The sequence below is a fragment of the Tenacibaculum singaporense genome (assembly GCF_003867015.1).
In the GTDB taxonomy this organism is placed as follows: domain Bacteria; phylum Bacteroidota; class Bacteroidia; order Flavobacteriales; family Flavobacteriaceae; genus Polaribacter; species Polaribacter singaporensis.
The window spans coordinates 1,511,714-1,569,384 of sequence record NZ_CP032548.1 but is presented as its reverse complement, the minus strand read 5'-3'; the positions used below and the strand labels follow the sequence as shown (position 1 = coordinate 1,569,384).

The 57,671-nt window shown below is 30.7% G+C and carries 24 protein-coding genes (2 of these 24 running past the window's edge); all 24 read right to left on the bottom strand.

Annotated elements, in window-relative coordinates; translation table 11 throughout:
* Positions 1-983 carry the beginning of a LysM peptidoglycan-binding domain-containing protein gene (locus D6T69_RS07025; RefSeq protein WP_125067069.1) on the bottom strand. 9,802 nt of this gene lie to the left of the window's left edge, so only the first 983 of its 10,785 coding nucleotides appear in the window; its start codon is at positions 981-983; its stop codon lies beyond the left edge, outside the window.
* 20 nt (positions 984-1,003) lie between these two features.
* Positions 1,004-2,332, bottom strand: coding sequence for a hypothetical protein (locus tag D6T69_RS07020; RefSeq protein ID WP_125067068.1), 1,329 nt, complete (start codon positions 2,330-2,332; stop codon positions 1,004-1,006).
* A 3-nt stretch (positions 2,333-2,335) separates the two neighbouring features.
* Positions 2,336-6,019, bottom strand: a complete 3,684-nt coding sequence (locus D6T69_RS07015) for a hypothetical protein (RefSeq protein ID WP_125067067.1) — start codon at positions 6,017-6,019, stop codon at positions 2,336-2,338.
* A gap of 110 nt (positions 6,020-6,129) precedes the next feature.
* Positions 6,130-6,417: a hypothetical protein gene (locus tag D6T69_RS07010; RefSeq protein WP_125067066.1), complete on the bottom strand. Its 288-nt coding sequence runs from the start codon at positions 6,415-6,417 to the stop codon at positions 6,130-6,132.
* 106 nt (positions 6,418-6,523) lie between these two features.
* Complete coding sequence (locus tag D6T69_RS07005) at positions 6,524-6,883, bottom strand: hypothetical protein (protein WP_047790760.1); 360 nt, start codon at positions 6,881-6,883, stop codon at positions 6,524-6,526.
* Positions 6,884-7,076: 193 nt separating this feature from the next.
* The gene (locus tag D6T69_RS07000) at positions 7,077-8,000 is read right to left on the bottom strand and encodes a PorP/SprF family type IX secretion system membrane protein (RefSeq protein ID WP_125067065.1); all 924 of its coding nucleotides are present in this window, start codon (positions 7,998-8,000) and stop codon (positions 7,077-7,079) included.
* Between the two features lie 4 nt (positions 8,001-8,004).
* Positions 8,005-9,234, bottom strand: coding sequence for a gliding motility-associated C-terminal domain-containing protein (locus tag D6T69_RS06995; RefSeq protein WP_164506700.1), 1,230 nt, complete (start codon positions 9,232-9,234; stop codon positions 8,005-8,007).
* Between the two features lie 13 nt (positions 9,235-9,247).
* Positions 9,248-13,555 carry a beta strand repeat-containing protein gene (locus D6T69_RS06990; protein WP_125067063.1) on the bottom strand — a complete coding sequence of 1,436 codons (4,308 nt, stop codon included), beginning with the start codon at positions 13,553-13,555 and terminating at the stop codon, positions 9,248-9,250.
* A 481-nt stretch (positions 13,556-14,036) separates the two neighbouring features.
* A complete protein-coding gene (locus D6T69_RS06985; RefSeq protein ID WP_125067062.1) occupies positions 14,037-15,410 on the bottom strand; it encodes a hypothetical protein in 1,374 nt (457 codons plus the stop codon).
* 32 nt (positions 15,411-15,442) lie between these two features.
* Positions 15,443-16,822 carry a hypothetical protein gene (locus D6T69_RS06980; RefSeq protein WP_125067061.1) on the bottom strand — a complete coding sequence of 460 codons (1,380 nt, stop codon included), beginning with the start codon at positions 16,820-16,822 and terminating at the stop codon, positions 15,443-15,445.
* Positions 16,806-17,003 carry a hypothetical protein gene (locus D6T69_RS06975; protein ID WP_125067060.1) on the bottom strand — a complete coding sequence of 66 codons (198 nt, stop codon included), beginning with the start codon at positions 17,001-17,003 and terminating at the stop codon, positions 16,806-16,808. The genes D6T69_RS06980 and D6T69_RS06975 overlap by 17 nt, the downstream gene beginning before the upstream one ends.
* A 22-nt stretch (positions 17,004-17,025) precedes the next feature.
* Positions 17,026-18,963 carry an alpha/beta fold hydrolase gene (locus tag D6T69_RS06970; RefSeq protein WP_125067059.1) on the bottom strand — a complete coding sequence of 646 codons (1,938 nt, stop codon included), beginning with the start codon at positions 18,961-18,963 and terminating at the stop codon, positions 17,026-17,028.
* 8 nt (positions 18,964-18,971) lie between these two features.
* Positions 18,972-23,402, bottom strand: a complete 4,431-nt coding sequence (locus D6T69_RS06965; protein ID WP_125067058.1) for a non-ribosomal peptide synthetase — start codon at positions 23,400-23,402, stop codon at positions 18,972-18,974.
* A 61-nt stretch (positions 23,403-23,463) separates the two neighbouring features.
* Entirely contained in the window at positions 23,464-25,101 is a 1,638-nt protein-coding gene (locus D6T69_RS06960; RefSeq protein WP_125067057.1) for a cyclic peptide export ABC transporter, read from the bottom strand.
* Between the two features lie 250 nt (positions 25,102-25,351).
* Complete coding sequence (locus tag D6T69_RS06955) at positions 25,352-26,089, bottom strand: thioesterase II family protein (protein WP_125067056.1); 738 nt, start codon at positions 26,087-26,089, stop codon at positions 25,352-25,354.
* 12 nt (positions 26,090-26,101) lie between these two features.
* On the bottom strand, positions 26,102-28,582 hold the full coding sequence (locus D6T69_RS06950) for a TonB-dependent receptor domain-containing protein (protein WP_125067055.1): 2,481 nt from the start codon (positions 28,580-28,582) through the stop codon (positions 26,102-26,104).
* Positions 28,583-28,624: 42 nt separating this feature from the next.
* Positions 28,625-29,947 (bottom strand): condensation domain-containing protein, encoded by a 1,323-nt coding sequence (locus tag D6T69_RS06945; protein ID WP_125067054.1) that lies wholly within the window; start codon positions 29,945-29,947, stop codon positions 28,625-28,627.
* A gap of 75 nt (positions 29,948-30,022) precedes the next feature.
* Positions 30,023-33,364, bottom strand: a complete 3,342-nt coding sequence (locus D6T69_RS06940) for a non-ribosomal peptide synthetase (protein ID WP_125067053.1) — start codon at positions 33,362-33,364, stop codon at positions 30,023-30,025.
* A 29-nt stretch (positions 33,365-33,393) separates the two neighbouring features.
* Positions 33,394-34,989, bottom strand: coding sequence for an MBL fold metallo-hydrolase (locus tag D6T69_RS06935; protein WP_125067052.1), 1,596 nt, complete (start codon positions 34,987-34,989; stop codon positions 33,394-33,396).
* A gap of 19 nt (positions 34,990-35,008) precedes the next feature.
* Positions 35,009-38,059: a non-ribosomal peptide synthetase gene (locus D6T69_RS06930; RefSeq protein WP_125067051.1), complete on the bottom strand. Its 3,051-nt coding sequence runs from the start codon at positions 38,057-38,059 to the stop codon at positions 35,009-35,011.
* A gap of 183 nt (positions 38,060-38,242) precedes the next feature.
* Positions 38,243-39,238 (bottom strand): TauD/TfdA family dioxygenase, encoded by a 996-nt coding sequence (locus D6T69_RS06925; RefSeq protein WP_125067050.1) that lies wholly within the window; start codon positions 39,236-39,238, stop codon positions 38,243-38,245.
* Between the two features lie 3 nt (positions 39,239-39,241).
* Complete coding sequence (locus tag D6T69_RS06920) at positions 39,242-45,538, bottom strand: condensation domain-containing protein (RefSeq protein WP_125067049.1); 6,297 nt, start codon at positions 45,536-45,538, stop codon at positions 39,242-39,244.
* Positions 45,539-45,540: 2 nt separating this feature from the next.
* Entirely contained in the window at positions 45,541-49,986 is a 4,446-nt protein-coding gene (locus tag D6T69_RS06915) for a type I polyketide synthase (protein WP_125067048.1), read from the bottom strand.
* Positions 49,987-49,995: 9 nt separating this feature from the next.
* Positions 49,996-57,671 carry the 3' portion of a non-ribosomal peptide synthetase gene (locus D6T69_RS06910; RefSeq protein WP_164506699.1) on the bottom strand. 7,486 nt of this gene lie beyond the right edge of the window, so 7,676 of the gene's 15,162 nt are visible here — the last part of the coding sequence; the start codon falls outside the window, past its right edge; the stop codon is at positions 49,996-49,998.

Here is a 57,671-nt window from a genome sequence, read left to right as displayed (position 1 = left end):
CTAAACCAATTATTCCCAGCCATCAACGAAAATAAATCAAGAGGAGTCACTGCTGTATCTGGTTCTGAATTAACAGAAATAACAAAAGAAGAAGTTGCAGGTGTTACAGAAGTATTAAAATCCAAGAGAATTTGGTCTCCTATATGTAATTTTAATTGAAAAAAAAGAAAAGGAGTTTGCACTACTGATTCATCAGCTTCTGCATCCATCAAGGTTAATTCGTTATCATTCAACAACAAGCTTTCGTTGTTATCTTCTTCTAAAACTGAATCTATAACAAAACCAATCGATGGATTACTTACTTCAAGAAATAAAAAAGAGATTGGTTGAGCATTTATTGGTGCTGCTAAATTTATACTAGGAAAAAGATTGGTTTTATCATTAACTTCAGAAGGGTCAAGTTTTCCATAAAGAGGTATTTTAGTCGTAACTGACCAAGAAGTCAAAAATCTAGTGGTTTCAGCCAACCAATTTGATAAAGTTATAAAGGACGCAAAGTTTTGTCCTTGTATCAAGGAAATTATATTTTTTTGCCAGCTATATTCTGTAATTTCTTTAGTACTGAAAATAAATGTAGGTGTTGTATATGGTAATCCATCAAAAACACCTCCTGTCATATATTTCCAACTAGTATCAAACTTCCAATCACTTAAATCTATTTGTATTATAAATTGCACATTACCATCAGTATCAGCTTTTATCATCAAAGTTACTTCTGTATTGGTTTTATCCACATTAAGTACAGCTGCACTTGCTTCTGATATGGTTAATGTATCTCCTTTAGGGTCAGGTATTGTAGTTTCAGAAGTATCTATCAATAAAAAGGTTCCTTCTGATAATTGATATCCTTTGGATAATAATCCATCCAAGTCTTCAGGAGGAGTCAGTTGAGAATTTATAAATGTTGCTGAGTTAATAGTAATGTTACCATTATTGGCAGCTGCCTGATCTCTAAAAGTTGTTGCTAAGTTTGAAAGGCTCATAATACAATTGTTCTATGCTGTTATATATCTATAATTAAAGCCATATGGTCACTAGTACTTCTAATCTTACCATAGTTATCCCACCCTCTGAAATAACTTAAAGCTCCAACATTCCCTGGGGCTATTCCTGCTAACGGGAGAGCTATTGGTTCTCCTAAGGCATTTAAAACCATAGCAGAGTTATAAGCTAAAGCTCCAGGAGCTGCCCCTGCTGGAATAGGCATTACTCTGTTATATGGAGATCCAGTAATTCTATTAACAATAGTCATATTAGCCGCAGGCCCACCGGCACCTAAACCACCATAACGTGTTAAAATGTTATCTATACTACTAGTATTTCTACCTCTAAATTCTGTAACTGCATATCCATAAGCAGGATATCCATTGGTATTCCAAGGGGTAGCCCCTCTTTTACCTCCATGTTTCATATGGGTAGATACGTACCCTTGAACTGGATAAGTTGCAGGAGCAGGAGATGGATTAATATGCCTTGTATATCCTAATCCTATTAAGTTATTATATGCTGTAGCTACATTAGGAGCATCATTAATATCTACGTTAAAATCGCCTACAATGACTGCAACTTCATTAGCTCCAAGGTTAATTATTTCATCTATTTGAGATATAGTATTTGTTCCATTAGCAGCTGCTGGATTATGAGGCGGTGCATGATATGATAATAATTTTATAGTCCTATTATTAGCTGCATCCCAAAATGTAGTTAAAAAAGGAGGTCTATAATTCATCGCTGGAAAATTAAGTAATGGTCCTGGAGCTCCTCCTAATGGGGGGACTCCTCTAAACTGCCATTGCCCTGCTAACCTATTAGAATTTATTCCTGCATTGATATTACCTCCAGGGACAGCTACTGCAGGTAAACAATTGTTCCAAGGAGCTGCGTAAGCCGCCAGATTTGGTACTCCAATATTAGCTACTGAATCAGAAGAATTTGCAGCTCCTTGCCAACCCCATGGTCCACTAAAACTAAGGTTATTTGAGTTATAGTATACAGATATCCCTTCTGTCCTATTCATTCCCCCCAAAATCAGTGGAGGAACTAATTTCCATTGATTTCCAAAATATACACGAAGTAAGTTCAATAATTCAAGAGCCCCATCTCTTCCTCCTGCTGTTATCAGACTACCTTCTCCATTTCCTGCTCCTGTAGATGTTTCTACCACAACAAATATATCTGGAATATTAAGAAAAAAAGTATTTAAAATATGCCATAGTCTCTGACCTGAGGCTACATTTTTAGATAGTGTACTTCCTGTTTGCCTTGCCATACTTGGATTATTAATCTTATTAATTCCAAACTGTTCTATGTTCCAATAGAGTACTCTTGCCATGACCTATGATTTTGTTTTGTTATATGCTGCGTACCATCCTAAACTTTTGGCAGTAGCTCCTGGATTTGGGTTTCCAAAAAGTAAAAAATTAGTACTTCCTCCTGGTGGTAGTTTAAGAATTCCTAAAAACTTCAATGCTATTTTACTCAATGTCATTAAATATGATTGTTGAGCTTCTACATATTCTAATTTTAAAGTATCAATAGATAATTTTAAGACTCCTTGTAAACTAAGAAGTTTAGCGTTGCTGCTAGTTCCTGGAAGTTTTATTCCTACAAATGCGTTATAGGCAGTATCGGTAGCTTTATTCCCTGGACTCCATGCAATCAATAAACTAGCATTAAAATCTAATGACGCCGCTAATTCACCGGGAGTTCCCATATTTAAGGTCATTTCTAGTCCATACCAATCTTCTGAAAGCCCAGCAGTATTGATTCCCGGTAAACTTAAATTAAGATACCCTAAATTAGAAGGTTTGGTATCCTTATCTCCACTAACAAGGTTATTGATTTGTAGTGCAAAATTAGGATATAAACTTAGCTGTCTAGTTGTACTAAGATCTGAGTTAAATACTATTTTTGAAGCATCAAAAGCGTAGTCTACTACTGTTGGTGTACTGATATCAAAAGCCATATCAATATATAAGTTGCTATAACTTAAACCATCTATGATGTCTGTATCTTTACCATCACCTTTACCAAAAGAAAAAGCGTCCATGACAATTGTTTTTTCTTCAGTTTCATTTGTTTCAGGAGTGGTTGTTTGCATTACTGCATAGTTTAAATATCCCCACATAGCAAAACTAGACTCTATATAAGTTGCTTTTGGATCGGTTGTTAATGTATTAAACTGAATTTTGGTAATTTCTACATTTTTAAGAAGGTTGCTATCAAAATAAAATAAGTTATCATCCGTATTTTCAAACACATACACTGGTGTACCATCATGATCTTGATATGTACCATCAAGCACTACTGTATTTAAAGTTTTAGAACCATATTTATTATTGGTACCTATAACGGTATCAGAAAATAAATTGTTCATTGTTAATTGTACCTTACTCTGGAAAAATTTTATCGCTGTATTTTCAAAAAGAACTTGTAATTGAAGTACTTTAAAATCGTAAGTAGCTCCCGCTAAAGGAGGAACAGGTTTGTTTGTATTTAATCCTTGTAATAGTTGTTGCTGATAAGCTGTATCTAGATAATTAATGAGTCCGAAAAGAGAACTCTTTTTTTGCATTTGAATTTCACCATCAGCATTCACTTTATTGACTTCTATTCCAAAATGATGTGCATTAAATCTAGTCAAGTCAATACCAGAGATCAATCCTTTTAATTGTTGAGGAAATTCTTGTAAATCAATATCAGCTTTGAGTACTAATATTCCATTCCAATCTTTATTGTTTATAATATTATGGAACTTTTCATATAGAATTGCCTGATTACTTTCTGGGTGTTCTAAACCATATTGATAAGCTTTTTCAGCATCTTCTATATAACTCTGTATCCACGATGAAATAGCTATTAATTGTTGATAAGCATTGGCTGGGTCTTCTACTCCTTCTGTATTGAAAGTATTGGGTTGCGTCCAAGTTTTTGGATCTTTAACTCTATCTAATAAAGTCCCTTTACAAAATTTAAAAATAACTACGTTATTATAATCAGCATAAGTATTTGTTATTCCTACATTAATATCAAATGGCCAATCTTCAATTGACATTTTATTATTAAATATTGCTTCTGCTGTAGTTTGCCCTCCCTGTTCTCCACTTTTAGAAAATAGTGCACCTAAATGATTGTTTTGAGTCGCTACTAAAAACTGCTGATTGGTTAAAAAAGCACTCTGTAATGTAGTAGATAGATTAACAAAGCTCATCTGGTACTGGGCTGGGTCAGTTGGTTTCTGGTTTTCAGGATACAAATATTCAGGTATAGCCCCCTGATGAATATCATTTTGTCCTAAGTTGAGTAAGCTCCAAACTCCATTGTTATTTACATTTGCTATTAATCCTTGCGGTGTTGTAGAACTTGTATAACTGCTATCTTCATTACTCAAAAGTCTTTTTCTCTTGTTTGCACTTTTTGATGCCCTTTGCGTAGTTAATTGTGCTGCAATAAGTGTTTTTCGTTCTTTACTAAGTACTTCAGATTCAAAACTAGTTAAATTATCGTTTCCAGGTTTTTGAGAATCAGCTTCAACTGCCAAGTATGGAACAATAGGAACATAAAAATTTTGTTGAGGCATATCTACACTAGGTTCATAAAACCCTAATAAATTAGATTTACCCGTAATAATCTGACTTACTCCATGATCTTTAGCAAATAAAGAAGCACCCTCAGGCTGAGAAACATATTGTACATTCTCAGCTACATCAGATATAATATTACACCACCCTGTTAAATATTTATTTTCTAAAGTTGGATTATTGGTTCCTGGGTTTACCAGTGAAAGTTCTTGTGCAGGAAAATTTGGAGCGTAAGCTGGTTGTTTGCTTTTAAATCGTAATACATCTCCAACAGGAGTTCCATCTTTAATGGAATAAGGTGTAAAAGAGATAGTTTCTGTTCCTGACAACCCTGGTAGAAAATCAAATTGTCCATTTTCATCTACTTGATCTGATTCTGGGTCTAGAAAAAAATCGCCTTCAGGTTGTAAGTAAAATCGCTCTGTTTCATTAATATCTCTGGGAGAAATAAGTAATAAAGAACTATTTGGTAATGGAGTTAAATTGTTAGACGGATTCGTGTTTTCAATTAAATTGACTTTTGGCCATAAAGTAATAGAGTGCCCTGTATTTATTGAAAAAAAGCTAGGTATATAGCAAGATGTCGATTTTCCTGAACTACTATTAAAAATGCTTCCTGTAAACGCAAAATAGGTATTTAACCCTTTTTTATTTCCTATATCTATAGGATTAATAGCTGCTTGGGTCATTGCATACTCTACATTAGATTGAGGCTTAAAAATAGGATAACTATATTTTTCAATACTCTTGTCTGTTGGTTCTGTATGATAATAACAAGTTTCTGAATAGAAGGCTTTAAAATCACTTTCTAAATTAAAACCTAGTGGAAAACTAAATGCACCACAATTATATTGAGTAAACGATATAGTTATATCTTTATTAAGCAACGTATCACTTCCATATTCCTTGCTATTATAAGACATGTTTGGACTGTTAGTGTCATAACTTAACTGTATTTGTGTAGCTGCATCTTCTGGAATAAAAGATACTTCTGTGTTATTTCTAATAGATAATGTTGCGAAACCATTTCCCATCGTATAATTAAAAGTTTGACTAACCTTTATTACATTCTGAGAGTTCACATAAAAGTTAATTGCTATAACATTTTCATCCGTTGGTTTTGAGTTTACATCTAACAACCAAGCTGTAGTTATATTATTTGAAAAGTTTTCTCTATACTTTTGTAAATAAGCTCTTACTTCGTTTATATATTTAGTAATATTTTCGTCATCAGGAGCTTTTTCAGCAAAAAGAAAATAAACAGAAAGTTTTTTTGCTTTTGATAAAGTAAGTGTAGATTCTTTATAAGTTGAATCTTCTGGTAGTACTATGGCAGACCATTCATTAAGTTCTGGTGTTACGTTAATATACAATAACGGATCTCCAGAATCCACATTACTAAATAAAGTACCCTCAGTATCTTGTAGAGTTGAACCCATAGCATTAGAATAATATGTGTGTAAAATAACTTGGTAGTGCAATAAAGTATGAGTATCAAAACTGAGGAATTGAAAACACCCCTTAAAAAAGCATCGTGATACACTATAAACTAATCATCCTTAGGACATAAAATAGATACAATTACTATTACATCGTAAGGTGATAAATTGGATACAATCAGTTGACTCCCTTTAAAATCAGCGACAGCTATAAGCTGCTGTCTAATCTTTAAAATATGAATACCATTAAACGAGGTACTGTCATTAAATTTTACATTATTAGTATCTCCTGTGTTAACAACAATAGCTTGCTGAGCTTTACTAATATTATTAATATAACAAATACATTGAGACCCGTTATTGGTATCTAATACAGCATATTCATTCTTTAAAAGCACAATTGTATCCAGTTTGGATTTTGTAATACTTTGAGAAAATGCTGCATTACTCGCTAATACAAAAAAAGCAAGGATTGTACATACTATATACAATCCTTTTTTTTTATTAACCTTGTGTAGTTTGTGCCTGAATTTCTGCAGTTGCATCATTCTGAGCATTAGTAATATTAGAAACGGTTACTTGCGAACCTGCAAAATCTCCATTACACACCACACTATAAGATGGTGAGTTTGGCGGAATATTAAATAATCCATTAGCAGGTTTAGCAGCTCCATTGTCATAACAATTAACACCTGCAGGCGCACCTGCTATTGTAAAAGTTAGTGTATTAGCTCTACTAGAATTTGTAATAGTAAGAGTAGATTGTGAACCATTCGCTGTATTCCAGGTTGCAAACTGACCTGAATCTATAGCTGCTGAACCTTGTTGGTTAATTACTGGGTTTTGTGTTGCAGTAGTTGCCATAATTTAAAAGTTTAATTAGTTAGTGGTAACGAAGTTAAACTCTTATTTCCCTTTTTCTTTGAAAAAAACTATGAACGTAATAATACCAAGTATTAATGACTATAATTTTGATACAAGTGTTTTTCCACCTCACTACAAACAATCACAAACAACTGAAATAAAGTAAGTTATAATTAAATTTTCATGTTACTTTCTAAAAAAACCTTGGTTGCTTATAGGTGTCTTCTCCTGATTTAAAATCAAACAATAGTAAAAATTCATGTGAACCAGAACTAAATTCTCCTAAGTTAGATATAGTGTAATCATACGCATAACCTATTTGTAAGTTTTTCTTTATTTTAAAATTAACTATTCCACTCCATGAATCATCTAACCTATGAGACACTCCGAATTCCACTTTATTATTCCATAATAGGTTTAATGATAAGTCCAATGACAAAGGTGCTGAGTCTGTGTACTTAACTAATGTTGATGGTTTTAGTTGAAAATTATTCTTTAAATCTACCACATATCCTGCTGTTAAAAAACTGTGCATCTTTTCGGATGCTTTGGTTATTTTTCCATTAGACCTTTCAAAATGCAATGTTTCTAGTAAGTTAGGTATAGAAATTCCTACATAAAATTTTTCTTGATAATAAAACACTCCCACTCCAAAATTAGGATGTGTTTTGTTACTGTTCTGATTGAATTTAGGATCATTCGATTCTACTTGATTTAACGTTAACAGTCCTATTTGTTGAAAAGTTGCTCCTCCTTTTAACCCAAAAGCTAACTTAGCTTTCTCTGATATGTTAATAGTAAAAGAAAAATCGGCATAAGCATGTGTTTCACTTACAGGGCCTATTTTATCATGAATTAAAGATAATCCCAACCCTACTTTTCTACTAACTGGACTATGTATAAACCCACTAAATGTCTTTGGAGCTCCACTAACGCCTACCCATTGTGATCGCGCCAGTAGTCCTAAACTTATTCCTTCTTTACTACCTGCATAGGCAGGATTAATAACTGCCATATTATAAATATATTGAGTGTATTGAGGGTCTTGCTGAGCAAAACCTTTACTACTTAAGTTTATTAATAAAACGAGTAGTATTACATATGTTTTCTTTTTCATATAGCTACTTGTTTAAATACAGCCAACCTTGGTAAGGTTTTGTTTTTCCGTCATTAAAATCTACTACATACCAATAAGTTGCAGCTGGCATTACCTTTGTTTCTCCTGTTAATGTTAACTTACCGTACGACTTTCCATCCCACCAAGTTGGATTCAACTCATTATTATTGCTATATTCATATACTACGTTACCATACCTATTATAGATTTTCATTTTAAATTTTGGATAGTTCTCTGCCAAATCTGGTATTACAAACTCATCATTAACTCCATCACCATCTGGAGAGAAAGAATTTGAAACAGAAAAGTCTATAACAGGGTCAATAGTTCCTCTTTTCTTTTCACATGCCAATGTAAAAACGCCATAACCAGAAACTTTAGCAGTTATACTTTTTCCTGAAACATCTATACTAATACCTTCTCTTTCCTTTATCCACTCTTCTCCATTCCACCGTACTATTATTATTTTACTTGGGTCTGAGTAAATATCTTCTGGCGTGGTCACATCACTCCATGTTAGAGTTAATGCTACCAACTCGTCGTTTGATTTATTTTGAATCTCCCAAAACTCATTCATGTCTATTAAACCAATATCTTCTTCTTTTTTATCGAAATCAAGATTTGCCTTTTCCCAATTAAAACAGGCATAAAAATTTGTAGTTGGATCTGAAGGAGCAGAAATAGTTACCATTCTTGGTACAAAAATTTTTGACTGATAGTCTCCAACAGGAAAAGTAAAACTTTCATTTCCTCTTTTTTGTACTTTATTATTCACATAACTCTTATTACTAACTCCTGTGTTCGTTGCTCCATTTAAATAAGTAACCATCCCGTTTTCTTCAGCTTTCAAAATACCATTTTCAAAAAACGTAGTTCCTACTATTTCTATTTCTTTGTTTAAGTTAAAAGCTAAATCTGCTGACTGGTTGTCGAATTCTACAAACATAAAACTAGAAGTTCCCTTACCTGAAATAGTCTGATTATCATTACCAACAAAACTTGTAAATCCAGTTATTTCATTATTAGAAAACTTAAACTTTCCATTATTTGTAAAGTTTTTAAACACATACAAATCGCCATCATTTGTAATTGCTCCATAATCTTTTATAAATAAGTCTTCATGAATACTTATCAATGTATTTTCAGAAATATAAAGAGTTCCTGTGTTTATAGTTTGAGCTTTTACTGCTATAACAAAACACATAATTATTGATGAGATTATTTTTTCTTTCATAATTATCAGCTTATTATAAAGAAGTACCATCAATTTTATACCAATAATAGTCTGTACCATCAAAACCACATTGTATTGTTATAGAAGAATTAGTTCCTAACAAGGATATACCTAATGAACTTAATCCAGTTCCTTTTATAGTACCCCCACCTGTAATATTCAAGTTTAATGCAACTGAAAGTCCTATTAATAAGCCATTACCTGCTCTATTTACAATCACCAATTTATTTCCTAAATTACTACTATCGGGTGTTGGTATAGTTATATCTGCACCTAACCCAAGATTTATTAGACCTGTTTGCTCTATTATTACTGTACCATCTGTATTATCAATAGTTGTACTTGAAGTTGGGTTTTTAACAATTCTTATATTATTTAATCTGGTTAAAGAAGTGTTTATAGTTGAAATATCTGTCTGGTTAGTTGTTGCTAAAACATTATTGCCTGCAACATTTCCAGCTAAAGAAGAAGCTCCTATATCAACAGATCCTCCATTAACTAAACTAATGGTATTTCCGCTCAAGCTCAGATCTTGAGTATCTGAATCTACAACAATCCATGTTGTTCCATCACTCGTCTTATATAATATTCCTGAAGCTGTATCCGTATAAACTTGACCAGCAACACCTGTAACTGTTCCATTAGGATCTCCCGCTCCTGATAAAGTAGCATCCTGTCCAGCTGCTCCGGTGTCTCCTTTTAAAGAGGTGATAAAATCAGCTTCAGTTCCGCTGTTTCCAGCATCTAACCATGTTTGATAAGCTGACTTTCCGTCTGCTCCATCGGTTCCGTTGGCTCCTGTATCTCCTTTTAAAGAGGTGATAAAGTCAGCTTCAGTTCCGCTGTTTCCGGCATCCAACCACGTTTGATAGGCAGATTTTCCATCGGCTCCATCGGTTCCGTTTGCTCCTGTTGCTCCAGTATCTCCTTTTAAAGAAGTAATAAAGTCGGCTTCGGTGCCGCTGTTTCCAGCATCTAACCATGTTTGATAAGCTGACTTTCCGTCTGCTCCATCGGTTCCGTTGGCTCCTGTTGCTCCGGTATCTCCTTTTAAAGAGGTGATAAAGTCAGCTTCGGTTCCACTGTTTCCTGCATCTAACCATGTTTGGTAGGCAGATTTCCCATCTGCTCCATCGGTTCCGTTGGCTCCTGTTGCTCCGGTATCTCCTTTTAAAGAGGTGATAAAGTCGGCTTCGGTGCCGCTGTTTCCAGCATCTAACCATGTTTGATACGCAGATTTTCCATCTGCTCCATCGGTTCCGTTGGCTCCTGTTGCTCCGGTATCTCCTTTTAAAGAAATGATAAAATCGGCTTCGGTGCCGCTGTTTCCTGCATCTAACCATGTTTGATACGCTGACTTTCCGTCTGCTCCATCGGTACCATTGGTTCCTGCGGCTCCGGTGTCTCCTTTTAAAGAAGTAATAAAATCGGCTTCGGTGCCGCTATTTCCTGCATCCAACCATGTTTGATACGCAGATTTTCCGTCTGCTCCATCAGCTCCGTTAGCTCCCGTTACTCCGGTATCTCCTTTTAAAGAGGTGATAAAGTCGGCTTCAGTACCACTGTTTCCAGCATCTAACCAAACTTGATAGGCGGATTTTCCGTCTGCTCCATTGGTTCCGTTGGCTCCTGTTGCTCCGGTGTCTCCTTTTAAAGAGGTGATAAAATCAGCTTCGGTGCCGCTGTTTCCGGCATCCAACCATGTTTGGTAGGCAGATTTACCATCTGCTCCATTGGTTCCGTTTGTTCCTGTAGCTCCAGTATCTCCTTTTAAGGAAGTGATAAAATCAGCTTCGGTTCCGCTGTTTCCAGCATCTAACCATGTTTGATAAGCTGACTTTCCATCTGTTCCATTAGCTCCGTTGGCTCCTGTTGCTCCAGTGTCTCCTTTTAAAGAAGCGATAAAATCAGCTTCGGTGCCACTGTTTCCAGCATCCAACCACGTTTGATAGACAGATTTCCCATCTGCTCCATCGGTTCCGTTGGCTCCTGTTGCTCCGGTATCTCCTTTTAAAGAGATGATAAAGTCAGCTTCGGTTCCACTGTTCCCAGCATCCAGCCATGTTTGGTAGGCAGATTTTCCATCGGCTCCATCGGTTCCTGCAGCTCCCGTTACTCCGGTATCTCCTTTTAAAGAGGTGATAAAATCGGCTTCGGTTCCGCTGTTTCCGGCATCTAACCATGTTTGATAAGCGGACTTTCCATCTGTTCCATTAGCTCCGTTGGCTCCTGTTGCTCCAGTGTCTCCTTTTAAAGAAGCGATAAAATCAGCTTCGGTGCCACTATTTCCAGCATCTAGCCATATTTGATAAGCAGATTTTCCATCAACTCCATCGGTTCCATTGGCTCCTGTTGCTCCAGTATCTCCTTTTAAAGAAGCGATAAAATCAGCTTCGGTGCCACTGTTTCCAGCATCCAACCACGTTTGATAGACAGATTTTCCATCGGCTCCATCGGTTCCGTTTGCTCCAGTATCTCCTTTTAAAGAAGTGATAAAATCGGCTTCGGTGCCACTGTTTCCAGCATCCAACCAAACTTGGTAGGCAGATTTCCCATCGGCTCCATCGGTTCCGTTTGCTCCTGTTGCTCCGGTGTCTCCTTTTAAAGAGATGATAAAGTCAGCTTCGGTTCCACTGTTCCCAGCATCCAGCCATGTTTGGTAGGCAGATTTTCCATCTACTCCATCAGTACCGTTGGCTCCTGTTGCTCCAGTATCTCCTTTTAGAGAGGTAATAAAATCGGCTTCGGTGCCGCTGTTTCCGGCATCTAACCATGTTTGATAGGCGGATTTTCCATCAACTCCATCAATACCGTTAGCCCCTGTTGCTCCAGTGTCTCCTTTTAATGAAGTAATAAAATCGGCTTCGGTGCCGCTGTTTCCGGTATCTAACCATGTTTGATACGCGGACTTTCCGTCTGTTCCATTAACTCCGTTGGCTCCTGTTGCTCCAGTATCTCCTTTTAAAGAAGTTATAAAGTCGGCTTCGGTGCCGCTGTTTCCGGCATCCAACCACGTTTGATAAGCTGACTTTCCATCTGTTCCATTAGCTCCGTTGGCTCCTGTTGCTCCAGTGTCTCCTTTTAAAGAAGTAATAAAGTCAGCTTCGGTGCCGCTGTTTCCGGCATCTAACCAAACTTGATAGGCGGATTTTCCATCTGTTCCATTAGCTCCGTTGGCTCCTGTTGCTCCAGTGTCTCCTTTTAAAGAAGTAATAAAGTCAGCTTCGGTGCCGCTGTTTCCGGCATCAAGCCATGTTTGATAGGCAGATTTTCCATCAACTCCATCGGTTCCGTTTGCTCCCGTTGCTCCGGTATCTCCTTTTAGAGAGGTAATAAAGTCCGCTTCAGTACCACTGTTTCCGGCATCCAGCCATGTTTGATAGGCAGATTTTCCATCAACTCCATCGGTTCCGTTTGCTCCTGTTACTCCGGTATCTCCTTTTAGAGAGGTAATAAAGTCCGCTTCAGTACCACTGTTTCCAGCATCTAACCATATTTGATAGGCGGACTTTCCGTCTGCTCCATCAGTTCCGTTTGCTCCCGTTGCTCCGGTGTCTCCTTTTAAAGAGGTAATAAAGTCAGCTTCGGTTCCGCTGTTTCCGGCATCTAACCATGTTTGATAAGCGGATTTTCCATCGGCTCCATCGGTTCCGTTTGCTCCTGTTACTCCGGTATCTCCTTTTAAAGAGGTGATAAAGTCGGCTTCAGTACCACTGTTTCCGGCATCTAACCATATTTGATAGGCGGATTTTCCATCAGCTCCTGACGATACAACTGAACTCCATGTGCTACCATCCGAACTATAAACCTCTCCGGAATTAGTATCTACATATAAAGCACCTGTGGCAGGATCTACAGAGCTACTAATAGGAGATCCTGTACCCGTTAATAACTCATTTTCTCCTAAAAGAGATGATAAATCAACTGACTTGGAACTTGCATTTTCTAACTCGAGAGTAAGAATGTTAGAACTATTTAAAAAGAAATTTTTTATTTGTTGATTATCTGCTTGTGTAGCAATCAAATTTGAGACTGTGGTTATATCTACTAATTGTTCCCATAGCGTTCCATTCCAATAATAAAATCCTTTTCCTGAAGTATTATTAGTATTATAAACTAATAAGCTTTCATTAATTGTCGTACTACTTACTGGTGAAGCTGTACTTAAATTATCAATATTTAATCTGGGAATTAATAAGCCTTTGGTATCTGACTTAATATCTAACTGAGCAGATAGATTAGGTGTTAAGGTTCCTATTCCTACTTGTGCAGTAATTGCTACGCTTAAAATTAAGAGTACGAGGGTAGTTACTTTTTTCATTAGTTTCTTTGTTTGGGTGGGACTTCTTTGTAATCATTATTCCATTTAATTAAATTTTATTAATAAATTAAATTTTGATGTTCTATCGAGTAGGTAAAGGCATTATATCAGCACTGTCTTCATAGCTAAAAGGCGATAGATTTGAAGAAACACCTAAAACAAACTGATTTACAACATACTAACCTCTTACAATTTAGTGAAAAAATATTGATTTTGGTAAACCCTACTTTTATTCTTCTTTATTATCAGGTAAATTCCCCTAGGGAGTAACTATTTTTATATGTTGAAATAATTGAGTTTTTAGGTAGTTTGATAATTACAAAACGGAAACATTAAACAACAAAAAAGCCTTACTATTCCTAGTAAGGCTTATTATGATTGTAACTGAATATATTACTTTCTGAACATATAAAAAATTTCACTTCCTCTTATATTAACAATTGTATTGCAGGAACACTTATTAAACATAATTAAATAAAAATTAAACACCTGTTTCTAAAACTATAGCTTCAACAGCTCCTTTAGCCGAATTAATTACCCCAACATCAGTTTTTACTTCAGACATTCTAACCCATACTCCTCCATAAATATCTCCAAAACCAAAAGCTCCCCAAATAAGTTTATGTTTACTCCATTCGTTCTGAAAGTTTGGAGCTATAAAATCAATCGAATCACAAAATTCTTGAACAATATACTTTGTATTTTTAACTGCATAGCTTATAGCTTCTTCCCATTCTTTTGCACTCATAAACTTTCCTACAAAAACATTTTTCCCTTGTGAACCCGTAGCGTCTTTTACTACAAAGTTATTTTTTTGATTTTTTAATAACTGGGGAAGATTTACCTCTTTACCTTTATAAAAAACATTTTTATCTTCTACTATTTCCGTATAAGGTATTGAGTCCAAAATAAGCTTATTTTCATCATCTTTGAATTTTTCCTCTTCTGCCAAATTTCTCAAAATTGCTAAATTTCTTTTATCTTCTATCATCTGAATATCAATTGGAGAAGTTATATATAAGTTATTTAAAACATAAGCTCTAAATACTTCTGGTTTTAAGTATAAATCACTGTTTAATAATGTTACGGCATGAATTCTATTTTTTTTATACAAAATATTTCCTTTTACATACTCTAGATCATTTAAGTTTCCTGTTATTGCTTTTCCTTTTAAACCAATAGAATTTAGTTCACCTTCCCATAAATTATTAAAAAAATTCATTGTATTAATGGTTAAGTCTTCACCTATCATGTCCATTCCTACAAAAATATTCACCTCACTATCTTTATCAATTTCAGACACTTGCTTTACTATTTCTCCTACTAAAAACTTAAAATATGATGTTTGAATATTTCTACAATGGTATGTGTTGGAGTTATCTTGAAGTAAATTATTGTGAAGACTTCTTATTACTTTCTCAAAACTCTGAACTTGAAAACCTCCTAATGAAGGTCCCATGTTTACTTCTAATATCTTAAAACCTTTACTTGTTCTCGCCAAATCAAGTCTTGAGCTTGTCGCCAATTTTTTTTGATAGCACATCATGCCAAACTCAGCCAGCATGTAATTGTTATCATAGTAAAACTGTGCTATTCTTGACACATCATTTTTAAAATATAATTCAGGTACTTGTGATAGCAGTTTAGGGATTTTTAAACACATTTCTTCTAAACTCTGAACATCATCTGGCTCTATTAAAACAGGCCAAGAACAAACAGGGTATTCATATTCACGAAAAACAGGATCTATTTCTTCTAAATTTGTATTTATTCTCGATTCAGTTAGTTTTCTTTTGCTTTCTATAAAAGAGTTATGCTTACTTGATAAGATTGAAATTGATTTATTTATAGTCATTTTTATTTCTTTTGTTTTTAGAGCTTTTACCTTTAGTTATACTCAAAAATAATAGCCTCTACGGCTCCTTTAGCTGAATTAATCACACCAACATCATTTATTGTCTCAGAAAGCCTTCCCCAAACACCACCATATTCTTCGCCAAAACCAAACGCCCCCCAAATTAGTTTATGATCAACCCATAAATTATTTTTATTTGGAGCCAAGTAGTTTTTTGAAGCACAATATTCTTGAATAATATAGTTTTTCTCAAGTCCTAAGTTAATTATCTCATTCCAACTTTTCTCCGTCTCAAATTCACCAATAAAAACATTATCACCCTGAGCTCCAACAGCATCTTTTATTACAAAGTTATTTTTTTGCTCTTTAATCAACTCCAATACATCATATTCCTTACCTTTAAAAACAGTTATTTTTTCACTTAAACTTTCAGTAAACGGAATACTTCTTAAAATTAGTTCGTTTTCTTCTTTGCTAAAGCTATTTTGTAACGCAAGTTTTCTTAATAATACTAGACTCCTTTTATCTCCTAAAATAGCATATCCAAAATGTGTTGTTAAGTACACTTTTTTTTGTATAAAACTTCTATATATAGTTTTATCTAATGGAATATTCTTTCCTAGTAATGTTATTCCGTGAATTGGGATTCCCCTATAAGTTACAGCTCCATTTTCATTTTTTAGCTCTGAAACATCTCCCGTAAATGCTTTCCCTTTTATTTTAAATTTTGTAAATTCTTTTTTCACTAAACCGTTAATAAACTTCATTGCATTTTGTCTTACCGAATCTTCTTTATCTGTCAGCCCTATAAAAATATTTACTTCATTCTTTTCTCCAGTATAATTAAGGACTTCATTAATTAAAAACTGAAAATATTTTTGCTGCACATTGTAAGACTTAAATTTTTCCCTTGGAAAATTTAAAAATGAAGGATGTAAATCTCTTAATACACTCTCAAAACTACTCAATTCAAAACCTCCCAATAAAGAGCCCGCATTTACCTCTAACACTTTAAAGTCAGTTTCTGGCAAACTCAAATCAAGTCTTATACTTGAGTTTGGATTCATCTGGAGAGAGATTAATCCTAATTGGGCCATAATTTGATTTCCTTCATAATAATAGTCTGCTATCTTTTTAATATCATTTTTAAAATATAACTCGGGTATTTTAGATATTAATTTTGGAATTTTAAACGTTAATTCTTCTAATAGACTTGATTTATAACTATCTATTATAATTGGCCATGAACACACCTCATAATCATAATTTTTAAATAAATCTGGAATTTCTTCTTTGTTTATCTCATTTATGTTAAGTCTTGGAGAAGACACTTTTTTGTTTTCTGTAAACTCTTCATGAAACTCTCCTAGAATAGAGTTTTTATAGCTCGCTTTATTATATACTTCTTTCATTTACTATTTTTTTAAGCTTCTTTTGACTTTTATCTAAAAGAACTGGCCATGTACTAATAGGCACATCATAATTATGAAAAATCTCCGGGACTAAATCATTATTTGTTTTTACTGTTTTTTCTTTTATAATTCTATTTCTAGTAAAAGAATTATATCTTTCCTTTAAAATCATGTTATTCATAATATTATTTCTTAGTATTAAACTATATTATTCCCCAATACATTAGATAAACAATGCACAAAAGATTTGAAAACAGTAAGGAAAAAACAATACTTCTATCTCTTATCGATTTTAATTTTAAAAAATAGTAAGCAAAAGAAAGAATCAAAAGAAAGGCAAAAACAGTAATTCCTGTGAATACATAATCAAAACTACTTGGCAGCCCAAAAGCTAAAATAAAATAATTATTCGCTGCAGTTTCATTCATTCCTTTCAATAATAAAACAAAGCATAGAATCCCTATTATGGAAGTAAAAACCCCCATAAAGCGAATAATACTATCTGCTCTTTTTGAATACTCTTTTTTAAAGATTTTTATAGTATAATTAATTATAAAAAAGACCATTAGTATAAGCGCAATTACCAATGGCGATAAAAAAACAGGATCTAGATTATTAAAACTATTTCCCATTTCAAACACTCCTGAATTAATAGTTATGTCATTCACTAAATAAACTGGTTTTATATCTGAAAAAAGTTTTGCATCGCTTTTAATCTCTTTATCAGATAAAAAGTCACTAACTAATTTAGTTCCTTTTTTGGTAAAACTTGCAGAATGTCCATAAGTGGGAATTTCTAAAAATTTCGATTCTGTTAATTTTGCTTTTAACTCACTTCCATTAGTAGATGGAGTTATTGGGTCGTACTCTCCAGAAATTATGATTGTTGGTATATTTATTTTTAGGTTTTTGGTAGAATTATTCACCTTAAAAAGGCTATCCTTTTCTATTTCACCCCATTTTTCACATACCTTGAAATCGGATTCATAAAATGCTACCCCGCCATCGAGTCCTTTGTATTTATATGATTCTTTATTAAATTTAGAAATACTATTTAATGGTAAAATCTCTTCACAGCTAAAGCAATAATAAACGCCATAATCCATGCTTAACAAACTTGCGAAAGAAGGAACTAGGTTACTTAAAGCTTTTTTATTTCTTTCTTTAAACTGAGAAATTAATAACGGAACAATCTCAATCATTTGTTTATGATAAAGGGCTTGTTGTATAACTACTTTGAAGTCTTCTGAATTAAATGTAAACTTTCCAGATTTTAAAAACTTAGCATCGACTTTTACAGTAATTGGATTAGTTTCTAAATCTCTTATTACATCGAAAAACATGGTTTCTATATTGTTATACCTAGAATTACATGCTGGATCATCTTTGCATTTTTTGAAAACTTTTAACAAGCTGTTCATAAAACCATCAGTATTTTTCTCGTAATAACTGCTTATACTAGAAATGGGGGAATCTAAAATTAATGATTCAACATCATTTGGATAATTACTAGCGTAAACCTGAGCTACATGAGTACCATAAGAAACCCCATAAACGGACCATTTTTTATACCCTAAAGACGCTTTAAGTGCATTCATATCCTTCGCTACTGACAAGCTATTGTATGACGATATATCTATTCCTTTGCTTATTAAAGCTGTTTTACAAGAAATTACTGCGTTTATCTTTTCTTTCTCATCCTCTTCTTCACTTTGATTTTCACTCAAAATTTCAAGTATTTTCTTTCCTAAATCAGGACAAAGTCTTGGTTCTGATAGTCCTGTTCCTCTTATATCAAAAAGGATGATATCTTTATCCTCTCTAATAGGATGATTTACCCATTGCCAAATGGTTTCTGTTCCACTTGCTCCTGGACCTCCTTGTATAAATACAACTGCTTCAGAGTTATTATTTCTCTTTTTGTTTTGTAAAACAGAGTAAGCAATTTTAACCTCTCCTTTTAATACTTCCCAATTCTCAGGTACTATGAGATTTCCCCATTGAATATTTTCTCCTTCTAAAAATTTTGAATTAGGAAAAGGTGATTCTCTTTCTTCTTTTCTTACGCTTTGAGCATTTACTATTGTAAAAGAAAGAATATTAAAAACTATTACTAATATTATTGTTCTTTGTAATTTCATTTTCTTTATTAAAAATTAAATTCTATATCTATTATTGGTTCTTTTTCAAATTCTAGACAAGCATCTAGCTTATCAACTATAGTGTCAGTATTACTAATTAAATTGGCAATAAGCGCTTTATATCTTAATGCTAGTAATTCTATTGTATTCCTTTCATAAATAGCCTCGTTATATTCAAACGTTGCTATAATTCCTTCAGAATTTTGGATAAAATTTAACAGAAGTGGCACCCTAGTATAAGATGATGAAATTTGATATTCTTTAAGAGTTAATCCAGAAGTAACTTCTATACTACTATAATTAAACGATGGTGCTTGTATAGCTATTAAAACCTCAAAATTTAAATCTTTATAAATAATTTCAGGTAAATTTTGGTAATCATCTTCTTTCAATAAATCATACTGTATTTCCTTTAAAAAATTATTTATACTTTTTTTCTCATCAATTCTTGTCCTTTGTGGCAATGTCTTTACAAACATACCTAACTGATTATTTAACTCAGCTTTTCCTCTTCCTGAGTTTACTACTCCAATACACACATCTGTATGATTATATAATTTATAAAGAAGTATATTGAATGCTCCAACTAAAAAAGAGTGTAATGTTAGTTCTTGTTCTTTTAAATAATCACTTATTATTATTTTTTGTTCTAAATCAATTTTAAAACTAAACTCATCGGCTTTATTCAAACCACTTTGAATTCCATTCTTTTGGGGAATTATTGATTTCCAAGAGTAACCGTTCAAATATTCCTTCCAATAATTTTCTCTCTTTTCTATATTTTTCTTTTTTATATTCTCTTGCCAAACACTATAATCTTTAAATTGAATAGGTAGTTTTTCTTGATTAGAATTTGCCCCTACCAGATTAGATTTATAATTTGTTAATATCTCTTTTATTAAAACTTCCATAGACCATCCATCTAATATTAAATGGTGCCCAGAAAATATAAAGTACTTTCTAGCGGAAGTATTTAAGATTACCCCACGAATTAAGACATCTTTCTCAAATTTAAATTCTCTATTTACATAATCCAATATAAAGTCGTTAATCTCTTCTTCTATTATTTTTTTTTCTTCGAGATGAAATTCTTTTTCTAAATTTATTTTTTGTCTTGGCTCTCCATTTATCTCAATAAAATTAGTTCGGAGTATTTCATATTTTTCAATTAACTTCTTGAGTGAAGACTCCAAAGCAGACTTATTTATATCTCCAAAAATCTCATATACAGCATTCATATTATACGCCTTAGATATTGCTTCATTTTGAGACGCTAACCATATGCTATATTGAGGAAAAGTTAATGGGTAATTGTCTTTTTCTTCAGTAAGAGGAATCTTATTTGCTTTACCTTCTTTTTGATTTTCTATAAATAAAGACAACTTTTGAATAGTAGAATTATTGAAAATATCTTTCAAACTAACATTCACATTAAGCTCTTTTTCAATAATACTAGACAACCTGACAGCATTGATAGAATGCCCTCCTAGAGAAAAAAAGTTTTCTTGTAAACTAATTTTTCTTTTCAACCCTAACACTAACCTGAAGTACTCATTTAATTTATTGGTCATTTCAGTTTCAATACCAATTTCCTCTTTTATAATTTTATGATTTACTTCTAAGCTCAGTAATTTTTTTCTATCTACTTTATTATTTGGTGTTAAAGGAAACTCATCCACTTTCAATATCATAGAAGGAATCATATATTCTGGTAGAGTTTCTCTTAATTTCTCTTTTATCGTTTTTGTATCTAATGTAACTCCTCTTTTTAATGATACAAAAGCAATTAGATATGATTCTTGATTCTCTAATTCTTTAGCTAAAACAACAGATGAATCTATTTTTTCTAACTCGTTTAATTTACATTCTATCTCTCCTGTTTCTATACGATAGCCTCTAACCTTAACTTGAAAATCATTTCTTCCATGGAAAAATATTTCTCCTTCTTTATTCCACTTACCCATATCTCCAGTCTCATAGATTCTCTCTTTTGCATTAAAAGGACTTATAATAAACTTCTTTTTACTTAGCTCTTTGTTTTTATAATAACCTTTTGCTAAACCATCTCCTCCTATATATATTGATCCTAAAACACCAATTGAAACTCTTTCTAAGTTTTTATTTAAAATAAAGAATTTTGTATTGTTTATTGGTTTACCAATATTATTTGCATCATCTTCTTTTTCTATTTTTTTTGCACTTGACCATATCGTTGTTTCTGTTGGCCCATACATATTCCAAACCTCAGAAAAGTTTTCTAATAATTTACTCGTTAATTTATTACTTAGTAAATCCCCTCCACATAACGCCTTTATACTTTTATTGCCCTGCCATCCAGAATTAAGTAAAAATTGATAGAAACTAGGGGTGCCTTGAATTAATGTTGTGCCTACCTCTTTTATCTTTTCTTTTAAGATTTTTGGTTCGTTAAGCACTCTTTTATTAGCTATATAAACAGAGGCACCACTTATTAATGGCGCATAAAACTCTAAAATTGAAATATCAAAAGACTGGGTTGTTACTGAAAAAAGGACATCCTCTGAGGTAAAATTTTGATTATTTCTAATACTAATTAAGAAATTTAAAAGTGACTTATGGCTTATTTCTACTCCTTTAGGGTTACCTGTTGATCCAGAAGTATATATAATATAGGCAGTCTCATTTGGAGCAATTATTTTACTTGATTTAGAAACTTTAAAACTATTCTCTTTTATGAAAAACTCTTCTACATCTAAAAAATGACTATGCGTTAAGTTTTCCTTTTTTGTTTCTTTAGTTCCTAAAACATAAGATGCACCACTATGTTCCAAAATATAATTTAATCTTTTTTCTGGAAACTCTGGATCTAATGGAATGTAGGAATTCCCTGATTTCAAAACACCTAAAAACGTTACTAGCATTTTTGCTGACCTAGGCATTAAAACAGCTATAGGTGATTTTTCTATATTTAGTTTAGTTATAGATTCTGCTATTGCATCGGATAAATATTCTAAATCTTCAAACGAGTATGAGTTATACTCGTCTCTAATAGCTATTTTATCAGGTTTTTCTTTGGCTCTTTCTTTTACTATTGACAAAAACGTTTCCTTTTTAGGATACTCAAAATCAGTTTGATTAAAAGAGTCTAGTAACTCTTCCTCTTCATTAGTTAGAAAATTAAAAGTATTCAACTTACTATTTGGATATTTGATTACTTCATAAATCAGCTTTTCAAAATGTTTTACTACCTGAGATACTGTATAATTGTCGAAATAGTTTAAATTATAATCAAAATCAACCTTAACATCTTCATCCTTATCAAACTCTCTTATGTACACTGCCAAAGCAACGCGTTCAGATTTATGAGTCATTGGAATAACACGAGTACTAGTATTTCTAAAATGATCTGAATAATTTTGTTTTTCATACGATAGTGTTACATTATATATCCTATCCTTTTCTTCAAAAGCCTTTAGTTTTTGAACTATTTTCCCCATTGGAAAGCGCTGATGCCTATAATCTTTTCTAAGTTGAGATTTAATTTCTTTTATTAATTCTTCAAACGTAAATTCTGAATCTATCTTCATTCTTAGAGCTGAAACTCCCATAAAAAGTCCAACTGTTTTTTTAAACATAGATTTTCCTCTATTCAATACTGGCAATCCAATTGCAAAATCATTTATTTCATGCTTCTTTGAAAAATAAAGATAAAACACCCCTAAGATTACATGGAAAGTAGAACAATTATTAGATTTTGCTATCTTTTCTAATTTCGAATATGTTTCCCTTTTTATATATAAATCCTGTCTCTTACTCTCATTCAATCCTTTATTTATTTTATTTTTTTCTAAAAAACGCTTGGGTAATGTTTTAAATCTATCTATCCAATAACTTTCGTCTTTTTTAAAGTCTTCAGAATTTTCATATAATCTATCATCACTTACAAAATTTGTATATGAATATGGGTAACTTGAAAGAAGCTGGTTACTATCTAATAGCTCATTATAATTTTTAACCAGTCTTTGAAACATTAAAGATGTTCCCCAACCATCAGTAATTATGTGATGATACTTTGAAAACAAATAATAAAATGTATCTGAAACTTTAATTAAAACAAACTCATGTAATAATTCATTTTTTGTTAAATCAAAACTTATTGCAAATGAATTATCCATATAACTAATAGCTTCTTCATTTGCATTCACCATATAGGAAAAATCAAGAAACTTCAAATCTTCTTCAAAACCTTCTTGTATTTCAAAAGATACTTGATCTTCATTAGCAAAAATTCTAGTCCTAAAAGCATCATGTTGATTTATAAGCCCTTTATATGCTCCATTTAAAATCTCATATATAATTGGTCCGTCAATGACTATTTTAGCTCCTATGTTATATATAGGGTCATTTGTATATAACAATTGCTCAAAATAGACATCTTGTTGTGGAAGTGTCAATTTCATTTTTAATTTAGAAATAAGTTGTGATAAATTAATGTGATATTTCTTGGCAAATAATGCTTTATTAAGCCCAGAGATTTTCTGTCAACATAGCTTCTTTATTGACTGTAACGTCTTTCACTATTTTTCCATAATCAAACTTAATAATTCTATCAGCTTGTTGAAAATATGCATCATCGTGTGTAACAGCAATGATTGTTTTTCCAGAATCTTTTAACCTTGGAATTAACTCTTCGTAAAAGAATTTTCTAAAATGAGGATCTTGATCGGCAGCCCATTCATCAAGAACTAAAATTGGCTTTTTTTCTAGGATAGCAAATATTAAAGACATTCTTTTACTCTGTCCTTTTGAGAACTGCCTTCTAGCTGACGCATCTTTATCATCTTCAATGACTTTATCTAACTTCATTGTTTCTAACAAACTAAGATACTCCTCATTATTCTCTATCTCATAATCCTCGTAATTATGTGAAAAAATATGATTATCTGTAAAAACAGCCGCTATCATATTTTGTAATTTTTCTTTTCCTCCTAACTCTTTAGAGTCATTCAAATATATTTCTCCTTCTGTTGAGTTATACAATCCTGTTAAAACATTTATAAATGTACTTTTACCTGAACCATTACCTCCTACAATAAATATAGTTTCTCCTTTATTTATTTCCATATTAATGGGACCTAAAGAAAATGTTGAGTCACTTTTTTCATCATTATAAGAAAATGAGATATCATTAAACTTTACAGATTTAAAATCATTATCTGGCATTATTTGAATGTTGTTTTCATCCTTTTTCACTACAGCAAAATCTTGCATAAACTTTTTAATTCTTGAATTAGCAACTAAAAAGCGTGTATACATTTGCTGCAAATTGATTAAGTTATTTATAGGTCCTGATATAAATAAGATTATAACAACATATGAAATTACATCATCTCTTTTTAATAATTCAAACTCAGGGAGCACAAACAAAATAGCTGCTATTACAAAATATAGCCCATATTGGCTTATTAGGTTAATAGACAAAAAGATGTAATTAATTCGAAAATCTAAATCTCTAGCTTCATTTCTATTTGGGATTAAAAATCTATTCATTAAGTTTTTTCTTCTAAAAAAACTTAGTTTAAGTTCTTTAAATCCTTTCATTACATCATCAACATATTGATAATAATGTTCATTATATTCTCTTAAAGCAGCTACTTTTTTAGACATTGAGTTCATTACTATAAAATAACAAGCTGCCACAACAATAATTAATCCAATAACTATTAATGCTGAAACTATAGATAGTGTGAACATATAAACTAAACACAATACCAGCATTAATAATGAATTGATTGTATGAGTTATTGTGTAAGGTAGCATTGCAAATGTTCTTAAGTCTTCAACAACAGTAAAAAAGCGTTTTGATCCAAACTTTTCTAATTTGAGTAAAGGCGCTTTTATTATATGATCAAAAACTTTCTTTTCATTAGCATAAAGTAAATTGAAGGAAAATTTGTTTAGCCATTTTTGATATACCACATTTAATAGGTAAGTATAAATTACAAGAGATAGGAAAACAATCCCCATGTAATCATGTAGAAAATCTTCTTTTCCTGCTAATACATTGTTTATTATATATACAATTCCAAAGCTTAATATTGTATTAGGCAAAGCATATAATATCAAAAAAATGATATTTTTTGGTTTAAGTTTTAACATTCTATTTTTTTTAATTTTTAGTTAAAAAAAGTGATACGTGATACTATACCACTTAAGTGATTTTATAATTCCGTTTATTTATTTTGATGTCTCTTCCTTGAATCTTTTATGTTTTTTTAACAATTTTTTAAACAAGAAAGTTCCAAGTAAACTGTAGTTTCCTACATTTTTTTTGAAGAAAGTTATAGAGAAATAACTATGGTTTTTAGTAGATGGTGATTGATTATACTTAAATCTATAATCTAAGTTACTAGCTGCTAATAAGAACGTTACTTAAAGCTTTTTTAATAATTACTGAAATGTTTTCTGGATAATCATATATAAAAAAATGATTCCCTTTAAACAAAGAGCTATTAAAACTTGATAATGTATGATTTTTCCAGTTATCAATTCTGGACGCGTGTTCCTCTTCATCTCCCATGAAAGCATGTATAGGGCTTTTAATCACTATATCTTTTGATAGTGTATTTTCATCTTCTAGAACTTGAAAGTCTGCTCTAATAATGGGTTTAAAAAAATCAAAAATATCGTCATCTTGAAGGACTTCCTCTGGCATTCCTCCTATTTTTCTTAACTCTTCTTTTAAATCATCATCACTTAATTTATATCGAGTTTTTTTTGATTTTTGATTTTTCAAATCATGAGCTTCTTTTTGAGGACCAGGGTTCCCTGATACAAATAAATATTCAGGAAACAGGAAACTTTTTTCTAATTCTTTTGTTACATAAAAACCTAAATCTGCTCCCATACTGTGACCAAAAATTATAAACGGTACACCTTCGTGTAAAAGCTTAATTTGTTTCACATAATCCTCTATAGCTACCTCTTTATTTTTGATTAACTCTTCTCCAATTCTTTTTCCCCTTCCTGGTAGTTCTAAAGGAATAAATTCAAAACAATTAGGCAAAAATGGTCTCAAAAAATCAAACGAGTACGAGCTTCCTCCTGCAAAATGCAGGAGAAAAACCTTTACTATCTTATTCTCCATTATTTTTATTTTTTAATTTCCGGCCCTTCCTTTTTCTTCTTCATTACCAAAATTTCTTTGATTTACTCTTACTTTTTTATTTCCGAAATTGTAAGTCAATGTCGCTCTAAAATTCCTATTACTTGGAAACATCTTTTGGGTTTGTTTAATATTATTAGTAAAAGAAGTCGATTTTCTAGGGCTTGTATTAAATATATCATATACTCCCATTGATAATTGCCAACTATTTTTTGAGATATTAAACTTTAGTGCTAGATCTAACTCATGACTCTCACTATATTCAAATAGATTATTCTTGAATGCTGAACTATACCAATAATTTATTTGGGCTTTAATTGTTCTTTTAGAGTTTAAAGTGAAGGTATTATTTGTTGATCCATAAAATCTAAATCCGTTTTGAGGCTTAGCTATGATTCCTTCTGAAATAGATAAATTTGTTTTATTTCCTATTAAGTATACACTATTTTGACTTTCCCACCATGAGAGCTTATCAAAAGTGTAATATTCAGATATTCCATAATTGTAATGGGTATAGAAATTCTGATGCTTAAAAAATTGCTCATTAGTAGTATCGTCAATATCAGCTATTTCCCCAAATCCATCATTCTCTACACTAAAAAATAAAGTTGTAATCCAATTACTTTTATAAGTATGAATAAACTCTAAATTATCAGTAAATGAAGGTTTTAATTGAGGATTCCCTTCTATAAAATTAACATTACTAATATATGTTCTCGCTGGATTTAATTGATAATATAAAGGTCTGCTTATTCTCCTTCCATAGTTAAAAGAAAAATTGTTTTTCTCATTCATTTTATAACTAATATATAAAGTAGGAAAAACCCTAATATAATCATTAGTATTTGTCTGATTTAACACGTTTGATATTCCTTTAGTTTGAGTGTTTTCCATTCTCAATCCTAACTGTCCATTCCATTTTTCATTAAACTTTTTAGAACCATTGATATATACTGCTTGATTATTCTCTGTATATTCAAAATCATCAGAATCATTTACAATTAATTCTGGTGTCCCTGATAAAGTATTAAAATTATCCGTTTTATACTCGCTTTTAGTAAAACTAGCTTTAACTCCATAAGATAAATTGAATGCTCTTAAAGGATACTCCATATCCAGCTTTACACTAAAGTTTTCAATTTTTTGATTAGAAACATTCTTGTTTGAAAAAATATTATTTAAGAAATCTCCATCGTTGGTATAACTCTTTGTATTTACATTTCTATCATTATCAGAATTGTATGTAAAATAATCTAAATCTGTAGATAAGTTTTTTCCTTTTTCATCAATTTTCGTCTTAAAATGTAAGTTTAATGAATGATTATACTTTTGCTGTTTACTTCTACCTTTATTATTTAATAAAGAGTCAACTACCATTGCGTTATTAAAGATCTTTGTTTTCGAAGAGGTTGTTTGACTTGGATCTGGATTACTTAGATTACCTAAATACTGAAAACCAATTGTAGAATTTTTACTTACGTCGTAATCAAGCATCAATCTACCTGATAAATTTTCATTGTTCCATTTATCTCTTCTTGAAATTACCCAAGGTCCTGAAGAATAAAAAATTTTTCCTTCTCTATCAATAATTGTATTTCCTTTAGTACCACTCAGACTTAAAATCAAACTTAATTTGTCTTTTTGGTAAGTGAAATTATTTCTCAAAGTAAATCGTGGTAAAAAAGACTGGAAATAAGTTAATGATGTTCTGTTATTCCAAGAATTTTTTCTTCCTTTCTTGTAAATAATGTTAATCAAACCACTATTTCCTTCAGCTTCATACTTAGCTGGTGGGTTGGTAATTATTTCTATTTCTTTTATATCATCTGTGGGTATAGATGATATAAAACTCATTAAAGCTTCTCCAGAGAGTTGAATGATTCTTCCATCAATCATCACTCTCATATTACTTTTCCCTATAATTGAAATATTGTTTCCATTGACTGTCACTCCTGGTGCTATCTTTAAAGCATCTAAAGCATCACCACCTGCTGCTGCTATATTACTTTCAATATTATATACTAATCTATCAGTTTTTCTCCTAATCAATTTTCTTTTAGCTACAACTGTTACTTCTCCTAATTCGGTTTTTTCTTCCTCTAAAAAAATTGGTTGTAACTCCATATTTTCTAATAATTCTAATTGTTGTTTGTAAACTTTATATCCAACATAAGTTATTGATAATACATACACTCCTTTATTCGCTTCTATTTCAAAACTACCATCTTCAGAGGTAACGCTTCCTGCTATAATTTCATCTTTACCATTCATCAAAACAACATTGGCATATGGTACAGCTCCCACTTCATCTTTTACTTTTCCTTTTATTTTTTTTTGTGAAAAAATAGTATTGGAGTTTGATATGGTTTTTACTTCATCTTTTTCTTTTATTTTTTTTTGTGAAAAAACTACAATTGGTATTATATACATACATAAAACAACTGCTTTATGTAATTTGTTTTTCAGGTTAATCATAAGATTTTTAAGTTAATTTTTAGTTTATAGTTTAAATAATTATTAATCCTTTTGTAGGGCATTGATTAATTCGTTTGATATCAAATAATTTAAATTAAGTAAACTCTTATTTTTCTCGTAAACATCTAATCTACAAGTCATTTCTACCTCAAGAGAATTTTCATATAAGATATTGTAAAGGTTTATTGGTTTTTCTTGATTCAGTTGTTTCTTTTTTTCATAAAACAGCTGATTACCTAAAAACGTTTCTTTATCATACTCTCTTTTTATATGCTCAAGTGATATATAATTATAAAGTCCTAAAATGTGATTATCTATATTTACTTTGTCTTTTGACAAAATTTCATTCTTAATTACTTCATAAGGAATATCTTGATTTAATCTTGCATTACAATATGCTATATATACGTCAAAAATTAAGCTTCGTGACATCTTATTTTCTTTTACTATTGGTATAGGTAATGAATTGGCTACCATTCCTAGTACTTTTTTAATATCAAAATCATCAAAAACTTGTTCTCGTCCGTCTACCCTTATCAACTGTATCCCTCTATTGTTAGGAAAAGCTATGTTCAATATTCTTTGATGTAGTGTCATTAAAATTCCTGTTAAGGGTAAGTTAACTTCTCTTACTAAAAATCTCATATTTTCAAAATCACTTCCCTTTATTATTAATTTTTGAGAAACAAATGTTTGTTGACTTTCAAAATCATGATTCTTATCTTTAGTTAAATTAGCCTTCTTTACTAAGTCAATCCAAAACTGCTTTTTTTCTTTTGCTTTTTCTGTTTCGAGATACTTTTTTTGCCACTCAGCAAAAAATAAACTTGATATATAATTTTGATCATATTTTTGATTGTTGAAGAATGTAAAAAGGTTTTTACTTAACATCATATTCGTTTGCATATCTATTAGAGAATAATGAATTCCTAAAACAATAACTAACTCATCCTTTTTACGTACATCATCATAAATAATAACCCGTATTAGCTCCCCTTTAAAAAAATCACAATCTCTTTTCAAAAAAGAAGTCCCTTCAGAGATTAATTTTTGTTCATCAATCTCTTTGTCTATTTTTTTATAAGTTATGTCTAATAAAACCTTTTCAGCTCCTACAAATTGCTGTTTTATTTCTCCCTCTTTATTTATATACTTTACACACAATTCAGGGTAAACAGCTAGGAATTCACGTATTTTAATTTCTAATTCCTCTTCATTGAAATATGGTACTCTTGTAGGTGATAAAATAGAAACTGCCTTTAAATCTTTTAATAAGGACTTTTGATTTTCAGAAATAGAAAATATATCACCAATATTCAAATCGTTTTGAAAAGTAGTTTTACTTTCTTTTTTATTTTCAATCATTCTTCAATTATTTTCTGCATTAATCAACTCGTTTCCAAAACAAGGATTGACTTTATATGTTTAATGCCTATATTTTTAAATTATATTTTCCTCGAAAACAACTTCCTCTAAAAGACTAGCTATTTGCTTTACTTTTGGTTTTTTAACTACTTCTGCTATATTTAAATTAAATCCTAATTGTTTTAATTTTGATATAAGTTCGATTAACTTCAAAGAATTTCCTCCTAAAAAGAAAAAATCATCCTCCATACTAACTTTTTCGACTCCCAAAATATTTTTAATTACCTCTTCTAACAATTTTTCTGTTTCTGTTTCTGGTGCGATGTACTCAACTCCACTTAAAATTAAATTACCTTTTAGTTCTAATAATTTTTTACTGTCAATTTTACCATTTCTTGTTAGTGGAAATTTATCCAGTTTAACGTATTTATCTGGAATCATATATTCAGGTAATTTTTCCAACAAAAACTCTTTTAGTTCTTTTAAACTTTGGTCTTTTTCTCCAACGAAGTATGCTATTAGTTCATTCTGATTTACATTATTTTTATAAACTAAAACTTTAGACTCATTAATTTCCTCTTTCTTTTGGAGCTCTCTCTCTATTTCACCTAATTCAACTCTAAAACCTCTTACTTTTACTTGGTTATCTTCTCTTCCTATGAATTCAATTTCTCCATTTTTTGTCCATTTCCCAAAATCTCCAGTTCTATACATTAATTCTCCTTTTCGGAATGGGTTTTCAATAAACTTCTCTTCTGTTAATTTTGTATTATTGATGTATCCTTTAGCCAAATTTTGTCCGCCAACATAAATTTCTCCTTTCCCTTTTATTGGTATTAATTTTTTTTCCTCATCTAAAATATAGATATAGTTATTATGTATTGGCTTACCAATATTTACACTTCCTCCTTTTGTAATTTCTTTTACTGTTGTCCAAATAGTATTTTCACTTGGTCCATATTCATTAAACATTCTACATTCAGGAATTATTTCAAAATGCTTATCGACCAAATTAGTATGAATTACCTCTCCTCCTAGAATAACTCTTTCTAAATTTATATTTGTGTAAGATTCTTCTTTTATAATAAGTTGATAAAGCGAAGGCGGATTGCATAAACATTTAATTCTATTTTCTATTAAATACTTTACAATAAAATCTGGGTTCTTTAAGCTCCCCTCATCTAAAATATGGTATACTGCCCCTGTAGTTAAAGCATTCCAATATAACCCAATTGAAGCATCAAATGAAAATGGGGTTATGGCAAGTATTGAATCTATACTTGTATAAAATTCATTTCGAGATATTATAGAATTTAATAAACTGCCATGAGATACCATAACTCCTTTAGGGTCTCCTGTTGATCCAGATGTATAAATAACATAAGCTAAATCACTATCTGAGCTCTCTTCTACAATAGCTTCATCATTTTCTAATGAATCAAACTCAACATCAATTGCAAAAACATTTCCATCAAAAAAATCTAAATCAAAAATATAATTTGCTTCAGTGATTAATGCTTTTGAATTTGTTTCTTTTACAATATGTTTCTTTCGAGATGTAGGCAACATTGGATTTATGGGAACATAAGCTGCTCCTGATTTCATCACACCTAAAATTGCAATTATCATCCACTCATTACGGTCAAGTTGAATTCCAACAATATCGTTTGGCTTAATATTAAATTCTTCTTTTAAAAAGTTTGCTACTTTATTTGATGCTAAATCGAGTTCTTTATATGATAAACTTTTATCCTTGAATTGAATCGCCCTTTTGTCCGGGTTTACTGATGAAAACTCACTAAACAATGTTAAAACTGTCTTAGATGTGTCTACATCTATTTCATTGCTATTAAAAGCACTTAGAAGTTTTTCAGTTTCATTTTTAGACAAATATTCTACATCTTTTGTTTTTATAGAAGGATTATCTGAGATATTACTTAGGATATTTTTAAAATGATTCATAAAGTTCATAATAATATCCTGTTCATAAACATCTGAGTTATAATTTACTCCAAAAGAAATACAACCATCAACTTCTTGAAAATGCAACTCTAAGTCATTTTTACATTGACTATCTCCCAATACTTTAATTTCATCTAACTCACTTTCGCTTACCGTATCTAAGTTTGAAGCAATATTGTTATAAGTTACTGAGATATCAAAAATTGGACTACGACTCATGTCATAACTCACTTTTAAATCCTGGACTAAACGATCAAATGGATATGCTTGATATTTATAAGCCTCTAGAGTTGTTTGTTTTATTCTGCCAAAAAATTCTTCGAAAGTTTCATCTGGAATTACTTGATTTCTTAATGGTAGAATATTTAAATAGAAACCAATTTGGTTTTCTAATTCAGTTCTATCCCTACCATGTACAGGTGTTCCAATAGTAATATCTTTTTCAGATGTATATTTATATAGTAATATCTTCAAAGCTGCTACAATCCCCATAAACAAGCTTCCTCCTTGTTTTTGAGTTATTTCTTTTATTTCTCTGGTTACTTTAGGGCTTATATATGCCTCTAAACTGTTCCCTTTATATGTCTTAGATTTAGGGCGATCTTTATCTGTAGGCAAATCAAGTATAGGGATATCTCCAGAAAGTTTATTTAACCAATATGTCTTTGCTTTTTCAGTTTCATCGTTACTTAACTTATCTAATTGCCATGCAGCGTAATCTTTATACTGAATCTCTAGAGGTTCTAACTCTACTTTAACGTTATTTTTGTAGCTATTATAAAACGCTAAAACGTCCTTAGATAAAACTAGTAAAGACCATCCGTCACTTATTATATGATGCATATTATAATACAGTTCAAAATATTCATCAGACGTTTGAAGCAACGATATTCTTAGCAAAGGGCCTTTTTCTAAATCAAAAGGTAAAATTGAATCATTTTTTATATAGTCTTCAACTTCTTTTTGAGGGGAACCACTTCGCCTAAAGTCTTTATAATCCACAGAAAAATTTAAACCTTGGACTGGAATTATTTTTTGCCATACCTTCCCATCTTCATCTTCTTGAAAAACTGTTCTTAAAATTTCATGTCTTTCTATTACTGAAAGAATAGCCTTATTAAAACTCGTTATATCAATTTTTTCTTTTAGAGGCATATGAAAAGGCATATTAAATGCAGATGTTTTACCTTCAAAACGATCTATTACCCATAGCCTCATTTGAGCTGAAGACAATTCATATTTTTCAGTTTCTGATAATTTTTGAATTTTACTAAAACCAGAACTTTTACTTTTTAAAAACGTAACTAAAATTTCTTTATTAGTTTTAATTTTTTCTATGAGTTCTGGGGTTAAACCTTTATCATATGAAGCAATTTCTATTGTATCATCAGAGTTTAACTTTAAATGAATTTTTTCTTCCCTTAATTCAGAGATTATTTTTTTTGCTGTTTCCATAATATCTATGTATTAATTGAAATAGGTTATTAGTATTCTATTGTTTTTTCTCCAAACAATCTTTCAGCATCTTTCCCCATTTCAATACACTTAGCCACGAGTTTGTTTGATTCTTTTATTGGTCTAGATTCGTCTGTATATCTGATAGAGCTTATAAATTCAAGCCATGGTTCTAATCCCATAGCATAGACAAAAACATTCTTAGGATTAAATATGTTAATTAATGACATACCTTGTTCGTAATCACTTCCTGCCAAACGTCTAGAAAGATCTTTATCTCTTTCTAATTTATCATATAATAATGGTCCATACACCCATGATAAAGGCGCACCATCACATTCCATTCCTAAAAACAATACATCTACATTACCGATAACTTTTTGAACTCTTTCATATATTTTTGGTTCTATATTACATGAATCAGCTACAAAAAGAACATTAAAATTATTATGAAGACCAACGTGAAAACAAAGTTTACTTCTGATATCTAAATCACAATGCTCTCCTAAAAAAGGTAAACCTGTAATACTACACCTATCTAACTCTATAGACTCCATTTCATCTAACTCAATAACATTAAAAAAACCTATCTTATTTAACATTAATCTTAAACTAGGGTCTTGAATATTTCCTTTACTTCCACTTGGAACAACTATATTTTTTATTCTATGTCTTAATTGTAATAAAGTTTCAAATAAAATATGGTCTTGATGGTTATGAGTGATAAGTACATAGTCTATCATTTCTGGTAAATCATTAACTGTATACCTGCTTATGTCTGTTTCGTAACCATCATAACTAATAACTGGATCAACTAAAATCGAGATTTCATTAGTTTCTACTAAAACACTTGCATGTCCAAAATATCTAGTTCGAATTCCTGAACCTGTATATTTTTTGAAGTTTTTAGGTGGTTCCGTTGTAAAAAAACTTTTAAAAAGCTCTTCTTGTTCTGGTTTTATTCCTAAAGCATTTTTTATATAATCATAGTCTCCAGGTATCTTCTTCATCTTAAAAAGTTCATCTATAACCTTCTCTTTAAATGCTATTTGAAGATGAATTAAATTTTCATCGTCTAGTCTTGGAGTACTTAAAACAAAAGATCTAGCATTATCAGACTCTACCAACTGAAGAGAAATAGATTGTGTACTTTCATCATAATATTCACTACTATAAAAAAGAGATTCATAGATTCTAAAATTTGCTCTATTATTTAAATCATAATACAACTCAACATATCCTTTTAATAGATCTGGAACCTTTTCATATAATGGATCTAAAGAGTAACCAATGGCTTCACTTTTTAACATTTCATTTAATTCTTCAAATGCAGTGTTAAGTTCTAAAAGACTAGCTCTTTTGTTTAGTGTTTCTTTATACAACTCTTCTATTTCTTCTACTCTACCTCCATCATAATCTATAAATGGTCCTCCCAACATTTCAGTTTTTTTTACTGCTGCTGCATGAATTCTTGGGTTTTTTATGTATGATTCCATTATTTTTAAATGTCTTTCTTTAATGTTTAACCCTGCTGTAGGAGGATACATTAAATGTGACCAAGCGTACCATCTATCTATAAGAGCTTCAATTGCTACATTTGACTTTAAATAATATTTAGTATTCATTTCTTTATTTTTTAAATAGTTAAATAACTGTTTTATCTACTATTTCGTTTTGATTTTCTTCTACTTCATGCCAAAGTTCATTTTTTACCATTTCTGCCAATCCTTTTATTGTTGGCTCCTGAAATAGTACAATAAGATCCACTTTTGCATTAAACTGTTGTTGTATTTCGGAAACTATCCTTACTGCTTTAATACTATCTCCTCCTATACTGAAAAAATCATCTTCTACACCAATTTTTTCTCTTCTTAAAATATTTTCCCATATTTCAACTAACTTTTCTTCAATTTCATTAGATGGAGCAACATACATTGAACTTGTTATTACATTTTCCGATGTAGTTGACAATAGTTTTATAGTGTCTATTTTTCCATTTATTGTTAAAGGAAAGTTTTCGACTTTTATAAATAGATCTGGAATCATATACTCAGGAAGCGAATTCTCTAAAAAACCTCTTAATTCATTTTCTGATAATTCTTCTTCTGTTTTAATAAAAGCTATGATTTCCTTTTCTAAATCATTATTCTGCTTTACTAAAACTATTGCTTCGTTTATATTCTCTCTTTTATTTAGTAAATTTTCTATCTCTTGAAGTTCTATTCTGTAACCATTTACTTTAACTTGATTATCAATTCTACCTACATATTCAATTTCCCCATTTGACAGCCATCTTCCTATATCACCAGATTTATAACTTCTTTCTTCTTCTGAAAAATTAGATTTAATAAACTTCTCTGATGTTAATTCATTGTTATTTAAGTATCCTTGAGCTACTCCATTACCCGATATTAAAATCTCTCCTGATACACCAATAGGACATCTCTCTCCTTCTTCATTTAAAATTGTAACTTGAGTATTGGCTATTGGTTTTCCTATAAGTATTTTCTCTTTTGATTCTAAATCAATTTTTTTTGCCACACAACCAACTGTTGTTTCTGTAGGCCCATACTCATTATACAATTGAATAGTATTGGATATTTTTTTTACAACATCTATATGGTTTGCCTTTAACTGTTCACCCCCACAAATTATTTTCTTAATAGGTGTTGACTCTAAATTAAGCTCATTGAGTAAGGTTAAGTGAGCTGGAGTTAATTTTAAAGTGTCTATGTTAAAATCTATAAATGCTTTTTTAATAGTATTAACTATTGATTCTTCATTAAAAATAGTTATTCGTTTACCTCTTGTTAACGGAGAGAAAACACTTGTAACTGTTAAATCAAAAGACATTGACGTTATAAATCCAAAATTCCCCAAGTTGTCATTAGAAAAATAAAATTCGTTAGCCCAGTTTATATAATTATATAAGTTCTTATGCGAGACTAAACATCCCTTTGGTTTCCCTGTTGACCCTGAAGTATAAATACAATATGCAATGCTATCTTCTCTTATAAGATTAATAGGATAAGTAGAATCATTATCATAATCTTGTATTTTATTAGGAATAAGAATATTTATATTTTCAAATTCAAACCTATCTACTGATTCGTCACAAGAAATAAGTAACTCACATTGTACATCATTCAAAATATAATTAACCCTATCTTTTGGATAACTCTCATCTATTGGTATATAATAGGCTCCCGCTTTTAAAACTGATAATGCACTTATAATAGACCACTCCGATGGTTTCATCAATATAGCAACTCCTTTACCTGGTATAATGTTTTTTTTACTTACTAAATAATTAGCTAGCCTATTTACTTTCTCTTCAAGTTCTTTGTAAGAAATATTCTTACCCTCTACTATTAAAGCAACATCATTTGGGCATTCATCAGCTCTTTCTTCTATTAAATTAATTACATTTTTACCTACAACTAATTCTTTATTAGTATTGTTAACTTTATTTATTATTTCATTTTCTACATTTGTAATAACTGTTTTTTGAGCTAAACTTTGAAAATATTCTTTAGTTTGACTTGTTATAACTTCACAATCCTTTTCATGTATATTACCTATATTAAAGTATAATTCCAGTTCAATTCTATCTCCATAATCAACACAACTAAGTTTTAACTCAAAAGGGTCTTGTATAGAAGAAAAGTCTTTTACTACTATTTTTTTTTGGTCGGTAAACTCTATATATTCAAAACAGTATTTAAAAATTCTTGCTTCGTTATCATTTGAGTTTATTTCTCTATTTAAAGTAAAATAGTCAGACCATTCTTTAACTTCTTTAACTTCTTTAATTAAGTTTTCAATACTCTCATTCTGAGTATCTCCTTCATTTTTAAAACAAGTTATTGGAACTGTTTTATTAACATAACCAAAAGTGTTTTTTAATTCATCATAATTTCTAAGAAACGGTATGTAACCAATTGTTAATTCCTGTTTTTTAAATAATCGTAAATATTCTGACCATTTATAAAAAAGAAAATCTTCGATACTTGAGTTATGTTCCTTTACTATTTTTTTTAAGTCTTCATATTTTTTACCAACAATTTTCACCAACTTTCTTTTCTCTACAGCAAAATCACCTTTCTTTGTATTAACAAATGGATATACCTTCTCATTGAAATTATACTTTTTGTTCTTCCAAAAAAGTCTTGCTTCTTCATCTTCCTCTTTAAGTAGCTCATTTTGCCAAGCACAAAATTTTGTATACTCAATCTTTTCTTTTTCTTCTTCTTTTTTACTCTCTAAAAAACTTGATAATTGATTTGTAAAGTTTACAATTGAAAAACTATCTGCCCACAACGAGTATATCTTTACATGCAATTCATCAATAAAATCATCTTTTTTTACTATTTTAAAGCGAATAGGAGAATCGTTTTCTGGATTATAAGCTTTATTATAATCTGGATCAGCTGATTCATAAACTTCTAATTTGACATCCTCTATTTTTTGAAGTGGATATTTATAATTATCAAGACTTAAAACTCTAGCTCTCAACACTTCATTCTCATTAAGAAGTTTTCTCAACGAGTTCATTAAAACTTCTGACTTTACTTTATCAGAGAATTGAAGAACTATTTCATTAAAAAAATTGTTTAAGTTTTTGTTTCCGATTAACCAGAGATTTTTTTGATTTTCGGAAAATTCATATCCATTTCCGCTTAATTCTAAATTCATAATAAAAGTTTCTTTTTAGTTAAATTTATGCAGTACTATATCATCACATATAAGGCTATGTGTTGATAGTTGTATTCTTTATAAGATTAGATTGATAACAGATGGTTAACTATTTTTTTATAATTAACCTTGATTTTTAATAGTTAGAATTTTATTCTTTCTTTTCTAAGCAACAAAAAGTTTTTAATACATTGATACTATAACTTTTCTTTCTCCTTCGTAAGTATTTCTTCCATGAGCCATTAATAAATTATCTAAAAAAAGTACATCGCCTTTTTCCCACGGAAAAGAAACAGTTGACTTTATAAATGCATTATTAATTTCTTCTATAATTTCTTTAGATATTTCTGTACCGTCTCCAAAAAAAGTATTGTTAGGTAGTTGTTCATCATCAGAAATTGAACTCAATACTCCTTTATTTAACATGTATTTATTAAAAAATAAGCCATGATTAAACCATATTTCTTCATTTGTAATGGGATGTTCCCAAATCGCTTTTTTTGTCCAACTAATTACAAGTTCATTGTCTCCTTTCCAGCAAAATTGCATTCCATTGTTTAGACACTCTTCTTCTACATCTTTTTTTTCATTTGTTTGAAAAACTTCCTGCCAAGTTAACCCAAGAACCCCATTAAGGTTTCTTCTATACTTTATTCCTTTTTCTTTAAATAACTCAACTGTTTCTTTAGATAAATTTTTTAATACTTTCCTTGTATCAGCGATAGGAGTTTCTCCATTTTTTAACGCAGGGGTTACACAGCAAAAAATTATTCTTGATGGATGAACTGGTGCATACGAACTTTCTGAATGCATATTTATTATTTGATCATTAGGATAAGTAGTAGACACATATACATTACCAGATATAGAGTGTCTTGGAGATGACCTTAACTTATACTCTAATAACTCATTTGGAAAAACATTCATTAAGTCTTGAAACTTATCTACTGAGTTAATTTCAAAACCTCTAAACAAAACTCCCCCATAGTTTATTATATCTTGCTCAAACTTTTCTTTATTGTTGTGTATCCAAGATTTCAAATTAAGATTTGCATTTTGTGTTTCAATCACTAAAGGAAACCCTTGAGTAGTATCTTTTACCCTTTCAATAATATTTTCTTCCTCAACATTTATACTTTTAGCACTAATATTTTTTAACTTATTCAATCGATCTCTCATGGCTTATTTTAACAAGTTTTTTAGTTTTTGTTGTCTCTTTTGTTTTAATTGATTTCTTTGTTTTTCCTCAAAATCAATATCTCTCAGCTTTTTATTTGGTTCGTTTATTAATTTTCTTAATAAATACTTATAATCTCTCATCATTTTCCTTACAAAAGATGATTCAAAAATTGAGGTATTATAATCTATATCCATATAGAAAAAGTTGCCTTCTTCTGCAAAATTTATTAAAAGATCTAATTTAACTTGAACATTCCCTCTATCCTCAATATTTTCTGTGTCATAAACTTTCTTTTCCTTTATATTTTCTGCTGTGTTATGAAATGAAAACATTACATCAAAAATTGCATTTCTATCAGTCAGTCTACTAACTTCTAAATCTTCAACAATCTTCTCAAATGGGTATTCTTGATTTTCAAAACTTTCAAGAACATTCTTTTTAATTTTCTCAAAAGTCTCAATGAATGTTTCTTCAAAATTTAATCTATCTCTTAAAACAATAGTATTGATATAACATCCTATTTGATCTTTCAAATCATCATGATATCTACCTGATACTGGAGTACCTATAATAATATCTGTTTGGTTAGTATATTTTAAGAAAAGTATTTTCCATACTGTTAAAACACCAACATATAAGGTAGCTCCATTAACCTTACATATCTTCTTCAGATTATTTGTTAACTCTGAATCAATATATGAATACAAATTCCTACCATCATGTGTTATTGTATTTGGTCTCGATTTTTCTCCAGGGAATTTTAATCTTGTGAGTTTACCATTCAATTTTTGTCTCCAAAATTTACTATACTCCTTAAACTCTTCGCTTTTATTTTTAGAGTTTTGCCATTCTGCATAATCTTTATATTGAACGGTCAAATCTGGCAATTGAGGGACTTCATTCTTTATAAAAGCGTTATAATAAGATAAAACGTCTCGTTTTATAATTTCTAAAGAAACACCATCCCCAATAATATGGTGCATATTGTAGTAAAAGATGTATTTATTATCATATATTTTGAACAACATTACTCTAAATAATGGTCCCTTTTCTAAATCAAAATCCTGATAAGAATCTTCTTTTATTAATTCCTTTACTTTATCAACAGCATAATCTTGGTCAGAATAGTCAAAACATGGAATTTCAAATGATAAAGTTTCTTTTGGCAACACCCATTGAGACAGTTCACCTTGCTCGTTCTCTTTAAAAATTGTTCTCAATATTTCATGCCTTTCGACTAAAGCTACTATTGCCTTTCTAAATATTTCAATATCAGAAACCTCATTTAGTTCAATAGAAAAAGGCATATTGTAAGAAGCCGAACTATTAGAAAACTGACTTGCAATCCATAATCTCTTTTGAGATCCTGATAATGCATAACTCTCTTTTTCTATTGCCTTTTCAATTTTTAAATAATTACTTTTTGGTGCTTTATTTAATAAGCTGATATGAGAGTAAAGTGTAGTATTTAAAAATATCTCATTAATTCCCAACTTAACATTAAAAATTTTCTGGTATTCGTTTATTAAGTTTGTTGCTTTTAAACTATGACCTCCTAAGACAAAAAAGTCATCATAAACACTAACTTTTCCCTTCTTAAGTACTCTTTTCCATACATCTACCAATTCTATCTCTATATCATTTCTTGGCGCTACATAATTATTTACCTGCTGAAAAGTATTATAATCTACATTCGGTAACTCTTGTTTATTTATCTTCCCACTTGTAGTTAAAGGAATTTTATCAAGCTTTACAAAATATTGTGGTATCATGTAGTCTGGAAGAAATTCTTTCATGAAATTTCTTAACTCAACCGATGAAATTTCTATCGACGATTCAAAATACCCCACCAAAAAGACTTCCCCATTGTCTCTCTCCTTTGGGACAACTACAGCATTTTTTACTTTTTTATGCTTTTGTAAATTATTTTCAACCTCTCCTAATTCTACCCTATTTCCTCTTATTTTTACTTGATCATCCTTTCTAGAAATAAACTCAATATTTCCATCTTCTAGTCTTCTTCCTAAATCACCTGTTTTAAATAATTTTTCTTCCTTTTCAAACGGACTATCTATAAACCTAGATGATTCTTCTTTTGATAAATTAATATATCCTTCTGAAACACAGTCTCCGCTGATACATATTTCTCCCACAACACCAATAGGTAATATATTCAGATACTCATCTAATATAAAAACCTTTACATTCTCTATAGGAATACCAATTGGAACTGTTCCTCTTTCATCTATTTCTTCAAACTCAGCTTTATTTTCTATTGAAAAAGCTATTTGTCTTTGTTCATCTAAAACTGCTTCTAAGTTACCTTCATTTGTAAACGGATTCATAAATACCGTTCGGAAAACAAGATGTCTATTTGAATTTTCTTTATTCTTAATTTTAGTATACGAAACAAAAGTATTTCCTTCCTCAAATTGTTTATTCTGAATTTGTTCGTTTAATTCATTTAGTTCTTCTATTTCTTTTTCTGTAAACTTTAATTTTCCTCTATACTTTTCTGGTATGTATCTATATAATACAATATTTAAATCTGGCTGTAATACTAATTCAAAATCAACGCTTTTTTCAACTAATTCAGCAAAGTACTGAGCAGTATTATAATTGTGCTTTACTACTTCTGCAAAACCTTCTTTTCCTAATACATGAAAAATTGCATGAAGTGTTAAACTCATAAAATTCCTTGAACCTTCAACCGTATATTTTCCTAAATCATAACTCCCTTTTCTTGCTTGATAATGTGTGTTATTTTCTGAAAATGAAGCAAAATCAATATCTTTAAACAAACATAGACTTAGCCCTATAGGAATGTAAAGTTGTTTATGTGCGCAGATTGAAACGGTATCAGCCATTTGAATTCCTTCAAATTTTAATTTTAATGAATCATCCATTAAAAAACTTCCTCCAAATGCAGCATCAACATGATAATGAATATTAAATTCGGCAGCTATTTCTCCTAAAATTTTTAAAGGATCGATATTTCCAGATTCAGTCGTTCCTGCAACCCCAATAATACTTAGTATTAATGTTCTCTCTTCTCGTAATCGCTTAATTTTACTTCTAAGTTCATCTTTAAGTTCTTCATAAGTCTTATCTTCAAAACTAATGGGCACAAAAGATTTTTTACCTAAACCTAATATTTTTAACGCTTTGCCAAATGAATAATGACACCATTCAGAACCAATTATTACAACTTTCTCATATTCATATGCTTTCATTGCTTCCATTAGCCCTTCTTCTGATATTCCTCTAAAACCTTCTTTAGGTTTTAACGAATTATTTAAAGCATAGCTCATGGCCATTATATTAGACATTGTTCCTCCATTAGTAATAACTCCTAAAGCCTCTTCTGGACTTTGAACATATTCTTCATAAAAAGAAGGTCCTTTTTCGAAAACTAACTTATGAAATGTTCCTATTACTTGATTTTCAATAAGCGTAGCTACCAAAGATGTTTCTATTTTTACCTGATTCTGATTTAGAGCAACTATTAATGCATTAATTTCTCTAATAAATTCAGGAACAGGCCCTGTCATATGCCCTATGTAATTAGGTGAAGCTACATTTACTACATTAGGTAAAATATCTTTTTTTAGAAACTCAATATATTTTTCTTCATTTATCCCTTTGCTAAAATCAACCTTCTGAAAATTATCATTCTCTAATAATTCGTTTAACGAACTCGATACTATTTTCAAACTACTATCCTGATGCTCAATTAATTCATTAACAGAATCTCTAATTGTAGTATTGAAAAGTTTAAAGGAAGACTCTGTAAAATAATCATTATAGGTATCATAATAAGTTGCATCAGCAGTTACTTCAGTAGATCCATAAATATTTATTAATCTAACATTATTTCTTTTTAATACTTTATAAAACCTTGATACATCTCTTTTTTTCAGGGTTTCTCCACTACTAATACAGACTCTTAAATTTTCTAATTTAACTCTACATAACTCTGGAAACTCCAATATTGCTCTTAGAAGTGAAGGAACTAAAACTATTCTTGTTATTTTTTCTTCTCCTAAACTTTCTATAAATGAGGGGATATCAATTATATCCTCTTTCCTATAAAATACTAATGGGATTCCTTTTAACAAAGGACCAAAAAACTCCCAAATATGATCTACAAAGCTTATTGATGTTTTGGCACAACAAACTTCATCTTTCTCAAAAGGATATTTTTTCCACATCCAGTTCAATCTATTATTTACACTAGATGTTTTTATTAAAACCCCTTTGGGAACACCGGTTGATCCCGAAGTATAAATTATAAACTCAATTTCACTATCAACCTCTTTATCCCAATTAGTCTTTACTTCCTCTAAAACAACCTGCTTTCTTTTAATTTCATTCAGTAAAGTTTTGTCAATTATATTTACACTGGAGCTTAACTCCGAAATATAATTAACTCTTTCATTTGGTGATTTTGGGTCTACAGGAATATAAATAGCTCCAATTTTCATTACGGCTAATAATATTGCCATTAAATCACAGTCATGGGGTAGACTTACTACTATATTTTGCCCAGTTTTTAAACCGTACTCTCCAGAAAGAATAGTAGCATACTCATCTGATAATTTATCTAATTCTTGAAAGGTTAATTTTGTCTTTTCATAAACTACAGAAACTTTATTTGGCGTTTTAAAAACTTGCTCTTTGAAAAAATCAATGACTCTCTTATTTTTAGGGTAGTCTCCTTTATTACTATTGAAAGTATGCAATAATCTATAACGTTCTTCTTCTGTTAGAAACTCTACTTTATTTATTTTTTTTTGGGGAGCAAATAAAAGTTCATTTATAAGTTTTTTATAATGAATCATACAGTTTTTAATAAAACTCTCTTCATATATATCTGAATTGAATTTAATATCAAATGATATATAATCTCCTAGTTCCTTAAATTCAATCTCTAAAGGAAATTTAGAAAAAGTCTTTCCCAAATTGCTGATATCTTCTATTTGGTTTTTATTGAGATTCTCATACTCTTTTGCTCCTTCTTTTATGTTATGCAACACCAATAGAACATCAAAAATAGGCGTTCTACTAACATCTCTTTCTACATCTAACTCTTCTAATAAATTGTCAAAAGGGTACATTTGATGTTCAAACGCATTTATGGTTTTATCTTTCACCTTTTGATAAAAAGAAAGGAAACTACTCTCTGGTTCTATTTTATTCCTAAGTGCTAATGTATTAACATAATACCCTACTTGATTTTCTAAATCAGGATGATCTCTTCCAGCAACTAAGGTTCCTATTATAATATCTTTTTGCCCCAAATACCTATGAAATAAAACATTCCAATTAGCCAGTAACAACATGAATAAGCTTCCTCCATTTTCCTTACAAAACTCCCTTAATTTCTTGGTCGTTTCTTTTCCAAGATAAGTTCTATAATGCCCTCCATTATAGGTTAATATTTTAGGACGCTTTTTAAGGGTAGGTAAATTTAGACTTGGTAGTGGTGTTACTAACTCATTCTTCCAATACTTTGCCTCTTTACTTACTATGGCATTATTTAATTGATTTAACTGCCATGAAGTAAAATCTTTATACTGAATAGGTAAATTTGGTAAATTTATTACCTCCTTTTTTTCACTTGCTTTATACATAGCCATGATATCTCTTTGAAGAACCTCTAATGACCAACCATCACTAATTATATGATGTATATTCAAGTAAAATAAATACTCATTATTGTCAATTCTTAACAAAGAACATCTCAGCAAAGGACCTTTCTCTAAATTAAACGTTAAAGATGAATCTTTATTTATGTATTCCTCCGCTTTAATTATTGCATTATCTCTCCCTTTTAAATCTAAATAGTTCAAATGAAAATTAAACTCTTTAGAGGTTAAGACTTTTTGATATACCTCACCGTCCTCTTTCTTTACAAATACAGTTCTAAGAATTTCATGTCTCTCAATAATATTTTCTAATGCTTCTTGAAAAATTTCTACAGAATACTCTCCTTTTAACTTAATAGTTACAGGCATATTCCAAACAACAGAACCTCCCTCAAATTGATTTAGAATCCATATTCTTTTTTGGTTATGTGAAATTGGATAATACTCTTTACTTTCTATTACTGGAATATCATCGTATAGTTTGGTCTTATTTTTTCTCTTCAGAAAAGACAATAATTCTTTTTTATTTGTCTTTACCTTATCAACCAACTCCAAACTAATATCTTGACTATCAAAACTTAACTCTAAATCCTCTCCATCTAAAGATATTTGGATTTTATTTTCTTCTAGTTCATTTATCAAATCAATCATAACTATATTTTTATTGTGTTTTTTTTCTTACTTTGGTTTTGCATCAACTCTACTTTTTTAAGAATTTCAACTTGTTCAGCAATATCTTTAACAGTTGATTTTGTATAAAACTCTTGTAATTTTATTTCTACCGAAAAAGCCTTTTGTATTTTTTTTAATAAAGTCATTGCCTTTAAAGAGTCTCCTCCTAAATCGAAAAAGTCATCCAAAACCCCTATTTTCTTATATCCGAAAAAGGTTTCCCAAATAGAGCATATTTTTCTTTGTATCTCATTTTCTGGCTCTTGATATGCTGTACTAATATCTGGCCTTTCAGTAATAAAGTCATCTTCTAAATTTTCATTATGAAATTCTTCTTCCTTCTCAATTTCATTTATTGCTTTAATTTCTCTAACAGATGTAATTAACTGAGGTTCTTTCCCTATCATAAAAGATTTTTCGAAAACTTCTATCATTTCAGCATCACTTATTCTCTCCTCTACTAAGCCATCTAGATTAACAGAAAACCAGTTAGTAAGTTTATTTCTTTTTTGTTGAATAAACGCGTCTAAATACCTATTTGCACTTGCATAAGAAGTAAAAGTAAGTCCTCCTAAAATTGAAGATAAACTAGATGCAATCCAGACAAAATCTATAGGAAATTGCTTACTTAATGAATATATATTATTTACTCCTAAAACTTTTGGAGTGAATTGCTGTTCAACATCACTTTGTGAAATATTCTCAAAAGTTTTAAAACTATCATGCTCTATTACACCTGCTGCATGAATAACACCTGTTATATCTCCATGCTCATTAGTTATGTTTTCAAATACCTTGTGTAATGAATCGTTATCTGATACATCAACTTGGTAGTAATAAATATTTTCAAATTCTTCCTGTAAATTTTTTAACAAGCTAATTTTACTATCTACTTTTGGATTCTTTCCTACCTCGTAACCTTCAATGTTTGTTCTTCCTAATAAGATAATTGTTCCATTATATTTTTCACTTAAATACCTTGTTAATATTCCTCCTAGCTTTCCTAGTCCTCCAGTAATTATATAAAGTCCATTCTCTTTTAAAGTCTCTTCATTTGAATGCTTAGGTAGCTTTACATTATCATAGAACAATTCCCATCTTTGGTCTTTCCTATATGCTATGTTAATTGAGCTTTTATCACCTTTAATTTCATTAATTATACTTGTAGCACTTACATTAAACTGGTTGTTAAAAATATCAATACTAGAAACTTTAATTTTAGGGTTTTCCTGTTCTAATACCTGTAGTAAACTATTAGATATTACTGCTTTGGAGTCTAATATTTCATCTCCATAAATATTATTACCATATTCTAATAAAAAAGTAACCTTATTACCAATTTCTCCTGCTAAGTTTATTGTTAGTTTACCCACCTCAATAAGATGAATAAAATAATCAGTTACGGTTATTTCATCTTTTGTTTTCCAACTATAAATAAAATGATCTATTCTATTAAAATTACTTTTTAGCTCTTCATAAAGGGCTAAATAATTCTCCTTGTTTTGAAAGCTTATACAATAATTATAATCATCATATTTTAAAAACTCTTCTCCTTGTGTAACTTTAACAACCTGATTCCCTTCATTTTCTAAAATTTTAACCACATCTTCAATTAGTGGTTCATCATTTATGAAAGCCACATATTTTTTAGATTTATCTTGGGCAACTTCTAAATTTAAAAAAGTACTTCTTTTCCAATTTGGAATATAAAACCACTCAGATATATTCCTTTTCATTCCTGGAAAAAGTTCTACCTTTCCTTTTATTTCTTCTAGTGGGTTTACACTGCTTTCAAAATTCTTTTCATCAAAGCAATATGTAGGTGCCGAAATTTTATTTCTTTTATCATCACTATAATACTCTTCCCAATTAACTGAACATCCTAAAGCCCACAGTTTGGCTAGAGAAGATTCAAATAAACTCACTTCCCTTTCAATATTTTTAGGATGAGAAATCATTGATATTGTACATTCCGAGCCTGAGTTAAAATTTGGATGTTGCTTACTAAACATTCCTAAAGTATTGCCTGGACCTAATTCAATGAATACTGATTCTTTATAATTACTTAAAATAGTTGTAACCCCGTCATAAAAACACACAGTCTCTCTTAGATGACGACACCAATATTCTGGTGATATCATCTCATTTGAAGAGATTATTTTACCTGTCAAGTTAGATACGATTTTGTATTTTGGACTAGAAAACTTCACCTCTTTTAAAAACTCTCCAAAAACATCTAAAATAGGGTTCATCATTTTTGAGTGAAATGCATGAGATGTTTTTAATTTTTTGTGAGGTACATTTATACTTTCCAAATAGGTAGCATAATCTTCAATATTTTTTTCTTCTCCAGAAACAACACAGGAAGTTATCGTGTTTATTGCTGCAATGCTCAATTCTTTTGGTAAAGATTCTTCTATTTTATCTGAAGATTCTCCTACAGCTAACATTACTCCTTTCGGCAAAGCATTCATCAACTCAGCTCTTTTTACAATAATTCTTAATGCATCTTCTAATGTAAAAACCTCACTGATACATGCTGCAACATATTCTCCTAAGCTATGACCAATCATTGCTGTTGGCTCAATTCCAAACAATATCATTTGCTTAGCTAGTGCATACTCTACCAAAAACAAGAGTGGCTGCGTGTATTTTGTTTCGTTTATTAAATTTTTATCGAATGATTCTTTTGATTCATACCCTAGTATTTCTTTATAGCTTTCTCCAGTCAAAGCTTCTAAATAATTTAGCCCACTGTTAATTATACTTTTGAAATAAGAACTTTCTTTATAAAGCCTTTCTGCCATTCCAAAATACTGACTCCCTTGCCCAGAAAATAGAAAAATGATTGGTCTCTGTTTTGCCTTTGTAATAGAATTTTCAATGACCTCTGTTTGCTCTAACATTTTAAGAACAGACGTAGAATCCTTTGCTACTATCGTATTTCTATAAGTAAAGGGTTTTCTTCCTATACTTAAAGTATAAGCTAAATCTTTCAAATCCCCTTTTCCTTCCTTTAAAAACTCTGATATTTTTCTTTGATATGATAAAAGAGACTTTTTCGTTTTTGCAGAAAACGGAACTATATAAAAATCTTTTTCTTTATTTATTTTAGATAAAACTGGAGGTTCCTCCATAACAACATGTACATTAGTACCTCCAATTCCAAAACTACTTACTCCAGCTCTTAATGGATATTCATTATCTGACTCCCAATTCTTTAACTGATCATTTACATAAAATGGCCCTTCATTAAAATTAATTTCTTGGTTTGGGGTATTAAAATGTAAAGATTTAGGAATTTTTTTATTCTTCAGAGCCAATGTTGTTTTTAACAAGCCTGCTATTCCCGCTGCAGCATCTAAATGTCCCATATTGGACTTAACCGAACCAATAGCACATTTATGTTCTGTATTATAATTAAACGCTTTATTAAGAGCTTCTATTTCTATTGGATCACCCAACTTTGTTGCTGTACCATGTGTTTCTATATATGAAATTGATTCTAAAGGTATATTAGCTATTCGATGAGCCAACTTTATACATGTGGATTGTCCTTTAACACTTGGAGCCGTATAACCAATCTTTTCTCTACCATCATTATTTACAGCTGATGATTTTATTATGGCATAAATATTATCTCTATCATTTATGGCTTCTTCTAATCTTTTTAAAACTACAACAGCTCCTCCATTTCCTCCAACAGTTCCAGAAGAATTCTGATCAAAAGGTCTGCAATGTCCATCTTTAGAAGAAATCATTCCTTCTTGATAAAAGTAGCCCTTGTTTTTTGTACTATCAAGGCTAATACCAGCTGCCATTGCTACATTACACTCTTTTAATAATAGACTTCTGCAAGCAACATGTAATGAAACCAACGAACTTGAACAAGCCGTGTCAATTAACAAGCTAGGTCCTTTAAAATCAAAATTGTACGACACTAAAGTGTGAGCGAAATTTTTATTTGACAGTTGAGATTGGTAAAAAGAATTTACTTTAGAATTGGGATGTAACATAGAATGTACCTGCCAATTTAAATTGTCAGAAATAGATGTATACATTCCTATTTTACCTTTATAAGTATCAATATTACATCCAGCATCTTCTAATGCCGTCCATGTTAATTGATGTAACATTCTAGTTTGCGGATCCATACAGCTTGCCTCTTCTTTTGTGTATCCAAAAAAAGTGTAATCAAAACCACCTACTCCTTCTATTTCAGCTTTTACTTTTATAAACTCATTATTTTTAATTGTAGCGTCTGAAATACCAAATTCTTCCAACTCATTATCAGAATAAAAATGAAGTAACTCATTCCCTTCAACTAAGTTTTCCCAGAACTCAGATATATTCTTAGACTGTGGGAATTCACAAGAAATACCTATTACAGCAATGTCCTTTTTATTAATTTGTCTCTGTTTTTCCATGATTTCTTTTTATTCTTCCATTAAATCCAGCATATCTTCAAACTCTTGTGCTATATTTTCATCTTGTAAATCTTCATTTTCTTCTTCATTTTTGAAAAGATAAAGTGTAAGTTCTTTAATATTAGGATACTGAAATAATACTACTGGTTTAACTTTTAAATTAAACTGTTGATTTAAAACATTAATAAATCTCATTAGTTTAATGGAATTCATTCCTAGGTCAAAGAAGTTATCTAGCACTCCTATTTTATTACCATCTATTCCCAATTGAGTTGATAGTATTTTTATTAAGTCTTCTTCATTACCATTTTGAGGAGCAACATATTCTACCCCAATTACCGTATTCTTAGCATCGGGTAGCGGTAAAGACTTTTTATCAATTTTTCCATTTGTAGTTATAGGTAATTCATCTATTTGAATAAAATAAGATGGTATCATATATGTTGGTAACCTATCTACTAGATACTTTCTTAATTCTGAAGATTTCTGTTTATTATTCGAAATTACGTATGCAATTAACTCTTTATCTTCATTTTCATTATTAAATACTGTAATATAACACTGTTTAATATCGCTCTTTTCTCTAAGTTTAGCCGCTATTTCTTCTAACTCTATCCTATATCCATTAATTTTAACCTGATCATCTTTTCTTCCAATAAAAACAATATTTCCTTCAGATGTCCAATAACCTAAATCACCTGTTTTATAAAGAAGACCATCTTTTGCATACAAGGTTTCAATAAATTTCTCTTTAGTTAACTCTGGTTTATTTAAATAGCCTCTTGCTACTCCATAACCACTAATACAAATTTCTCCTACAACCTCCTTAGGTACAATACACCCTTCATTATCTACCACATACATGTTTACATTATGTATAGGTTTACCTATTGAAAGGTTTCTAGGATTTAAACCTGTTTCTTTTCCTATTTTTAAAACTGTACCGCAAATACTTGCTTCTGTTGGACCATAAGCATTAAAATAATCACCTGTCTTCATTTCAAGGTACTCTTTAACCTTATTATAATCAGGAGATTCACCAGCAGTTATTAAAGAAACCATGCCTTCTAATGAATTAACATCCATATATTTTAGATATACAGGAGGTATTGTTGCTATATCAATACTTCTATCAATTATAAACTCTTCTAAATTTTTCGGATTTTCTCTTATTTCATCAGTTGCTATATGAAGGCTTGTTCCTGATAATAAGCTTATAAATATCTCTGAAACTGAAGCATCAAATGAAAAAGATGCAAACTGTAAACTGCTATTACAATCTTTCAAATTAAAGATTTCAATTTGAGATAAGATTGTATTCACCACATTTCTGTGTTCAATCATTACCCCTTTAGGTTTCCCTGTTGATCCTGAGGTATAAATTATATAAGCCAAATCTTCAGCAAATGGTTGCTCTGCTAAATCTTGTTTTGAGTATTCTTCTTGAGTATGTTTAAAATCCTCTAATAAAACATCGTCTATACAAACATTACATCCACTATCTTCTATAATATATGCCTTTCTCGACTCTGGATAATGGATATCTATTGGAACATAAGCTCCTCCTGTTTTTAATACTCCTAAAATACCTACAATCATCCATAAACCTCTCCCTAGTTTTAATCCCACTAACTCTCCTCGTTCTACTCCATGAACTGATTGTAAATAATGAGCAAAACTGTTTGATAACTCATCTAACTCTTGATAAGTTAAACTTTCTTCTTCATAAGAAACAGCTATCAAATCTGGGGTTGATAAAACTTGTGATTTAAATAAACTAACCAAAGTAGATTCTAAATCATAAGACATTTTGGTGGCATTAAATAATTCTAACTGTTCATGTTTTTCTTCTGTTGTTAAATATTCTAATGATGATAATCTTAAATCTGGGGCTGTTATAAAACTTGTTAATATTTGTTCGAAGTGAGACTTTATCATACTCATTCGAGAACTTGAATAAACTCCTAAATCATATTCTAATCGAACGTGTAAACTGTCTCCTTGAGGATGAACTAATATTCCAAAATCATAATGGGTTTGCTCAAAACTATCTGCCTCTGTTATAGTTAATGATAAATCTGATTCGCCTTGTTTTATCGATTCTTGTAAAGCAAAATTCTCAAACACTAAAACATGGTTTATTAAATCCATGCCTAAACCACTATTGGACTGAACTTCAGATAGATTTAAATAATGATGTGATTGTCCTGATATTGAATCCTGATGAACTTGGTTTAATAAATCTAACCCAGTAGTTAATGAATCGTACTTTACTCGAACTGGAATTGTATTTATAAATAGTCCAACCATATGTTCTACGCCTGATAAAGATCCTGGCCTTCCTGAAACTACACTTCCAAAAACTACATCTTGGCTATTGTTATATTTTGATAATAAATATCCCCAAACTCCTTGTATAAAAGTATTCTGCGTTATAGAGTGTTGTTTACATAAAGTCGATAGTGATTCGTATAAAGAAGATTCAATAACAATGTCTTCACTTCCTCGAATTCCTTGTTGAGCTATATCTCCACTACCTTTATAAGGTAAGCTTGCTATCTCATCGTAAGATGATAAATAATCTTTCCAATAAGATAACGATTGGCTTTGATCTAATTGACCTAACCACTCTATATAACGTGAGTAAGCTAATGGCTTATTTAAATTATGGGGAGTTCCTTTTTGGATAGAGTTTAAAATTTGATAGTATTCATTAAGTAAAATACTGATACACCATCCATCCATTAAAATATGATGGAAACTCCAAATAAACTCATAATCACCCAAACCGTAATCTAAAACGGTTAATCGCATCTGTGAACGTGATGATAAGTCAAAACCTAACAAGCGATCTTCTTCTTTCAACTTTTTCACACAACTATCAAATGAACCTTCGGTTACTTGCGCTACTTTAAAGTTAACGTCGCCTTCTTTATATACAATCTGTAAAGGAATACCATTATAATCATTCGTAAAACCTGTACGTAAAACATCATGACGTGATTGTAGTATCTCATACGCCTTTTTTGCATGGGCTAGATCTAAAGATTCTGATGATAATTTATACGATAACTGCTCAAAATATAAACTCGATGAAACATCTTGAAGCCAATGATAGTACATACCTTGTTGTAATGGCGACAACTCATAAACATCTAATACCTCGTAATTCTTTGTTATAGTTGATAACGATGGTAACGATAGGGATTTATATGTTAAATCTGACGGGGTTAAATGATGTCCTTCTGTTTCTTCTAATTGACTTATTAAATTCTTTAAACTTGATTCATAAGAGTCTACCAGCGCTTTTATCGTAGATTCCTCATATTGTAAAGAACTATAATGGACAGATAGCTGTAATTGCCCTGAAACTATTGCTCCTGAGATACGAAGTGGTATATTACTTGATTCTTCTGAAGAAACATCTTTGCCTAAACTTATATCACTAAAACTAAATAAACCTCCATCTTCCTTCTTAAATTCATTTCCAAATGTTCCTAAATAATTAAACTGAATTGTTGGGTGTATTTCTTGTAAAGTAGCTTCTGATAAATAGTGTAACATACCATAGCCCATACCATTGTTGGGTCTGTTTCGTAAAGAGTCTTTTGTTGCTATTAAAACATTAGATAAATCTTCCGTTGAGTCTACATTTAATAAATAAGGATATAAACTTGTAAACCAACCTACTGTTCTTGTTACATCTACATCTTCTGTAAAAGACAACCTTCCATGTCCTTCTAATTCAAGTAACGTTTCTTTAACCCCAAATGTCTTGGATAAACTCACTCCTAAACATGCTAATAAAACGTCTTGAATATTGGTAGAATAGTGACTATGAATTTCTCCTTCTAGCAAGTTCGTATAAACTTCAGATAATCTAAAACCTTGCTTACTATCAATTACAATAGGTGTTTTTGTAGTATGATCTACTGGAAAAGTAGTTAATTCTTTTGCTAATAAATTCTCCCAATAAGATAACTCTTTTGCTACTAATGTCTCTTTACTGTACTTATACTGCTCCTTACTCCATTGCTGATAAGAACTTGTTTTTAAAGGCAATTCTTCTTTTATCCCTTTAACCAAATTGGTGTATAAACTTGATAAGTCTTCTAATAAAATTCGCCATGAAACACCATCTACAACCAAGTGATGGATAATGATACCCAAGTAATCTCCTTCTGATGTTGCTATATGAGCTACTTTTACTAAATCTCCTGTAAGGATATTTACACTACTTTGTAACTCTTCTCCTACACGCGTTATTTCTGAAGTTAAATCTTCTACTCCTGTTAAATCATAATATTGAACTATTGATGAATAGTCTAATTCCTCTCTATTATACTGACTCCATGAAGATTCTTTACTAAAAATCATACGTAAAGCATCATGATGAGTCAACAGTTTTGAAATACTCTCTCCTAAAAACTCTTTATCTATTGGTAATTTACTCTTTAGTAAAACTGATTGGTTATAATGGTTGGTATTAACGATACCTGAGTCTTTGAAAAAATGTTGTTGAATAGGTGATAAAACTACATCTCCTTTTACAACCGATTGATCTTGAGATCTTACTTCTTTTTTTATGTATAATGATAAATCTGATAAAACTGGATGTGATAAAATATCTGAAACTCCTAATTGATATCCCAATGCTTTTAATCGAGATACTACTTGAATTGATTTTATCGAATCGCCTCCTAAATTGTAAAAATTATCTAATACACTTATTCTTTCTCGTTGTAAAACCGATTCACAAACTTCTAGTAATACCTTTTCCTCTTCGTTTCGTGCTGATAAAAATTCTTCTCGTAGCATGTCTGAATCACTCACCTCTGGTAATGATGACCGTGAAACTTTACCATTTGAGGTTAACGGAATAGCGTCTATAGAAACATAATAATGGGGAACCATATATGATGGTAATCGTGATTCTAACTCTTTACGTAAGATAATTCCTTCTACATCCCCTACAAAATAGGCTACTAATACATCCTCTCCTGATACTTCTTTAATCGATACTACACACGACTCCACTCCTGCTATAGTATCTAACTCTCCTTCTATTTCCCCTAACTCTATACGATGTCCTCGTATTTTTACCTGATCGTCTATCCGTCCTACATATTCTAAAACTCCTCCTGGTAACCAGCGACAAACATCTCCTGTTTTATACAGTCGTTCTCCAGCTTTAAATGGATGTGGAATAAAACGCTCTGTTGTTAAATCTGGACGGTGTAAATATCCTCGTGATAATCCTGAACCTGATATATATAATTCTCCTAAAACTCCTTCTGCTACTAAACTCAACGAATCATCTAATACATAAACCGCTGTATTGCCTATAGGTTTTCCGATTGGATATATATTATTATTGATATATTGATTTTCAAAATGATATTCTATTGAGGTAACTGTAGTTTCTGTAGGTCCGTACTCATTATAGAAATAAGCTACTTCTCCCAATTTCTTTGCTAACTCAGATGAACAAGCCTCTCCTCCTGCAATAATTCTTTTCAGTTTTGTATCACTTGTTAATGTTAAAGCTTTCAAATAACTTGGAGTCGCATGTAAATGTGTTATCTCTTTTTTTATAATTATTTTCTCAAAAGCTGTTGGCTCTAAAATATCCTCTCGTGATACTAAAACCAATTCAGAACCATTTAAAATCGCTAAAAATATTTGCTCTACAGATGCATCAAACGAAATGTTTGAAAACTGCAATACTTTTTCCGTCTCATCTATTTTGAATTTATTAGTCTGAGAAATTATTAGATTCACCACATTTCTGTGTTCAATCATTACCCCTTTAGGCTTCCCTGTTGATCCTGAGGTATAAATTATATAAGCCAAATCTTCAGCCAATGGTTGCTCTGCTAAATCTTGTTTTGAGTATTCTTCTTGAGTATGTTTAAAACCCTCTAATAAAACATCGTCTATACAAACATTACATCCACTATCTTCTATAATATATGCCTTTCTCGACTCTGGATAATGGGTATCTATTGGAACATAAGCTCCTCCTGTTTTTAATACTCCTAAAATACCTACAATCATCCATAAACCTCTCCCTAGTTTTAATCCCACTAACTCTCCTCGTTCTACTCCATGAACTGATTGTAAATAATGAGCAAAACTGTTTGATAACTCATCTAACTCTTGATAAGTTAAACTTTCTTCTTCATAAGAAACAGCTATCAAATCTGGGGTTGATAAAACTTGTGATTTAAATAAACTAACCAAAGTAGATTCTAAATCATAAGACATTTTGGTGGCATTAAATAATTCTAACTGTTCATGTTTTTCTTCTGTTGTTAAATATTCTAATGATGATAATCTTAAATCTGGGGCTGTTATAAAACTTGTTAATATTTGTTCGAAGTGAGACTTTATCATACTCATTCGAGAACTTGAATAAACTCCTAAATCATATTCTAATCGAACGTGTAAACTGTCTCCTTGAGGATGAACTAATATTCCAAAATCATAATGGGTTTGCTCAAAACTATCTGCCTCTGTTATAGTTAATGATAAATCTGATTCGCCTTGTTTTATCGATTCTTGTAAAGCAAAATTCTCAAACACTAAAACATGGTTTATTAAATCCATGCCTAAACCACTATTGGACTGAACTTCAGATAGATTTAAATAATGATGTGATTGTCCTGATATTGAATCCTGATGAACTTGGTTTAATAAATCTAACCCAGTAGTTAATGAATCGTACTTTACTCGAACTGGAATTGTATTTATAAATAGTCCAACCATATGTTCTACGCCTGATAAAGATCCTGGCCTTCCTGAAACTACACTTCCAAAAACTACATCTTGGCTATTGTTATATTTTGATAATAAATATCCCCAAACTCCTTGTATAAAAGTATTCTGCGTTATAGAGTGTTGTTTACATAAAGTCGATAGTGATTCGTATAAAGAAGATTCAATAACAATGTCTTCACTTCCTCGAATTCCTTGTTGAGCTATATCTCCACTACCTTTATAAGGTAAGCTTGCTATCTCATCGTAAGATGATAAATAATCTTTCCAATAAGATAACGATTGGCTTTGATCTAATTGACCTAACCACTCTATATAACGTGAGTAAGCTAATGGCTTATTTAAATTATGGGGAGTTCCTTTTTGGATAGAGTTTAAAATTTGATAGTATTCATTAAGTAAAATACTGATACACCATCCATCCATTAAAATATGATGGAAACTCCAAATAAACTCATAATCACCCAAACCGTAATCTAAAACGGTTAATCGCATCTGTGAACGTGATGATAAGTCAAAACCTAACAAGCGATCTTCTTCTTTCAACTTTTTCACACAACTATCAAATGAACCTTCGGTTACTTGCGCTACTTTAAAGTTAACGTCGCCTTCTTTATATACAATCTGTAAAGGAATACCATTATAATCATTCGTAAAACCTGTACGTAAAACATCATGACGTGATTGTAGTATCTCATACGCCTTTTTTGCATGGGCTAGATCTAAAGATTCTGATGATAATTTATACGATAACTGCTCAAAATATAAACTCGATGAAACATCTTGAAGCCAATGATAGTACATACCTTGTTGTAATGGCGACAACTCATAAACATCTAATACCTCGTAATTCTTTGTTATAGTTGATAACGATGGTAACGATAGGGATTTATATGTTAAATCTGACG

Coding starts and splice junctions, on each gene's coding strand:
- D6T69_RS07020 (WP_125067068.1), bottom strand. CDS start 2,332: ATGGCAAGAGTACTCTATTGGAACATAGAACAGTTTGGAATTAATAAG.
- D6T69_RS07015 (WP_125067067.1), bottom strand. CDS start 6,019: ATGGGTTCAACTCTACAAGATACTGAGGGTACTTTATTTAGTAATGTG.
- D6T69_RS07005 (WP_047790760.1), bottom strand. CDS start 6,883: ATGGCAACTACTGCAACACAAAACCCAGTAATTAACCAACAAGGTTCA.
- D6T69_RS07000 (WP_125067065.1), bottom strand. CDS start 8,000: ATGAAAAAGAAAACATATGTAATACTACTCGTTTTATTAATAAACTTA.
- D6T69_RS06995 (WP_164506700.1), bottom strand. CDS start 9,234: ATGAAAGAAAAAATAATCTCATCAATAATTATGTGTTTTGTTATAGCA.
- D6T69_RS06990 (WP_125067063.1), bottom strand. CDS start 13,555: ATGAAAAAAGTAACTACCCTCGTACTCTTAATTTTAAGCGTAGCAATT.
- D6T69_RS06985 (WP_125067062.1), bottom strand. CDS start 15,410: ATGACTATAAATAAATCAATTTCAATCTTATCAAGTAAGCATAACTCT.
- D6T69_RS06980 (WP_125067061.1), bottom strand. CDS start 16,822: ATGAAAGAAGTATATAATAAAGCGAGCTATAAAAACTCTATTCTAGGA.
- D6T69_RS06975 (WP_125067060.1), bottom strand. CDS start 17,003: ATGAATAACATGATTTTAAAGGAAAGATATAATTCTTTTACTAGAAAT.
- D6T69_RS06970 (WP_125067059.1), bottom strand. CDS start 18,963: ATGAAATTACAAAGAACAATAATATTAGTAATAGTTTTTAATATTCTT.
- D6T69_RS06965 (WP_125067058.1), bottom strand. CDS start 23,402: ATGAAATTGACACTTCCACAACAAGATGTCTATTTTGAGCAATTGTTA.
- D6T69_RS06960 (WP_125067057.1), bottom strand. CDS start 25,101: ATGTTAAAACTTAAACCAAAAAATATCATTTTTTTGATATTATATGCT.
- D6T69_RS06955 (WP_125067056.1), bottom strand. CDS start 26,089: ATGGAGAATAAGATAGTAAAGGTTTTTCTCCTGCATTTTGCAGGAGGA.
- D6T69_RS06950 (WP_125067055.1), bottom strand. CDS start 28,582: ATGATTAACCTGAAAAACAAATTACATAAAGCAGTTGTTTTATGTATG.
- D6T69_RS06945 (WP_125067054.1), bottom strand. CDS start 29,947: ATGATTGAAAATAAAAAAGAAAGTAAAACTACTTTTCAAAACGATTTG.
- D6T69_RS06940 (WP_125067053.1), bottom strand. CDS start 33,364: ATGGAAACAGCAAAAAAAATAATCTCTGAATTAAGGGAAGAAAAAATT.
- D6T69_RS06935 (WP_125067052.1), bottom strand. CDS start 34,989: ATGAATACTAAATATTATTTAAAGTCAAATGTAGCAATTGAAGCTCTT.
- D6T69_RS06930 (WP_125067051.1), bottom strand. CDS start 38,059: ATGAATTTAGAATTAAGCGGAAATGGATATGAATTTTCCGAAAATCAA.
- D6T69_RS06925 (WP_125067050.1), bottom strand. CDS start 39,238: ATGAGAGATCGATTGAATAAGTTAAAAAATATTAGTGCTAAAAGTATA.
- D6T69_RS06920 (WP_125067049.1), bottom strand. CDS start 45,538: ATGATTGATTTGATAAATGAACTAGAAGAAAATAAAATCCAAATATCT.
- D6T69_RS06915 (WP_125067048.1), bottom strand. CDS start 49,986: ATGGAAAAACAGAGACAAATTAATAAAAAGGACATTGCTGTAATAGGT.